Genomic DNA, 57671 nt, shown 5'->3' on the forward strand with positions numbered 1-57671 from the left:
GTCGCGCTGCCGGCCCCACTCGCCCGCTACGTGGTGGAGAAGGGCTCCATCACCGTGGACGGCGTCAGCCTGACCGTGGTCGACGCGGGGGCGGACTTCTTCACCGTCAGCCTCATCCCGACCACGCTCGCGCTGACCACACTGGGCGTCAAGCAGCCCGGCGACCCGGTCAACCTCGAAGTGGACGTCATCGCGAAGTACGTCGAGCGGATGCTCGGCGCGGGCGCGGTCCCCGGAGACGGCGGGCGTCCCGGTGACGGCCTCGGTGACGTGCTCGGTGGCGGCGTGGCGGAGGCCGGGCGGTGAGCGGCGTCGTGCACTGGCTGAACAGCGAGGCGTTCACCGCCTTCGACCAGCACGTGGTGTGGTCCGACATGATCGGCAACCTGCTCGGCCTGTTCGCGCTCGCGCTCGGCTGGCGGCGGGCGATGCTGACCTGGCCGGTCCAGCTGCTCTCCGGCGTGGTGCTGGTGGCCGCGTTCTGGGGCGCGCACCTCGGCGGCGGCGTCGGCAAGCAGCTCGTGGTGATCACCGTCGCCGTCTGGGGCTGGTACCAGTGGCGGCGCGGCTCCGGCGGGCGCACCGGCCGGCTGTCCATCCGCTTCGCCACCTGGCGGGAGCGGGCGGTGCTGGTGCTGGCCACCGGCCTGGGCACCGTGGCCGTCGCCTCGCTCTTCCTCGCCTACCCCAAGCTGTCGTGGAACCCGTGGCCGGACGCGTACATCTTCGTCGGCACGCTCGCCGCGATGTACGCGCAGGCCCGCGGCTGGGTCGAGTTCTGGTTCGCGTGGCTGGCGGTCGACCTCGTCGGGGTGCCGCTGAACTTCCACAGCGGGCTGCCCTTCTCCGGCCTCGTCTACATCATCTACTTCGTCCTGGTGATCGCCGGGATGTACTCCTGGTGGCAGCAGACCCGGCGGGCCGGCGGCGAGCGGGGCGGCCCGCGGCCGAGCAAGCCGGTCGCCACCGTGGAAGGAGCGCGCGCATGACGGCCCTGACCGCACCCCACGACCACCGGCGCCGTACGGAAGCCGCCCCGGGCGGACCCGAGCCGCTCGACGGGCTGCTGCTCGACCCGGTCGAGCGGGCGATCGCCGACATCGCCGCCGGCCGCCCCGTCGTGGTCGTCGACGACGAGGACCGGGAGAACGAGGGCGACCTCGTGGTGGCCGCCGAGAAGATCACCGCCGAGACCGTCGCCTTCATGATGAACGAGTGCCGCGGGCTGATCTGCGTGCCGATGGAGGCGCCGGCGGCCGAGCGGCTGGAGCTGCCGCAGATGGTGGCGGCCAACACCGAGTCGATGCGCACCGCGTTCACCGTCTCCGTGGACGCGAGCGCCGCGCACGGCGTGACCACCGGCATCTCCGCGGCCGACCGCGCCACCACCATCCGGCTGCTCGCCGACCCGGCCGCGCACCCCGGCGACTTCGTCCGGCCCGGCCATGTCTTCCCGCTCGCCGCCCGCCCCGGCGGAGTGCTGGCCCGCCCCGGGCACACCGAGGCCGGGGTCGACCTCGCCCGGCTCGCCGGACTGCGCCCGGCGGCCGCCATCGTGGAGATCACCCGCGAGGACGGCAGCATGGCCCGGCTGCCGGACCTGGTCCCCTTCGCCCGCAAGCACGGCCTGGCGATCATCTCGATCGAGGCGCTGATCGCCCACCGCCGTGCCGCGCGGACCGAGCAGCCCGCCCCGGCCGTGGCCCCGTCGGAGCAGCCCGAGCAGCCGGAGCAGGCGGCCCCGAACGAGCCGAACGCCCCGAAGCAGCCGGCCGCGGCTGCCGTGGTGCGGCGGGAGGCCGGCACCCGGCTGCCCACCGCCTACGGCGAGTTCCGCGCGTACGGCTACCGCGGCACCGTGGACGGCGCCGAGCACGTCGCGCTGGTGGCCGGGGACCTCGGCGACGGCGGCGACGTCCTGGTCCGGGTGCACTCCGAGTGCCTGACCGGCGACGTCTTCGGCTCGCTGCGCTGCGACTGCGGCCCGCAGTTGCAGAGCGCGCTGCGCGAGGTCGCCGCCGCCGGCCGCGGCGTGGTGGTCTACCTGCGCGGCCACGAGGGCCGCGGCATCGGCCTGATGTCGAAGCTGCGGGCGTACGAACTCCAGGAGCGCGGCCGGGACACCCTGGACGCCAACCTCGAACTCGGCCTGCCCGCCGACGCCCGCGACTACGCGGCCGCCGCGCAGATCCTCGCCGACCTCGGGGTGCGTTCGCTGCGGCTGCTGACGAACAACCCGGCGAAGTCCGCCGCGCTGGCCGGGCACGGCCTGGACGTGCTCTCCCGCGAGCCGATGCCCGTCACCGCGGGCGAGCACAACGCCCGCTACCTGCGCACCAAGCGCGACCGGATGGGCCACGAACTGCCGTGGCTCGACGGCGCGGCGACCGTACCGACCCCCCTGAGCGACCGGTCGGCGACCGACCGGTCCCGTACCGACCGAAGCACCACCGGAGGAGAGAAGTGAGCGGCAAGGGCGCCCCCGAGCTGACCGTGAAGAACTGCGGGGACCTGCGGGTCGCCGTCATCGCGGCGCAGTGGCACACCCAGGTGATGGACGGCCTCGTGGACGGCGCGGTCCGCGCGCTGCGCGACCTCGGGATCGAGGAGCCGACCCTGCTGCGGGTGCCGGGCAGCTTCGAACTGCCGGTCGTCGCCAAAGTGCTGGCCGGCCGCGGCTACGACGCGATCGTGGCGCTCGGGGTGATCATCCGCGGCGGCACCCCGCACTTCGAGTACGTCTCGCAGGGCGTCACCGCCGGGCTCACCCAGGTCGCCGTGGAGACCGGGGTGCCGGTCGGCTTCGGCATCCTCACCTGCGACAACGAGGAGCAGGCGCTCGCCCGGGCCGGGCTGCCGGGCTCCACGGAGGACAAGGGCCACGAGGCGGTGACCGCGGCGGTCGCCACCGCGACCACCCTGCGTTCGGTCTCCGAACCCTGGCGGTGACCAGCATCCGAACCGTGGCGGTGGTCCCCGGCCGCTTCCCCGTAGGCTAGGGACCACCATGGCTGACAAGACATTCGAGGAGCTGTTCAGCGAGCTCCGGCAGAAGGCCGCCACCGGCGACCCCAGCACCTCCCGCACCGCCGAACTCGTCGGGAAGGGCGTGCACGCGATCGGCAAGAAGGTCGTCGAGGAGGCCGCCGAGGTGTGGATGGCGGCCGAGTACGAAGGACCGGACGCGACCGCCCTGGAGATCTCGCAACTGCTTTACCACGTCCAGGTGATGATGGTCGCGCGCGGGATCTCCCTGGAGGACGTCTACGCTCATCTCTGAGCGCCGCCCCCGCCGCCCCCGCCGGTCCCTCCGGTCCGGCCGACCCGCCCCGCCCGTACCCCCTTGCCGTACCCGCACCACCGTCCGCGCCGTCCCCGGCGCCCGCTCCGGCACCACCCACGAGGAAAAGGAACCCGACCCCATGCTCCGCATCGCCGTACCGAACAAGGGCGCACTGTCCGGACCCGCGGCGGCCATGCTCCATGAGGCCGGATACCGCCAGCGCAAGGAGTCAAAGGAACTCGTCCTGTTCGACAACGTCAACGGCGTCGAGTTCTTCTACCTGCGCCCGCGGGACATCGCGATCTACGTCAGCTCCGGCCGCCTCGACATCGGCATCACCGGCCGCGACCTGCTGCTGGACTCCGGGGCGAACGCCGAGGAGATCCTCCAACTGGGCTTCGCCCGCTCGACGTTCCGCTACGCCGCCAAGCCCGGCACCGCGAGCGCCGTGGCCGACCTGGCCGGGCTGACCATCGCCACCTCCTACGAGGGCGTGGTCGGCAAGCACCTCGCCGACAGCGGGGTGGCCGCGTCCGTGGTCCACCTCGACGGCGCCGTGGAGACCGCGATCCAGCTCGGGGTCGCCCAGGTCATCGCCGACGTGGTGGAGACCGGCACCTCGCTGCGCAACGCCGGGCTGGAGCCCTTCGGCGAGCCGATCATGGAGTCCGAGGCCGTCGTCATCCGCCGCACCGGCGCCGACGCCGAGGACGCCGACGTGCGGAAGTTCCTGCGCCGCCTCCAGGGTGTCCTGGTCGCCCGCCGCTACGTGATGATGGACTACGACATCCGCGTGGAGCAGGTGGAGAAGGCCGTCGCGCTCACCCCCGGCCTGGAGTCGCCCACCGTCTCCCCGCTGCACCACGAGGGCTGGGTCGCGGTCCGCGCGATGGTGCCCACCGCCGACGCGCAGATCATCATGGACCAGCTCTACGACCTGGGCGCCCGCGCCATCCTGACCACCGGCATCCACGCCGCCCGGCTGTGACGGTGCCCGCCGATCCGGCGCAGCACCCGGCGGCCACCGCCGCGCGGTACGACCTGCCGGTGACCTTCCAGCCGGTCGTCACCCGCGCGGTGCTGCTGGTCCTCGCCGTGGCGATCGTGGTGGTGCTCACCGCCGTCGCCGTCCTCATGCCGCACGAGGGCGCCTCGCCCTGGAGCACCGCCGAGCGCGCCACCGTGGTCGGCACAGCGGTGCTGATCGGCGCGGGGCTGACGCTGCTCAGCCGGCCCAAGGCCGTCGCCGACCCGGACGGGCTCACCGTGGTGAACCTCACCGTGCGCCGCCGCCTGGCCTGGGCGGAGGTGCTGCGGGTCAACCTCGGCCACGGCGACGCCTGGGTCCGCCTCGACCTCGCCGACGGCACGACCCTGGCGGTGATGGGCATCCAGCCCGGCATCGCCCCCGCCCGGGCGCTGCGCGACGCCCGCCGGCTGCGTGAGCTGGTCGAGGCCCTGGGCGAGGCACCCGCGGTGTGAGCCCGGCGCACCCCCGGCGGGCGGTGGCCGGGTGCCCCTGACGGCGGCGGCGCGCCGCCGGGTGGGCACCGTCACTTCGCGGCCGGGCCCGCAATGACTACCCTGGATTCCCGAGCGCGCCCCTTCGCGCGCTTCCCACCCCGGCGCCGCCCCGCGCGGCACCCACCCGAGGAGTGACACTCACACCCCGATGGACGAACCGTCCGGTAGTACATGCGCCGCCCCTCCCGCCCGGGACTCCCACCGGAAACGCGGGGCGGCGGCCTCATGAGCACCTCGTTGCTGCTGCTCGCAGCGGCGTTCGTACTGATCCTCGCCAACGGCTTCTTCGTCGCCGCCGAGTTCGGCCTCGTGACGGTGGAGCGCCCGGCCGCCGAGCGCGCCGCGGCCGACGGCGACCGCAGGGCCCGCAGCGTGGTCGCCGCTCTGCACAAGCTCTCCTTCCAGCTCTCCGGCACCCAGCTCGGGATCACCATCACCTCGCTGGTGGTGGGCATGCTGGCCGAGCCCGCCCTCGGCGACCTGCTGGAGGGGCCGCTGCGCGCCGCGGGCCTGCCGGACGGCGCCGCCCCCGGGTTCGCCGTGGTGATCGGCATGATGGTCGCCTCCGGGGTGCAGATGGTGACCGGCGAGCTCGTACCGAAGAACTGGGCGGTCTCCCGGCCGCTGGCCGTCGCCCGTATGGTGGCGGGCCCGCAGCGGGCCTTCTCGCGAGCCTTCCGCCCGGTGATCGAACTGCTCAACCGCGCCGCGAACCGCCTGGTGCGGATGCTCGGCGTGGAGCCCACCGACGAGCTGGACTCCGCCCGCACCCCGGGCGAACTGGTCTCGCTGGCCCGGCACTCCGCGCTGGCCGGGGCCCTGGAGCCGGACACCGCCGACCTGTTCGTGCGGACCCTCTCGCTCGGCGACCTCACCGCGGAGAACGTGATGACGCCCCGGGTCCGGGTCAGCGCCCTGGAGGACACCGCGACCGCCGCCGACGTCCTGAACCTCACCCGCGCCACCGGCCTGTCCCGGTTCCCCGTCTACCGCGAGCGGCTGGACGACACCACCGGCATGGTCCACCTCAAGGACGCGCTCGCCGTCCCCGCCGACGCCCGCGCGCGCACCCCGGTATCCCGGATCGCCGTCGCCCCGCTGCTGGTGCCCGAGACGCTGCCGGTCCAGCAGCTGCTGGAGCTGCTGCGCAACCAGCAGCCGATCGCGGTCGTGGTCGACGAGTACGGCGGCACCGCCGGCGTGGTCACCCTGGAGGACATCGTCGAGGAGCTGGTCGGCGAGGTCCGCGACGAGCACGACGGCGTCGACCTGCCCGAACTCGCCCAGGCGCCCGCCGAGGACGGCCACCCGGCCTGGACCGCGGACGGCGGCTGCCGGATCGACACCCTGGCCCGGATCGGCCTGGCCGCGCCCGAGGGCCCCTACGAGACCGTCGCGGGCCTGGTCGCCGACCTGCTCGGCCGCATCCCCGAGGTCGGCGAGACCGCCGAGCTGCCGGGCTGGCTGCTGCGGGTGGAGGACGTCGTCCACCACCGGGCCGAACGCGTCCGGATCGTGCGGACCACCGCCCCGGACGACGACCCCTGCGCCGACGGGCCGGCCGGCGCCGCCGAGCGGGCGGGCGCGCCCGCCGCGATGGCCGCCGCCGTCGAGGAGGGCGAGCACCGATGAGCCTGCTGCAACTCCTCTTCGCGGTGCTGCTCGTGCTCGGCAACGGCTTCTTCGTCGGCGCCGAGTTCGCGCTCGTCTCCGTGCGCCGCAGCCAGATCGAGCAGCACGCCGCCGAGCAGCGGGCCGCCCGTACCGTGCTGTACGGGCTGGAGCACCTGCCGCAGATGATGGCCGCCGCGCAGTTCGGGGTGACCGTCTGCTCGCTGACCCTCGGCGCCGTCGCGGAGCCGACCGTCGCGCGGCTGGTGGAGCCGGTCTTCTCCGCCGCCCGCGTCCCGCACGACCTGGTGCACCCGATCGGCTACGTGCTGGCGCTGGCGATCGTGGTCTTCCTGCACCTGGTGATCGGCGAGATGGTGCCGAAGAACCTGGCGATGTCCGACCCGGAGAAGGCCGCGCTGCGGCTCGCCCCCGGGCTGGTCGGCTTCGCCCGGGTCTTCCGGCCGGTGATCGCGGTGCTCGGCGCGTGCGCCCGGCTGATCCTGCGGGTCTTCCGGGTCGAGCCGAAGGACGAGGTCGACGCGGTCTTCACCAGCGCCGAACTGACGGTGCTGGTCGAGGACGCGCGCGCGGCCGGGCTGCTCGACTCCGACGAGCAGGAGCGGCTGGAGGACGCCCTCGAACTGGGCTCCCACCCGGTCGCGGAGGTGCTGCTCACCCCGGACGAGCTGGTCACGCTCGGCCCCGCGGCGACCGCCCGGGAGATCGAGGCGCTGACCGTGCGGACCGGCTACTCCCGCTTCCCGGTCGCCGCCGACGGCTCCAGCGCCGCCGGCTACCTCGGCTACCTGCACGTCAAGGACATCCTGGACGTGGAGGACCCCGACCAGCCGGTGCCGCAGCGGCTGTGGCGCCCGATGACCACGCTGCGCGCCGACCTCCCGCTGGACGACGCCCTCACCGCGATGCGCCGCGCCGCCACCCACCTCGCGTCCGTCACCGACGGGCAGGGGCGGGTGCTCGGCCTGGTGGCGCTGGAGGACGTGCTGGAGATGCTGGTCGGCGAGGTCCGCGACCCCGCGCACCGGTCCGCGCCGCGGAAGAACGCCGCGGGCAGGCGCGCCGGCACGGTGCCGGTGCCGGGGCCGGCCCAGTCCGGCGGGGCGGCCGGCGAACTCGTCCGCTGAAGCGCACCCGGGCCGGTAGGCGGGCCCGGCCCCGCGCCCGGGTCGATGCCCTCCCCGCCCGCCGTGCCGCCCCGCCCGCCGGATCGGCGCTACTCCGCCGGTTCGGCGGGCGGCGGGGTGCCCGGGCCGCGGCCGGACAGCACCTCGCCGTACGCCTGCATCAGGTCCGGCAGGCGCAAGGTCGCCAGCTCCGCCCGGCCGGGCGTCGCCGCGTACTCCGACAGGCGCAGGTCGCGGTAGGCGCAGCTCTTCTCGTACAGGGTGCGCAGCAGGCGGCCGTTGCCCAGCTCGTCCACCCAGCCCTGCTCCACCACATGGCCGTTGATCGCGGCCAGCTCCTCCAGCGCCTCGTCGTCCCAGCGGTCGCCGTTCTCGCCGGCGAGCACCTCGCCGATCCGGGTCAGCTCGTGCGGGCGGTAACTGGGGAAGTCGACCCGGGTGGTGAAGCGCGAGCCGAGCCCGGGGTTCGCCGCGAGCAGCCGGTCCATGCCCTCGGGGTAGCCGGCGAGGATGACCACGAGCCGGTCGCGGTTGTCCTCGGCGCGCTTGAGCAGCACCTGGAGCGCCTCGTCGCCGTACGCGTCGCCCTTGCTGTAACCGGAGTTGGACAGCGCGTACGCCTCGTCCACGAAGAGCACGCCGCCCAGCGCGGAGTCGATCAGCTCGTTCGCCTTCACCGCGGTCTGCCCGAGGAACTCGCCGACCAGGTCGGAGCGTTGGGCCTCCACCAGGTGGTCGCCGCCGAGCAGGCCGAGGGCGTAGAAGACCCGGCCGAGGATGCGGGCGACGGTGGTCTTGCCGGTGCCGGAGGGGCCGGAGAAGACGAAGTGCCGTTTCGGCGGCTGCACCGGCAGGCCCTGCCCGGCGCGCAGCCGGGCCATCCGCAACTGCGCCGACAGCGCCCGCACCTGGCGTTTGACCGGCTCCAGCCCGACCATCCGGTCCAGCTCGGCGAGCGCCTCGGCGAGCAGCGCCGGGTCGGCGCCGCCGAGCGGCAGTCCGGCCGCGGCCGCGGTGCCGGCGCCGCCGGGCAGGGTGGAGAAGCGGCCGCGCACGGCGTCGCCGGGCGGCCCGGCGATCAGCAGCGACTCGTCCCACTCGGCCTCGGCGCCCGGACCCGGGCCGGCGGGCGCCGACGGGTCGGCCGGGAAGTCGGCGGGGTAGCCGCCGTCGGGCTCGCCGTACTCGGGTACGGCCTGGCCGCTCCCGGCGAGCGACACCGCGGCCAGGCCCGCGGCCTCGTCGAGGCCGTCGTCCGACTCGTGGATGGCGGCGAGCCGGGCGGCGGTGTCCATGAAGGCGGGGTCCACCCGGTGCACGGCGCGGTAGAGCGGCACCGCGGCGGCGCTGCGGCCGGTGCCCTCGTAGGCGCGGGCGAGCCAGTAGCGCAGCTCCTTGCGCTGCGGCTGCTCGCTGCGGCAGCGCATCAGCGCGGCGGACAGCAGCGGTTCGGCCTGGCCGCACATCTCCAGCCGGACCCGGGCCATCCCGCCGAACAGCCCGGCCTCGATGCCCAGCACCGGGTCGCCGAGCAGGGGTTCGGTGTGCCGGACCAGGCGCTCCCAGTCCTTGGTGAGATAGGCGCGGCAGGCGTGCAGGAAGCGCACCTGCGGGTCGGTGTCGACCGGCGGGCAGTCGGCCAGCGCCCGGTCCAGCTCGGCGACATGGCGGCCGTCCAGCCAGTGCGAGGCGTGGGCCAGTTGCAGGTCGCGGCTGGTCTCCAGCACCGGCTGCACCCACCAGCCCAGCCAGTACCAGGAGTTGAGGGTGCGGCGGTGCGCGGCGCGCTGCTCGCCGAAGCGGTCGCGGTGCTGGTACATCCGCAGCAGCGCGGTGGCGGTGTCGGCGCGCAGCGCGTGCAGGCCCAGCCACGCGTCGGCCATCCCCGGGTCCAGCCGCACCGCGTCCCTGAACTCCTCCTCGGCCTGCGCGTAGGCGCCCATGGTGTACGCCTCGACCCCGCGCAGCCAGGCCAGATCGGCCGGGGCACCCGGGCGCTCAGTGCCGAAGTCCATCAAGTCCCCACCACTCCGTCCCCCCGCCTCGCGGACACGCACGCTCCAACCCGTGGCCAACGGGCGGGAGTTGAGCAGACTGCGATCCCCCCAGGCACCGCACCGACCCCTGCGCGCATGGTACCCGCGATGGTCGGATCGCCGTAGGGTGCGCAGCCAAGCCACAGGGGAGGGGCGGGGCGCGGCAAAGGGCGCGGTACGGCGCCGGTTCGTGACGGTGGGTGAGGGGCGCGGTGGCGCGCGCGGCGCGGCAGAACGCGCGGAAAGCAGGACGGAGCCCCTGATCACGGGGGAACAATCAGGGGCTCCGTGTCTGCTGAGCGGCCGCTTCGTGCCGCTGGTTGAAAACGTAATCTCTGGGTACCCGGCCGGTCAAGCGATCACGGCCGTCCGATCGGGGGGAAATTCGAGGCGGTCGCCGAGCGGATGCGACCGCCTGCCGACCGTGTTCGACCGCATCCGACCGGTTGTTTCCGGCGGCGCCGGTTCGCGGCACGCCGGCACCGGAGGGTCACATTCCGTGACCGCGGGCGGGGTGGCGGCCCGGCTGCGCCGCCGGCCCCGGCGCGAACCGGTAGCCGCCGTCGGAGCCCTGGTCCTGACGGACCAGCAGGTCGGCGTAGGGGCGGGTCGGGTCGGCGGCGAAGTGCGCGTCCTCCGCGCTGCTCCACCCGGTCCAGAACGCGGTCAACTCCGGCCCGTCCCGGCGCAGTCCGCGCCGGTGCGCCTCGGCCGGACCGACCTCCAGCCACAGCACGAGCGCCAGGTGCGGGCGCAGCGCGGCCCGGCCGGTGCCGACCCCCTCCAGCAGCACGTACGGCGCCGCGGGCACGCGGTGCTCGCCGTCGAAGCGCCGGGCGTGCCAGTCGTAGACCCCGTGCGCGGCGTCCCGGCCCGCCCGCAGCGGCGCGAGCACCTGCGCGGCCAGCCGGTCCGCCCAGTCGAAGGGCTCCTCGTGGGTCGCCAGGTCGTCGGTGTGCACCACCGGGCAGCCGCCCAGCGCCGCCGCCAACCGCCCGGCGAGCGTGGTCTTCCCGGCCCCGGCGTGCCCGTCCACCGCGATCACCCTGCTGCGGCCGCACGACGGGACCAGCCCCGCCATCCCCGCGACCAGCTGCGCCAACGTCATATCCGCCACCCCGCGACCATACGGCCCCACCCCCCGAACCGCCCGCGCCGCGGGCCGGTGCGGCGCGTATGTTCGCCCGCCGCCGCGGGGGCACGGCTACCGTAGGGGCGTGAGTCAATCCACTGGCACGGCCGGCGCGGCCGAACTGTTTCCGCCGGAGCGACTGGACCGGGCCCGGCAGGCCGCCGGCGACGCCGGGCTCGATGCGCTGCTGGTCTCCCCGGGCGCGGACCTGCGCTACCTGACGGGCTACCAGGCCCTGCCGCTGGAGCGGCTGACCTGTCTGGTGGTGCCCGCGGACGCCGACCCGTTCCTGGTGGTGCCCGCGCTGGAGAAGGCGGCCGCCGAGGCGTCGCCGGCCGGTGCGCTGGGCGTGGAGATCGTCGGCTTCGCCGAGACCGACGACGCCTACGCGATGATCGCCCGCCGGCTGCCGCCGCACACCGCCCGCTTCGCGGTCGACAACCACATGTGGGCGGAGAAGCTGCTCGCGTTCCAGGACGCGCTGCCCACCGCGCAGGCGGGCCTGGCCGGTGACGTGCTCTCCGTGCTGCGGATGCGCAAGACGCCCGCGGAGGTGGCGGCGCTGCGCCGGGCGGGCGCGGCGATCGACCGGGTGCACCGCAGGATCGGCGAGTGGCTGCGGCCGGGCCGCACCGAGCGGGAGATCGCGGCGGACATCGCCGACGCGATCCTGGCGGCCGGGCATGTCACCGTCGACTTCGTCATCGTGGGCTCGGGGCCGAACGGCGCCAGCCCGCACCACGAGGTCTCCGACCGGGTGGTGAAGGCCGGCGACCCGGTCGTGGTGGACATCGGCGGCACCACCCCCGACGGCTACTGCTCGGATTCCACCCGCACCTACGCGGTCGGTCAGCCGCCCGCGGAGTTCCGCGAGTTGTACGAGGTGCTGCTGGCCGCGCAGACCGCGCAGACCGAGGCGGTCCGCCCCGGGATCACCGCGCAGGCGCTGGACGCGGTCGGCCGGGACCGGATCGCCGCGGCCGGCTACGGCGCGCACTTCATCCACCGCACCGGCCACGGCATCGGCCTGGAGACGCACGAGGAGCCGTACATCGTGGCGGGCAGCGCGCGGGCGCTGGAGCCGGGCATGGCGTTCTCGGTGGAGCCGGGGATCTATCTGCCCGGGCGGTTCGGCGCGCGCATCGAGGACATCGTGGTGTGCACCGAGGACGGCGGGGAGCGGCTCAACCTGACCGGGCGTGACCTGGTCGTTCTTCCAGCGTGACCGTCAGTGGTATAGGCCAATAATGATCCGTCCGGGAACACGGCAACCCTGGTGAACGGCCCGTCCAGCGACGATAGTGGTCGGCACCCGCCGTGCCCCGACTGGGCCCGGCCGGGCCATCTCCCGTTCACGTCGAGGGGAACCGAGGTACCACCCACATGACCAGTAACGCGCCCCGGCGTGCCGTGCTGACCGCCGCGCTCGCCGCCGCGGCCACCGTCGCCGCCTCGAACGCGCAGACCGCCTCCGCCGCGCCCGCCGGCAGCGGGACGCCCGCCGCCGGAACCCCCGCCGGGCAGCCCGCGGGCGGCAGCGGCACGGGCGCCGCCGCGGACGACCCCGCGCCGGTGGACTACCACGCCTGGAGCACCCACGCCGACTGGAACGCCGGTGAGCACCGGGGTACCGAGCCGGTGCCCGGCTCCCGCGCCGGGGTGCGGATCGCCCGCCCGGCCGGCACGACGGACTACGCCGACCCGCACACCGGCAGGACCGGTACGTACGAGTACGCCACCTGGACCTCCCCGCGGCGGCAGCTCCCGCACCCGGCCACCGAACTGGTCTCCTCCTGGAACGCGCACACCCCCGCGGGCACCTGGCTCCAGGTCGAGCTGCTGGGCACGTACACCGACGGCACCGCCACCCCCGCCTACGTGATGGGCCGCTGGACCTCCGGCGACAGCGACGACGACATCCGCCGCACCTCCGTGGACGACCAGAGCGACGACGTCAGCAGCATCTACACCGACACGTTCGCCATCGACGACGCGAGCGCGGGCAAGCTGCTCGCCTCCTACCGGCTGCGGGTCACCCTCTACCGCAAGCCCGGCACCAAGGACACGCCGACGGTGTGGCGGGCGGGCGCGTTCGCCTCGGACATCCCCGACCGCTACACGGTGCCCGCCTCCGTGCCGGGGCTGGACGGCGCCGTGGAACTGCCGGTGCCGCGCTACTCGCAGGACATCCACAAGGGCCAGTACCCGCAGTACGACAACGGCGGCGAGGCGTGGTGCAGCCCCACCTCCTCCACCATGGTCATCGAGTACTGGGGCCGCGGCCCGAGCGCCGCCGACCTGGCCTGGGTGGACCCCTCCTACGCCGACCCGCAGGTCGACCAGGGCGCCCGCTACACGTACGACTACCAGTACGAGGGCTGCGGCAACTGGCCGTTCAACGCCGCCTACGCGGCCACCTACCAGGACCTCCAGGGCGTCGTCACCCAGCTGCACTCGCTGAACGACATCGAGCGCCTGGTGAAGGCCGGCATCCCGGTCATCACCTCCCAGTCGTTCCTGGCCAGCGAGTTGGACGGGGCGAACTACAGCACCTCCGGCCACCTGATGTGCATCGTCGGCTTCACCGCCGAGGGCGACGTGGTGGCCAACGACCCGGCCAGCGCGGACGACGACGCGGTGCGCAACGTCTACCGGCGGGCGCAGTTCGAGACGGTGTGGCTGCGCACGAAGCGGATCACCGCCAGCGGCTCGGTGGGCTCCGGCTCCGGCGGTGTGGCCTACCTGTACTTCCCGGTGAAGCCGAGCCCGGGGCAGCGGCGCGCGCTGGAGTCCGTGGGCGTGGTCTGAGCGCGGGGGCCGTACCTGCCCGCACCCGCTCGCTTCCGTACCGGCCCCCGTCCGGCGCATCCCGCGCCGGGCGGGGGCCGGTTGGCGTGCGGGCGGGGCGGGCCGCCCGCACTGGTAGAGACCAATTTGTGGGTTGACCCAAAGGTCTGGACCAACCTATTGACGTGTTCGGATCACCGCAGGAACCTGCTGGGACGTTCCCCCCACAGGAGGTCCGACGTGAACCGTCTCAAAGCCCTCGGCACCGGAGTGGCCGCCGCGCTGCTGGCCGCCGCCGGGCTGGGCACCGCGGCTGCCCTCGGCACCGGCGAGGCCAGCGCGGCCCCCACGGCCAGCGCGCTCAGCAGCAGCTGGTACGCCGCCGCGCCCTACCTGATGCCGCTGGACAACAACCCGCCGGACGCCACCGCGATCATGGACGCCAGCGGCCTGAAGGCCTTCCAGCTCGCCTTCATCCTCGCCCCCAGCGGCGGCGGGTGCAGCCCCACCTGGGGCGGCACCAACCCGGTGTCCTCCGACACCTCGGTCGCGGCCACCGTCTCCGCGATCCGCGCCAAGGGCGGCGACGTCTCGGTGTCGATCGGCGGCTACGGCGGCACCAAGCTCGGCCAGGCGTGCTCCGACGCGGCCTCGACCGCGGCCGCCTACCAGCAGGTCGTCGACAAGTACCAGCTCAAGGCGATCGACTTCGACCTGGAGGAGCCGGAGTACGAGAACACCGCGGCCGTCGCCAACGAACTGGGCGCCGCGAAGATCCTCCAGCAGAACAACCCCGGCATCTACCTCTCGGTCACCACCCCGGGCACCTCGGCCGGCACCGGCTGGTTCGGCACCCAGATGCTCGACGAGGCCAAGTCGATCGGCTTCACCCCGAACAACTTCTCGATCATGCCCTTCGACGGCGGCTTCGACAACGGCGCCGCCTCCCAGACCGCGGCCCTGACCGCGTTCAACAGCCTGCTCCAGAGCACCTTCGGCTGGAGCGCCGCGACCGCCTACGCCCACGAGGGCTTCTCCGGCATGAACGGCCGCAGCGACACCGGCGAGTACTTCACCCAGGCGGACTTCCAGACCGTGCTGGACTACGCCACCAGCCACGGCATGGGCCGCTTCACCTTCTGGTCGCTCAACCGCGACCGCCAGTGCAGCCCGCCGGACAACAACGGCAGCACCTCCGGCTCGTGCAGCTCGGTCGCCCAGAACTCCTGGGACTTCGCCAAGTACTCCGTAAAGTTCGCCGGCGCGACCCCGCCCACCGGTACACCCACCGACACCCCGACCACCACCACCCCGCCGGCCGGCGGCAGCTGCGCCGACGTGGCGGCCTGGAGCGCCTCCGCGGTCTACACCGGCGGCGACGAGGTGTCGTACGGCGGCCACAAGTGGCTCGCCCAGTGGTGGACCACCAACGAGCAGCCCGGCACCACCGGCGAGTGGGGCGTCTGGAAGGACGAGGGCTCCTGCTGAGCCGTTAGGGACCGTACACCGACGAGCGGTTCATCTTTAGAAGCACTCATCCGATCACCGTCCGCGCGATAAGGTCGGGCCCGGGGCGCTCAGGCGCCACGGGCCCTTCCTGCTGGGTGCGCGTCTCCGCAGGTGCGCGTATCCGCATCGGTACATGCCGGTGCCAGCCGAGCAAAACGGACCTCGCGTTTCCGGCGATGTGCTTCACTCCGAACAAGTGATCAGTAATCTCGGTCGAGCATCCGGGAGTCTGCCCGATCCGGCCTCTGCCCGCCTGCCGCGTCCGCACTCCCACGACCTGGAGCACCGACCGTGACCGACCGACCGTCCTGGGCCCCGCAGAACATCGACATCACCGTTCCGAGCGTGTCCCGGATCTACGACTACTTCCTGGGCGGCTCGCACAACTTCGAGGTCGACCGGGAAGCGGCGCGGACCGCGCTGAAGGCGCTGCCGGGCATGCCCAAGATCGGCCAGGCCAACCGCGCGGTGATGCGCCGCGCCGTCAACTACGCGCTGGAGCGCGGCATCACCCAGTTCCTCGACATCGGCTCGGGCATACCCACCTTCGGAAACGTGCACGAGGTCGCCCAGGAGACCCACCCCGGCGCCCGCGTCGTCTACGTCGACAACGACCCGGTGGCCGTCACCCACAGCCGCGCGGTGCTCGCCGGGAACCCCGACGCCGACATCGCGGCGGCCGACCTGCGCGATCCGCGCTCCATCCTGGAGTCGCCCCAGGTCCGCCGCCTGCTGGACCTGGACCGGCCGGTCGCGCTCATGCTCATCGCGGTGGTGCACTTCCTGTCCGACGACGACCGCCCCGGCGAGATCATCGCCACCCTGCGGGACGCCCTCGCCCCCGGCAGCATCATGGCCATCACCCACGCCACCCCCGCGGAGTCGACCGGCCAGTCCGACGCGCAGCGCGACGTCGCGACGGTCTACCAGCGCACCGCGAGCCCCCTGGTGCACCGCACCGCCGACGAACTGCGCCCGCTCTTCGCCGGGTTCGAGATCGTGGAACCGGGCATCGTGCACCTGCCCCACTGGCGGCCCGACACCCCGCCCGCCGCCGACGACGACCCGGTGGTGCTGCTCGGGCTCGCCGGTGTGGGGTTGAAGGCGTGAGCACCAAGGCGGCCGGCGACGCGGCGCGCCGAGCCGGCACCCGGCCGGCCGCCCCCGCGGACGGGCCGGCGGTCGCCGCTCCCGGAACGGCCCCCGACCACGCCCCCGAACCCCCGGCCGCCGCCGGCGCACCGGGCCGGGCCGAACCCGAGGTGCTGGCGCACGCCGACCCCGAGCTGTGCGCCCGGGCCGCGGCCGACGACAGCCTGCGCCGCTTCGCCGCCATCTGGGCCCGCGCGGTCTACCCGCTGACGGCCACCTCCATGACCCGGGCCGAACTGGAGGCGTACCTGCGGCCGTTGGCCCGCGTGCTGCGGGACGCGCTCAGCGCCGACCGGTTCGACCCGCGCACCGCGGTCCCGGTCGGCGCCGCCCTGGTCGACGCGCACTGCACCGACCCCGAGGCGCTGCCCAGCATCCTCGGCGTCATCGACGCCTACCTGGTGCTGTACTGCCCGCCCGGCGGCCTGTCCGCCGACGAGACCCGCGCCCGCTGCTCCCGCCTCCAGCACGCCGTGGCCGTCGGCTTCTCCCAGGCGCTGCGCGAACGCACCCTGCACGAGCAGGAGTCGATCTCCCGCGCCGCACTGGCCGCCCAGGCCGACGCCGAACGCGCGCTGGCCGCCAGCGAGGCCCGCTTCCGCGCGGTCTTCGAAGGCGCCGCCATCGGCATCGGCATCGCCGACCTCGACGGCCGCGTCCTGGAGATCAACGACGCGCTCAGCCGTATGTTCGGCGGTGAACGGCACGTCATGCAGCGCACCGTCCCGGAGTGGACCCACCCGGACAACCCCGCGGTGATCAGCGCCCTCAACGGCGAGATGCTCCGCGGCGAGCGCGACGGCTACCACACCGAGAAGGCGTATCCGCGCGCCGACGGCTCCGTGCTGTGGGGCAACCTCCAGGTCTCCGTGCTCCGCGACAGCGCCGGCGCCCCCCAGTACCAACTGGCCCTGCTGGAGGACATCACCGAGCGCCGCCAACTGCTGCAACGGCTGCGCCACGAGGCCACCCACGACGCGCTGACCGGCCTGCCCAACCGCGCCCTGTTCTTCGAACGGCTCGACCAGGCGCTCGCCGACCAGGACGCGCCCGACGGCGGCGAGGCGGGCGCCGGGCGCCGGATCGGCCTGTGCTACCTGGACCTCGACGGTTTCAAGGCGGTCAACGACAGCCTCGGCCACGCCGTCGGCGACCAGCTGCTGGTCGCCGTCGCCGACCGGCTGCGGAACTGCCTGACCTCGCCCGACCAGCTCGTGGCCCGGATCGGCGGCGACGAGTTCGTCGCCCTGTACACCGACCCGCCCAGCCTCGACGCCGTCACCGACCTGGCCGGCCGCATCCTGGAGGCGTTCGCCACACCCGTCCTCGTCGACGGCCGTGAACTGCCGGTGCACGGCAGCATCGGCATCGTCCTGACCCCGACCGCCGAGCACGCCGCCGCCGACGTGCTGCGCAGCGCCGACATCACCATGTACCGGGCCAAGGAACTGGGCGGCAACCGCTACGAGGTCGCCGACCCCGACGCCGACGCCCGCGCCATCACCCGGCACAGCCTCACCAACCGGCTGCCCGGCGCGCTGGAGCGCGGCGAGTTCTTCGTGGAGTACCAGCCGCTCATCGGGCTCAGCGACGGCGTGGTGCACGGCGCCGAGGCCCTGGTCCGCTGGGGCCACCCGGTGCACGGCGTGATCGGCCCGGACCGCTTCATCCCGCTCGCCGAGAACACCGGGCAGATCGTGCCGCTCGGCCGCTGGGTGCTGGAACAGGCGGTCCGGCAGGCCGAGGTGTGGCAGCGCAACCACCACGGCGCCCGCCCCCCGCGGGTCAACGTCAACCTCTCGCCGATCCAGCTCCACCACCCCGACCTGGTCGCCGAGGTCACCCGGGTGCTGGACGACAGCGGCCTGCCGCCGGACGCGCTGTGCCTGGAGGTCACCGAGAGCGCGCTGATCGGCGCCGACCAGGACGCGCTCAAGCCGCTGCGCCGGATCGCGGACCTCGGTGTCGAGATCGCCCTGGACGACTTCGGCACCGGCTACTCCAACCTCTCCTCGCTGCGCTGGCTGCCGGTCAGCGTGCTCAAGCTCGACCGCGCCTTCACCCGGGGGATGAGCCACCACCCGGCCGACCCGGTCGACCTGAAGATCGTCGAGGGGATCGTCTCCCTCGCGCACGGTCTGGGCCTGTCCGTCACCGTCGAGGGCGTGGAGACCAGCGCCCAGGCCGGCTACCTGCGCGACCTGGGCTGCGACACCGGTCAGGGCTGGTACTACGGCCGTCCCGCGCCGCCCGAGCAGATGGGCACCCTGCTGCTCGCCGACGCGAGCTGACCGCCCGCGCCGGTCAGCTCTGCTCGGTGCCGGTCAGCTCTGCTTGCTGAACGTGCTGGGGGCGCCCACCGACAGGTCGGTGTAGTTCGTCAGCGCCAGCGTCCGGCCGTCGCCGCCGAGGGTGAGGGTGTACACGCGCACCCCGGAGCACACGGTGCCGCTGGACGGGTCGGACGGGGTGCTGGACACCGTCTGGAACTCCAGCGTCGAGCCGTCCTGCCCGGTGTAGCCGAGCGTGTCGACGCAGCCGATGTCGGCGCCGCCGAACAGGTCGGTCACATGGGTGACCTCCTTGCCGACGACACTGCCGCGCGCGCCGCCGGTGAAGGTGATGGTGACCTTGGCCTTCCCGGTGAGCGAGGGCACGCCCGGGCCCACGCCGTACCAGGTGCCGATCCAGGCGGCGGGCAGATCGTCGCCCGAGCTTCCGGAGCCGTCGCCGGTGCCGGACGCGGTGCCTGTGGGGGCGGTGGTGCCAGGGGTCGTGGCGGCGGGGGTCCCGCCGGCGGCGTCGTCGCTCCCGCCGGAGTGCTGCCGCCAGCGGTAGGCCGCGACGGAGCCGGCCACGACCAGGACCACGGCGACCGCGGCCGCCACCGCCACCGTGCCGCCGCGGCGCCCGCGGCCGGGGGCCGCGGCAGGCCCCGAGGGGCCGTGCGGACCGCTCGGTGGCGCATACCCGCGCGGCGGTGCCTGCGGCCCCGGTACGGGCGGCTGAGGGCCCGTCGGAAGGCCCTGGCCCTGGTAGGCGGGGTGGCGGAAGGTCGCGGACTCCGGCCCGTACGGCGTGGTGGCGGCCACCGGGGGCGCGCCGGGCTCGGCGGCCTTCGGGGCGGCCAGCGGATCGGTGTGCGGAGCGGCCGGTGAATCGGCCGGGGGATCAGCTGGGGGATTTGCCGGGGGAGCCGCGGCCAGCGCGGCCCGCATCTCCGCCTCGCGCGCGTCCAGTTCGCCTGCCAGCCCCGGCGGCAGCAGGCCGCCCCACGGCGGCGGCGCGGACATCTGCCCGGCGCCGCCCAGCAGTTCGGCCGCCGCCGGCGCCGCCGGCCGCTCCGCCGGGTCTTTGGCCAGCAGTGCGGACACCGCCGGCAGCAGTTCGGCGGGCACCCCGGTCAGGTCCGGGTCCTCGTGCACCACGCGGTAGAGCAGGGCGGCGGTGGAGACGGTCTCGCCGGGGTGGTGGAAGGGGCCGCGGGCGGTCGCCGCGTAGACCAGTACCGCGCCCAGCGCGAACAGGTCGCCCGGCTCGGCCGAGCCGCCGGACGTGGCCTGCTCCGGCGCCATGTACCCGGGCGAGCCGATCATCGCACCGGTGCTGGTGTGCCGGGTGTCGTCGGCGGCCCGGGCGATCCCGAAGTCGATCAGCAGCGGCCGGGCCCGCGCCAGCAGCACGTTCGACGGCTTCACGTCGCGGTGCGCGAGGCCCGCGCGGTGCACCGCGTGCAGCGCCTCGCACAACTGCGCGCCGAGCGCCACCACGCTCCGCGCGGGCAGCGGGCCGTGCGCCCGTACCCAGTCCGCGAGCGACGGCGCGGCCACGTACTCCGTCGCCAGCCACTTCGGGCTCGCCCCCTCGGGGGAGTAGTCGACCACGGCGGCCGTCCACGGCGAGCGCACCCGGTCCGCGTTCCTGATCTCGCGGGCGAACCGCTCGCCGAAGGACGGGTCGAGCCCGAACTCCGCGCGGACCGTCTTCAGCGCCAGCGGCCGCCCCGCGACCGTGCGGGCGAGGTAGACCTGCCCCATGCCGCCCGCGCCCAGCCGGGCGAAGAGCGGATAACCGCCCACCGACCGGGGATCGGACGCCTCCAAGCTCTCCATGCGCAGCAGCGTACGTGGCCTTCCGCTCCGTTCGCGGGTGTCCGACGGGTTCGCCCGCGCGGCCCGGACCGCCCGGGCGCCGAACCAGGGGACGCGGCGGGTCGCCCCCGCGGTTGCGGCCCCCGCAGGCGGCCGGTGGCGGCCGGTGGCGCCCCGTGTCGGCCGGTGTCGCCCGGCGGCACCCGGTGGGTGCACCCCTGCGGCGGGAGGAGCCGTGGCGGTAATTCGCCGGTGACGTCTTCGCCCCCATACGGCATACTCCATGCGCCGGACCCGTTGATCACCCGTTGCCGAGACCCGGCGTGGGAGATCGCGACGGGAACGGGGTAGTTCTCACCGGACGGCTCCACCTCACCCTCGCGCGGGGCCGCCGCCACCCCACAGGGAGGATGTGCCGCCATGCCCCAGCAAGGCCCGCAGCCGGTCGACCGGCAGCTGCCCACCGACGAGGCCCGCCTTCTGCTCGACCTGACCCGGGACCTGGCCCGCCGCGAGATCGCGCCCTCCGCCGCGGCGGAGGAGGAGGCCGGGCACTTCCCGCGGGAGACCATGGCGCTGATCGGCCGCTCCGGGCTGCTCGGCCTGCCCTACCCCGAGGAGTTCGGCGGGGGCGGCCAGCCGTACGAGGTCTACCTCCAGGTGCTGGAGGAGCTGGCGGCCGCGCGTCTGACCGTGGGGCTCGGGGTCAGCGTGCACACCCTGGCCTGCCACGCGGTGGCCGCGTTCGGCAGCAAGCAGCAGCGCACCGACCACCTTCCCGCGATGCTCGGCGGCGAACTGCTGGGCGCCTACTGCCTGTCCGAGCCGACCTCGGGCTCCGACGCGGCGAGCCTGCGCACCCGGGCCGTACGGCACGGCGACTCCTGGACGATCGACGGCACCAAGGCGTGGATCACCCACGGCGGCGTCGCCGACTTCTACACCGTGCTGGCCCGCAGCGGCGGCGAGGGCGCGCACGGCATCTCCGCGTTCCTCGTACCGGGTGACGCGGCCGGGTTGAGCGCGGGGGCGCCCGAGCACAAGATGGGGATGAAGGGCTCGCCGACCGCGCAGCTGCACTTCGACGGGGTCGAGGTGGCCGACGAGCGGCGGATCGGTGAGGAGGGGCAGGGCTTCGCGATCGCGCTCGCCGCGCTCGACGCCGGGCGGCTGGGGATCGCCGCGTGTGCGATCGGCGTGGCGCAGGCCGCGCTCGACGCGGCGGCGGACCACATGGCCCAGCGCCGCCAGTTCGGCCGCCCGATCGCGGACTTCCAGGGGCTGCGGTTCATGCTCGCGGACATGGCCACCCGGGTCGAGGCGGGCCGGGCGCTCTACCTCACCGCGGCCCGGCTGCGCGACGCCGGGCGGGAGTTCAGCGCGCGTGCGGCGATGGCGAAGCTGTTCTGCACGGACACCGCGATGCAGGTCACCACGGACGCGGTGCAGTTGCTCGGGGGGTACGGCTACACCGCGGACTTCCCGGTCGAGCGGTACATGCGCGAGGCGAAGGTGCTCCAGATCGTCGAGGGCACCAACCAGATCCAGCGGATGGTGATCGCACGCCACCTGGTGGGCCCGGAGACCCGCGGCTAGGTACCGGCCGCGGGCGTGTGCGGCTCCTCGCCGTCGGGGCGCCCACGCGCCCCCTTCCGGCCGCGACGCCCGGCTGCTCAGGCGGCCAGCGGCGGGTGGGCGGCGCGCTGGGCGGGGACGCGGACGGGGCGGGAGCCGGGGCCGCCGACGTGCGAGAAGGGCTGGGTGCGCCAGTCGAGGGGGCGGGCCGGGGCCAGGGGCTCGTGGGCGGGCGCCAGCACGAGCGGCTCGAGGGCTCCGGCCTCGGCCACCGCGCGGCCGGAGCCGGCGCAGACCGTGAGCCCGAAGGGCTGCCAGGGGTTGGGGCACACCGCGTGGGGCGGCAGCAGGGTGTCGTCGCCGGCGACGGCGATCGGCCGGCCGCAGTCGGGGCAGGCGAGGCGTACGACGTCGGCGAGGTCGTCGCCGTCCTCGTCGTAGGGCTCCGCGCCGTCGTCGAAGCCGTCCGCCGGGTCGAAGTCGTCGTCGCCGCCGGCGGCGTGGTCATCGCCGGCCGGCGCGGGAGCGAGCGCGAGGTCGCGTTCGTGACCCTCCGCGGCGGTGGACGACGTCCGGGCACTGCGGCTGTGGCGCACAGGGTGACGCATATGGGTTTCCCCCTTGGGTGATGCCCTCCGTTGGGCCGGCCCGGCTTCACGCTCGCGGCCATAGCGAGCACTTCCCGCCGTGCTACGCGGGTAATCGCGCCATGCGGAGCCCTCCGCACCGTCGCGGTGTGGCCTTCGTCACACTCCTGGAATGGCCGGATGATGCGCCCCCGCGATGCGCCCCTACGCCCCCCGGTGCCCCCGAAAGCCACCCGCCCGGCCGCCTTATAGGGTGACCAAAAGGCGGGGACCAGCACGGTTGTGTCGGCAGCGGGCCGGCGGGCGGGAGTGGCACGGCATGCGGACCAACTGGGCGGGCAACCTGACGTTCGGCGCACAGCGCGTGCACCGGCCCACCACGCTCGACGAACTGCGCGCGATCGTCGCCGGCAGCCGCCGCGTCAAGGCGCTCGGCAGCGGCCACTCCTTCAACGCGATCGCCGACACCGACGGCGACCTCGTCGAACTGGCCGCGCTCCCGGCCGAGATGGACATCGACAGCGCCGCCGGCACCGTCCGCGTCGCCGCCGGCGTGCGCTACGCCGAACTCGCCGCGTACCTGCACGCCCACGGCCTGGCCCTGCCCAACATGGCGTCCCTGCCGCACATCTCGGTGGGCGGCTCGGTCGCCACCGGCACCCACGGCTCGGGCGACACCAACGGCTCCCTGGCCACCTCCGTGACCGCGCTGGACCTGCTGACCGCCGGCGGCGACACCCTCCGCCTCAGCCGCGCGCAGGACGGCGACCGCTTCGACGGCGCCGTGGTCTCCCTCGGCGCCCTCGGCATCACCACCCACCTGACGCTGGAGACGGTGCCCGCCTTCGACGTACGCCAGACCGCCCGCACCGGCCTCGCCCTCGCCGACGCGCTCGCCCACTTCGACACCCTCACCGGCGCCGCCTACAGCGTCAGCCTCTTCACCGACTGGCGCGCCCCGCGCTTCACCCAGGTCTGGCTCAAGCGCCTCGACGGCACCCCCGAACCCGAGCTGCCGTGGACCGAGCCCGCCCCGGGCCCGCTGCACCCCGTGCCCGGCGTCGACCCGGTGCACTGCACCCCGCAGGACGGCACCCCCGGCCCCTGGTACGAGCGGCTGCCGCACTTCCGCCCCCAGTTCACCCCCAGCAGCGGCGCGGAACTCCAGTCCGAGTACCTGGTGCCCCGCGTCCACGGCACCGCCGCCATCGCCGCGCTCGCCGACCTGCGCGAGACCCTCGCCCCGGTCCTGATGACCTGCGAGGTCCGCACCATCGCGGCCGACCGCCTCTGGCTGAGCCCCGCCTACGGGCACGACACCGTCGGCCTGCACTTCACCTGGCGCCAGGACCCCGCCGCCGTCACCCCCGTCCTGGGCCGCATGGAGGCCGCCCTCGCCCCCTACGGCGCCCGCCCGCACTGGGGCAAGCTCGCCACCACCGACCCCGCGACCGTACGGGGCCTGTACCCCCGGATGGCCGACTTCCAGGCGCTCGTCGCGGAGCTCGACCCCGACGGCACTTTCGGCAACGCCCACCTGCGCCGCCTGCTCGGCCCGTGACCGGCCACCCCGGGCCCGGCCGAGACGTGCCCACGGACCCCGCGGTGCCGGTAAGGTCAACGGCTGTGGAGGAGCTGGACCGGCACATCGTGGAACTGCTCGTCGCCGACGGGCGGATGAGCTACACCGACCTGGGCAAGGCCACCGGCCTGTCCACCTCGGCCGTGCACCAGCGCGTCCGCCGGCTGGAGCAGCGCGGCGTCATCCGCGGCTACGCGGCCGTCATCGACCCCGAAGCGGTCGGCCTGTCGCTGACCGCCTTCATCTCCGTCAAGCCGTTCGACCCCAGCGCACCCGACGACATCGCCGACCGGCTCGCCGAGGTACCCGAGATCGAGGCGTGCCACAGCGTGGCCGGCGACGAGAACTACATCCTCAAGGTGCGCGTCTCCGCCCCCATCGAGCTGGAGCACCTGCTGTCGCGGATACGCTCCCTGGCCGGCGTCTCCACCCGCACCACCGTGGTGCTGTCCACCGCCTACGAATCCAGGCCCCCCCGGATCTGACCGCGCCACCGGCCCGGGCAGACTGGCGGTATGCACCAGCGCCCCGCCGCAGCGGCGACCAAAACCCCCGACCAGCACCCCAGCGACCGCCCCGCAGCCGGCACCGTGCTGCTGCGCGGCGGCTTCGTCTACAGCCCCGCCGACCCCTTCGCGACCGCGATGGTGGTCGACGGCGACACGGTCGCCTGGGTCGGCTCCGAAGGCGCCGCCGACTCCTTCGCCGACGGCGTGGACGAGGTCGTGCACCTCGACGGCGCGCTGGTCACCCCCGCCTTCGTCGACGCCCACGTGCACACCACCGCCACCGGCCTCGCCCTGACCGGCCTGGACCTCGGTCCGGCCCGCACCCTCGCCGACGCCCTGGCCCGCACCGCCGCCTACGCCGACGCCCACCCCGGCGACCGGGTGCTGCTCGGCCACGGCTGGGACGACAGCCGCTGGCCCGAGGGCCGCCCGCCCACCCGCGCCGAACTGGACCGGGCCGTGCACGGCCGCCCGCTCTACCTCGCCCGCACCGACGTCCACTCCGCCGCCGTCACCAGCGCCCTGCTCGCGCTCGTGCCCGGCGCCGCCGACCTGCCCGGACACCATGAGACCGGCCCGGTCACCCGCGACGCCCACCACGCCGCCCGCGCGGCCGCCTACGCCGCCGTGACCCCCGCCCAGCGCGCCGCCGCCCAGCGCGCCGCGCTGCGCCACGCGGCCGCCCGCGGCATCGGCAGCCTCCACGAGTGCGCCGGCCCCGACATCTCCTCGCAGGACGACCTGACCGGCCTGCTGGCCCTCGCCGCGGCCGAACCCGGCCCCCGCGTGCACGGCTACTGGGCCGAACCCGTGACCGGCCCCGCCGACCTGGACCGGCTGCGCGACCTCGGCGCGCTCGGCGCCGGCGGCGACCTCTTCGTGGACGGCTCCCTCGGCTCCCACACCGCCGCCCTGCACGCCCCCTACGCCGACGCCGACCACCTCGGCGTCACCTACCTCGACGCCGACACCATCGCCCGCCACCTGACCGTGTGCACCCAGGCAGGGGTCCAGGCGGGCTTCCACGCCATCGGGGACGCCGCGCTGGCCGCCGTGGTCGACGGGGTGCGCGCGGCCGCCGCCACGGCCGGCACGGGCCGCGTACGGGCCCTGCGGCACCGCGTGGAGCACGCGGAGCTGATGACCGCCGAGACGATCGCCGCGTTCGCCGAGTTCGGCCTGATCGCCTCCGTGCAGCCCGCGTTCGACGCGACCTGGGGCGGCGACGACGGCATGTACGCCGCCCGGCTCGGCCGCGAGCGCGCCCGCACCCTCAACCCGTACGCCGCGATGACCCGCGCCGGGGTGCCGCTGGTCCTCGGCTCCGACAGCCCCGTCACCCCGCTCGACCCGTGGGGCGCCGTCCGCGCGGCCGCCTTCCACCGCACCCCCGGGCACCGCGTCTCCGCCCGCGCGGCCTTCAACGCCCACACCCGCGGCGGCTGGCGGGCCGCCGGCCGCGACGACGCCGGCGTCCTCACCCCCGGCGCCCCGGCCGACTACGCGGTCTGGCAGGTCGGCGACCTGGTCGTGCAGACCCCCGACGAACGCGTCGCCAACTGGTCCACCGACCCCCGCTCCGGCACCCCCGGCCTGCCCGACCTCACCCCGGGCACCCCGCTGCCCACTGCCCTGCGCACCGTCGTCGCCGGCCGTACGGTCCACCACCCGCCGAACGGGTGACCTGCGCTTTCCGGCATGCGCCCGAACGGTGCGCGGTGCCCGCCCCGCGGCGTGTCGCAACCGCCCGGACACCTCGCCACTGACCTGCTGATTTGTCGAAGATCCGCAGGTCACAGCGGTGTTGACAGTGGCTGGTCGGCGGCGGGTAGGTTCGGCCAGGTCCACCACAGGACGTCGGACCGGGGGCTCTCCGCGGTTGCGTCGAACACCGCTGGGTCATGGGGCGCCGCGCCCACCGCGCGCCGCCACTGGCAGCCAGGTCCAGCGTCCGCGGCGCGGAACGCGGGGGGAGTGCCGCCCGATCGGCAGGTGTGACCCGGGAAGGGCCCGGACACCCAGTAGACAACGGCCTCGGTGCCGAGCCGCAGCCAGCGGTTCCCAGGTCGGCCCGAAGGGTGTCCGGGCCCGCTCCCGTTGGGTGCCCCGACCCCCCGGGGTGCCCCGCCCCCTCGTCACGGGACCTTGCGCCCGCCGGGTGGCTTGTCGCGCCGTTCCCCGCGCCCCTGAGTACTGCCCCTTGCGGAACATGTCTGGCTGCGGGTGGGTTGTGGCTTGTCGCGCCGTTCCCCGCGCCCCTGTCGGGGTTCCTCGCCGTCGTCGGGTGCGGTGTGGTGTGCGCTGCGGAGCAGCCGCACATACTCAGGGGCGCGGGGAACTGCGCGACCAGCCACCCACCGGCCGCAAGGTCCGGGAACCGGCGTGCAGGGGCAGCCCGGGCGGACCCGCACCCATCAACCCCCCAGGAACACGGGGTACCGTCACCTTCGTCAGATGTCCCCACCTGCAGGAAGGCCACGCCTGTGCGCCTGCGTCCGCCGAACGCCCCCGCGGCGCCCGACGGGGTCGCGCCCGATGGGGCCGCGCCCGCCGCCGAAGTGAACGTCGTCCCGGTCGTGCCGGTCGTACCGGCGACCCGGCGGGCGCGGTGGAAGGCCACGGCCAGGGCCGCCGCCCCCAGGAGCGCGGTCGCCGCGGCGTTCGGCCTGATGATGGCCGCGGCGTTCCCGCCCTACGGGGTGTGGCCGCTGTCCGTGGTGGCGGTGGCCGGCCTCGCGCTGGTGCTCGAGGGCCGCACGGTCCGGCAGGGCGCGTGGCTGGGCTTCGCCTTCGCGTTCCCGTTCTTCCTGTGGCTGCTGGTGTGGCTGCGGTCGGTGATCTGGCTGGCCGTGGTGGGCCTGTCGGCGATCGAGGCGCTGTACCTGGTGCTGATGGCCGCGCTGATGGTGGTGGCGCGGCGGCTGCCGTGGTGGCCGCTGTGGGCGTCGTGCCTGTGGGTGGCGCAGGAACTCGTCCGGGACCGGCTGCCGTTCGGCGGGTTCCCGTGGGGGCGGCTGGCGTTCGCCAACACCGGCTCGCCGTTCACGCCGCTCGCCGCGCTCGGCGGCGCCCCGCTGGTGAGCTTCGCGGTGGCCCTCAGCGGCACCGTGCTGGCCGCCGCGGCCCTGGCCGCCCACCGGGCCTGGCGCGGCCGGGCCGGGCGCCCGTGGGCCCCCGCGGCGGCCGTACGCGGCCTGCTGCCCGCCGCCGGCGCGCTGGTGCTGTCCGCGGCGGTGCTGCTGGCCGGACTGCTGGTGCCGATCCACACCGACGCCGTCGGCCATGTGAAGGTCGCCATCGTGCAGGGCAACGTGCAGCAGCCGGGCATGCACTTCCTCGGCCGCCCGATGAAGATCCTCGACAACCACGTGCAGGCCACCCTCAAGCTCGCCGCGGACATCAAGGCGGGCAAGGTGGCCAAGCCCGACATCGTGCTGTGGCCGGAGAACTCCTCCGACCTGGACCCCTTCACCTACCCGCAGGCGTACGCGAAGATCAGCGAGGCGGTCCAGGCGGTGGGCGTGCCGGTGCTGGTCGGGGCGCTGGTGGACGGCCCGGACAAGGACCACGTGCAGAACGAGGGCATCGTGTGGGACCCGCTCACCGGCCCCGGCGACCACTACACGAAGCAGCACCCGGTGCCCTTCGGCGAGTACGTCCCGTTCCGTAAAGAGTTGACCAAGGTCATTCCGATGCTGAACGAGATCCCGAAGGACTTCTACCCAGGTAAGAGCACCGGAGTGCTCCGGATCGGCCCGGCGAACCTCGGCGACGTGATCTGCTTCGAGGTGGCCTACGACGGAATTGTTCGCGACACAGTGAACGCCGGCGCCCAAGCCATCGTCGTACAGACCAACAACGCAACGTATGGCCGCACCGGCCAGCCCGACCAGCAGCTCGCGATGTCCAAGCTGCGCGCGGTCGAGCACGGCCGGGCCGTGGTCACCGCGGCGACCAGCGGGATCAGCGCGGTGGTCGAGCCGGACGGGACGATCGAGAAACGCAGCAAGGAGTTCACCCAGCAGGTCATCAGCGCCGACATTCCGCTGCGCGACGAGAAGACGGTCGCGGACCGAGTCGGTGCGGCACCTGAGTGGGCACTCGCTATGGTGGGTCTCCTGTCCTGCGCGGCCGCCGTCGCGATCGGCAGGCTGGAGCGCACGCGCATGGCGAAAGGGCAGTCGCAGCAGTGAACGAGGACGGGCAGCGGAGCTTCGACTCCCTCGGCAAGGTCCTGGTCATCATCCCCACCTACAACGAGGCGGAGAACGTCGGGCCGATCGTCAAGCGGGTCCGGGCCTCGGTGCCCGACGCGGACATCCTGATCGCGGACGACAACAGCCCCGACGGGACCGGGAAGCTGGCCGACGAGATGGCCGCCGACGACCCGCGGGTGCACGTGATGCACCGCAAGGGCAAGGAGGGCCTGGGCGCGGCCTACCTCGCCGGGTTCCAGTGGGGGATCGACCACGACTACGGCGTGCTGGTGGAGATGGACGCCGACGGGTCGCACCAGCCGGAGGAACTGCCGCGGCTGCTCACCGCGTTGAAGAGCGCCGACCTGGTGCTCGGCTCGCGCTGGATTCCCGGCGGCCGGGTGGTCAACTGGCCCAAGCACCGCGAGTACCTCTCCCGCGGCGGCAGCACGTACTCGCGGCTGATGCTCGACGTGCCGCTGCGCGACGTCACCGGCGGCTACCGGGCCTTCCGGCGGCAGACCCTGGAGAGCCTGGGCCTGGGCGACATCGCCTCGGCCGGGTACTGCTTCCAGGTCGACCTGGCCTGGCGCGCGGTGAAGGCGGGCTTCCACGTGGTCGAGGTGCCGATCACCTTCGTGGAGCGCGAGCGCGGCGACAGCAAGATGAGCCGCAACATCGTGGCCGAGGCGCTGTGGCGGGTCACCGCCTGGGGTGTGGGCGCCCGCGCCGGCAAGATCACCGGGCGCCGCCCGCTGCCGTAGCCGGCGCCGGGTGGGAACCGGCGGGAGCCAGGTGAAGGGGCAACCCTGAGCCGGGCTTTACCCGGTCTTTGGCACACTTGAGATATGACGACGACGACACCGCCACCGGTCAGGCCGCAGCGCCGGCGGCGCTCCCGGGCCCGCCCCATCGTGCCCCTCGCGATCGCGGCCTGGGCGGTGCTGGAGATCTGGCTGCTGATCCTGGTGGCCGGGGCGACCAGCGGTTTCGTCGTGTTCCTGTGCATCCTGGCCGGGCTGGTGCTGGGCGCCGCGGCGGTCAAGCGGGCCGGGCGCAGCGCCTGGCGGAATCTGGCGGCGTCCGTCAGTGCCCAGCAGCAGGGGGTCGCCCCCGGCCCGCCGCAGGGCGGCGGCCGCACCGGCCTCGCCATGCTGGGCGGGCTGCTGCTGATCATTCCCGGCTTCGTCTCCGACGCCGTGGCGCTGGTGCTGCTCTTCCCGCCGACCCGGGCCTTCATCGGCCGCCGGGTGGACCGGGCGCTGCTCTCCCGCGCGGTGCCGATGCCAGGCGGCGGACTCGGCGGACCTGGCGGCTTCGGCGGTTTCGGTGGCCCGGGCGGTCCGGGTGGCTTCGGGGGCGGGCGCGGCGGCCCCGGCGGGGGTCCCGTGGGCGGCGGGGACAAGGTCGTCCAGGGCGAGGTCGTCAACCGGGACTGAGCGGGCACGGGAGCGCCGCCAGAGGCGGAAATGGTGTGCGGGGGCGGGAGTTGGCATAGTGCCCGCATGATCATGCTGTTGCGGCGGGTACGCACCGCCGCCCGCGCCCTGCCCGTGGCCCTGGGCGGTCTCCTGGTGGCGGCGGTGCCGTTCGCGACCGCTCCGCCCGCGGCCGCGACAGGGGCGGGCCGGGTGGTGCTGCGGGCCGAGGCGCCGAAGACGTTCGTGATGTACGCGGCGGACGAGGGCGCCGGCGGCACGAACAGCGGCTTCGTCATCCCCGTCTCCGTGCGGGCGAGCGACGCGGGCCCGGCCCGCGATGTCAGGGTCGTCGTGGACGCCTCGGGGCTCGCCGGCGTCGCCCGGGTGAGCGCGGGCGGCGGCGGGAACTGCACCCGGTCCGGCGCGGTGTTCACCTGCTCCTACGGCGACGTGCAGAACGGCGACGGCGAGTCCGAGGCGCCCTTCACGCTGAACGGCGTGGACGGCGTCGCACCCGGTGACGGCGGGACGGTGACGTACACCGCCGTCGCGGACAACGCGGCCGAGGTGACCGGGTCCACCCGGATGACGGTGGGCGGCCTCTCCCTCGACGTCCCCGGGAAGGACCTGACGGCGCAGGACGTGGCGCCGGGCAGCTCCCGCCCGGTGAGCCTCGCTTTCGCCAACCACAGCCGCTTCGCCGCCCGGCAGGGCGTCGCACTGACCGTCTCCGCCGATCCCGGGCTGAAGCTCACCTCGCGCCCGGGCAACTGCTTCTTCGACCCGTCCTTCACCTCGGCCTGGTGCGGCTTCGCCACCGCGGCAGGCCCGCACACCGCCTTCCGTACCAGCGCCCCGATCCGCTACACGGCCGCCGCGGGCCGGATGTCGGGCACCCTCACCTACAGCTGGTCGTCCGACCGCACCCGCCCGGCCGGGTTCACCGTGCGCGGCACGCAGGCCCCGCTGGCGCTGGCCAGGACCGCGGACCGCGGCTTCACCGCCGCCACCGGCACCGTCCGTGTCACCACCACCGTGCAGGCCGACTACCAGCCGGTGACCGCGACCGTACGCGGCCGGGTCGGCCAGACGGTCACGGTGCGGCTGGGGGTGCGGAACAACGGCCCGGGGCGTCCGCTGGGCAGCGAGACGATGGGCGGCTTCAAGGTGGTGCCGCCGGAGGGCACCACGGTGACGTCCATCCCGTACACCATCGAGGAGGACGGCGGCACCTGGGCGTGCGACCGGCCCGCGAAGTCCGGGGGCGCGTTCGTCTGCGACATCGGCACCGACCGCTTCGGGCCGGAGCCGGCGCAGGGCCGGACGACCGTCATCGGCTTCCGGGTGCGCATCGACCGGGTGGTGCCCGGCGCGCAGGGCACCATCAGCACCTACGGCCCCTTCGACCGCACCCCGGGCAACGACCGGGCCGTCATCGCCGTGGACGCCTCCCCGGCGTCGCCGGTGGCGCGGTGGCACACGGTCGCGTGGTCGGTCCTGGCCGCGGTCGTGGCCGGGGGAGCGGTGGCCGCAGGGGTGGCGCGGGTGCGCCGCCGCCGGGCCCGCGCCGGGGCATAGCTGCGCCCGGCGCGGAGCGGTGGGCTCCGGCCGGGCGGAAGGGATCGCGGGCCGCCGCGGGTGCGGGCCCGGGCGGGTCCGCGGCGCCGCGGACCCGGGTCCGGTCAGGCGGTCTTGCGGTTGTCGCGCGGATGCACCGCGATGTTCATCGCACCGGAACGGAGGACGGCCAGCCGCTCGGCGAGCACTTCCTCCAGCTCTTCGAGCGTGCGCCGCTCCATCAGCATGTCCCAGTGCGTGCGCGCCGGCTTGGTGGTCTTCTCCTCGGGACCTTCTCCGTCCACCAAGAGCGCGGTCTGGCCGCAGGCGCGGCACTCCCACTCCGGCGGAATCTCGGCCTCAACCGAGAACGGCATCTCGAATCGATGTCCGTTCCGGCATGCGTACTCAACGGTCTGGCGCGGGGCCAGATCGATGCCGCGGTCGGTCTCGTAGCTGGTGGCCCCGAGTCGCGTGCCGCGGAGAGCTCGCTCACTCATGAATCGTGCCTCCCGGGCTTTTGGTCGCCCACAGGACAGGTGTCGCTGTCGTCGTCATCCGGTCAACGTCCGGTCGGCGGTGAAGATTCCCGTTTCGGGATATGCGTCGCCCGTCGTGTCGCCCCTGTTTCTACCCAGCGACATCCCATTTGTCACACTTGGCGGGATATGTCACCCACTGTCGTCGTATCTTTTGCCGTCGACGGCGGTCAGGTCGCTGGGCCAACCGCGTACACTACCCGCCCGCACCCCTCAGGGCTAAATCGTGTCCACCACTCGGTGTTCCGGCGCTTCCCGGCGAATCACCGCAGAGCCGGTCGTAGCGGCCGCGGAGCCGTCGAACAGGCGCAGGAAGAACTGGGCGAGCGGGCCGATCGACACCGCGTACAGCACCGTGCCCACGCCCACGCCGCCGCCGAGGGCGAAGCCCGCCACCAGCACGGTCAGCTCGATGCCGGTGCGGATCAGCCGCAGCGAGCGGCCGGTCCTGCGGTGCAGCCCGGTCATCAGGCCGTCGCGCGGGCCGGGGCCGAAGCGGGCGGATATGTACAGGCCGGTGGCGACGCCGTTGAGCACCACGGCGCACACCATCAGCGGTACCCGCACCGCGAGTGCCGCGTGGTAGGGCACCAGGTCGAGGGTGGCGTCCAGCGAGAGCCCGACGAGCACCACGTTGGAGACGGTGCCGAGCCCCGGCCGCTGTCGGATCGGCCACCACAGGAGCAGAACGGCGGCGCCGACGACAATGGAGACGGCGCCGATGCTCAGCCCGGTCAGCCGGGAGAGCCCCTGGTGGAAGACGTCCCACGGGTCCAGACCGAGCGAGGCGCGGACCAGCAGGGCGTCGCTCGCGCCGTACAGCACGAGGCCGGCGTACAGGACGACGAGGCGGTGGGCGAGTGGACGGCTCATAGGGACCCCCCTGGCGTGTGGACGAGCGCGCATGACACTGTGTGGCCTGCGGACGGTTTCCTGCCATGGCCAATCAGGGAAAGGTGGACTGAGTTTCATGCCTCAGTGGACCGCTACGGTGAGCGCGGCGCATCTGGCCCGGCTCCTGACGCCCCGGCCGGCGACCGACCGGGCCGCCGCGACCGCCCCCGGCGCCCGGAAGCTGCCCGCCTACCGCGGCCTCGCCGACGGCGTACGGCTGCTGGTGCTGGAAGGACGGCTCCAGGTGGCCGCCCGGCTGCCCGCCGAACGCGAACTGGCCCTCGCCCTCGGAGTCAGCCGCACCACCGTCGCCGCCGCCTACGAGGCGCTGCGCGCCGAGGGCTTCGCGCACTCCCGGCGCGGCGCCGGCAGCTGGACCGCGATCCCCGAGGGCCACATCCTGCCCTCCCGCAGCCTGGAGCCCCTGCCGCCCGACGCCGCCGGCTCCGTGATCGACCTCGGCACCGCCGCCCTGTCCGCCCCCGAACCGTGGCTGACCCGTGCCATGCAGGGCGCCCTCGCGGAACTGCCCGCCTACGCCGCCACCCACGGCGACTTCCCCGCCGGGCTGCCGGTGCTGCGCGAGGCCATCGCCGACCGCTACACCGCCCGCGGGGTGCCCACCATGCCCGAGCAGATCATGGTCACCACCGGCGCGATGGGCGCGGTCGGCGCGGTCGCCCGCCACTCCGTCGGCTACGGCGAGCGGGTCGCCGCGGAGTCGCCCAGCTACGCCAACGTGCTGGAGCTCTTCCGCGAGACCGGCTCCCGCCTGGTGCCCGTCGCGCTGCGCGAACGCCTCGGCGGCTGGGACATGGACACCTGGCGCCGCGTCATGCGCGACGCCGCGCCCCGCATGGTCTACGTCATGCCCGACTTCCACAACCCGACCGGCACCCTCGTCGGCGACGACGAGCGCCGCGAACTGGTCGAGGCCGCCCGCGTCGCCGGCGCCACGGTGGTCGCCGACGAGACCATGGCCGAACTCGTCCTGGACGGCAAGGAGTCCGGGGTGCGGCCGCTCGCCGCCTTCGACCGCGGCGGCACCGTGATGACCGTCGGCTCCGCCAGCAAGAGCGTCTGGGCCGGGCTGCGCATCGGCTGGGTGCGCTCCACCCCCGACGTGGTGCGCCGCCTCGTCTCCGCCCGCGCCTACCTCGACCTCGCGTCCCCCGTGGTCGACCAGCTCGCCGTCGCCTGGCTGCTGCGCGGCGACGGCTGGGAACAGGCGCTCGCCTCCCGGCGGGACCGGGCCCGCGAGTGCCGCGACGACCTCGTCGCGGCCCTGCGCGCCCACACTCCCGGGTGGGACTTCAGCGTGCCCCGCGGCGGCATGACCATGTGGGTCCGCACCGGCGACGTCTCCGGCTCCCGCCTCGCCGTCACCGGGGAACGGCTCGGCGTCCGCGTCCCCGCCGGGCCCCGCTTCGGCATCGACGGCGCCTTCGAGTCCTACATCCGCATTCCCTTCACCGTCAGCGGCCCCGCCGCCGACGAGGCCGCCGCCCGCCTCGCCCAGGCCGCCGAACTCGTCCGCTCCGGCGCTGCCCCGGAGGGGTCGGAGCCCTCTGGGCTTTTCGTGGCCTGACCCGCCCCCCGGGGCGGTGGGTTCCGCGGGTTGCGGGACCACCCGCCGGTGGGTGGCTTGTCGCGCCGTTCCCCGCGCCCCTGGATGCGCTCGGGTTTCCCTGCGGTGCCCACCCTCCGGGGTGGTGGGTTCCGTGCCTCTTCGGGACCTTGCGGTCCGCGGTGGCTCGTCGCGCAGTTCCTCGCGCCCCTGGGTAGGTGCGGCTGTTCCGCGAACTGTGGAGTGCGTGAGTGGGCAGAGGCTGGGCACCCACAGCCACCACCACTTGCGGAGCACCCGAGCGCACCCAGGGGCGCGGGGAACTGCGCGACAAGCCCCCCACAGGCCGAAGGTCCCGGGACGCCAGCACCCCCCACCCCGGAGGGTGGGCACCGCAGGAGAACCCGAGCAGACCCAGGGGCGCGGGGAACTGCGCGACCAGCTACCGCGGACCGCAAGGTCCCGAAGAACACAGGACCCCCCACCCCGGGGGGTCGGGTTCAGCCGAGCTCGAGGTCGGCCACCGTGCGGATCACCGCACCTTTGTGGAGGGTGACGGTTTCGAGCGGGGGAGGGGCGTCGTCGGGTGGGGCGGGGGGAGAGGAGGGAGCGGGGGCGGGGTCGGAGGGGAGGAGGGTGAGGACGGCGGAGCGGTGGGCGGCGGGCGCTTCCTCGTCGTAGGGGTCGGGGGCCGCGGGGACCTGGAGCCGGAGGACGGGGCCGGTGCCGAGACGGGCGTAACCGCGGCCGGGGGGTACGTCGGCCGCGGGGGTGGTGCGTTGGGGCGCGCCGAGGACGGCCTGGACGTGTTCGGGGGCGAGGCGGCCGAGGACGACCCGGGCGCGGGTCTGCGAGATGACGACCGGCGCGAGCGCTTCGGTGGCGTCGAGCTGGTCGGCGACGGCGACCGCGACATTGGCGGCGCGCCCGTGCCGCAGGGGGACGTCGAGCAGGGCCTGCGGGTCGGGCCGCCCCTCGGCGAGGGCGAGTTGGGTGAGGGAGGTCGGCCGGTCGACGACGATCCACAGCGGCCGCCGTACGTCCTCGGCGACGGGGCGGCCCGCCTGCCGGGCCCGGTTCACCGCGATCAGCCGCCGCTCGGTCTCGTGGACGGCCCACTCCAGGGTGGCCGCGGCGCCGAGCAGCCCGTCCTCGACGGCGAGCACACCGGGGCGGCCGGCCAGCGCGGCGTACTCCCCGGTGCCGCCGCCGTCGATGACGACCACGTCGCCGTGGACCAGCGCCTGGAGCGCGATCGACCGCAGCAGGCTCGTCGTGCCGGTGCCGGGCTGGCCGAGTGCCAGCAGGTGCGGCTCGGTGGAGCGGGCACCGGTCCGCCACAGGACGGCGGGGGCGTCGCGGGTGACCGTACCGTCGCCGCCGTCGGCGCCCTCGTCGGCGGACGGGACCGACACCGGCACCGTGCGCTGCACCGCGCCCTCGTCGGTGAAGCCGAGCACGGTCTCGCCCGGTGACGTGACGAACCGCTGCGCGGCGATGTCCGTCGGCAGCGGCGGGAGGGCGGTGAGGGTGAGGTGGTTCTCCTCCTCGTTCCAGTCGAAGCGGTACTCCCGGCCGCGGCCGGCCTTGGCGTGCAGCAGCTGCTCGACCCGGGTGCGGGAGTCGTCCTCGCCGTCGGTGAAGTACGCCGGGTAGCGCAGGTGCAGCCGCGCCAGCCGGCCGTCCTGGAACTCGTACGAGCTGAAGGCCCGCTCCCAGCTGCCGTCGTGGGCATAGAGCGGCGCGGGGTCGCCCGGGTCGGACAGGTAGGGCACCAGCGCCTCGTAGAGCGACTGGAGCCGCACCCCCTCGGCCTCGGTCGGCCCGGCCGCCGCCGGTGCGCCGCGCTCCCGGCCCAGCCACGCCGCGGACGCCACGAGCGCGGCGACCCCGAGGATCGGCCCGTACGGCATCATCGCCACGATCACGACGGCCGCCGCGGCCAGCAGCAGCGCCGGCCCCCGCCGGTCCTTCGGGGTGCGGCCCCACCACTCGCCGGCCCACGACGCCTGCCGGCGCATGCCCCGGGCGATGGTGATGACAGGGTGCAGCACGTCACCGGCGCCGTCGGCCGCGGTGCGCGCCAGGTCGCGGCCGCGGGCGAGCGCCGGCCGGCTGGTGAGGATGCTGGGAAGGGGACGCCTGACCACGGGTGCTCCATGGGTGGTTCGGGTGGGGGACGGCGCGTGGGGGACACGGGCGCGCGCGGGGCCGGGGGCGGCGGGATCGGGAACCGCGCCGGGCCCGGCGGCGGATCGACCGCCGCCGGGCCCGGGGGAGGGGCAGGAGTGGCCGCCGGACGCCCTGGAGATCCGGACGGCTAGATCTTGAGCCCGCCGATGAGGCCGGCCAGGCTCGCCCCGCCCGCGGTGATGCTGGGGGCGATCGCGGTGCCCGCGAGGTAGAACCCGAAGAGGGCGCAGACCACTCCGTGGGACACCTTCAGGCCGTCCTTGCGGAAGAACAGGAAGCAGATGACGCCGAGCAGGACGACGCCGGAGATGGACAGGATCATGGGGCTCTTCTCCTGAGGTGATGGGGACGGTCACCGTGAGTCCTTCCAGGCTCACAAAAGGTAATAGATCGTGCGCGCTGGCAAACGGGTGATATGTCGTCGCTTTCCGCCGCCCGGGTGAGGTGGAGCGCGGCGGGAGGCGGCTCCCGGTTCCAGCGCCGTACGGCCTTCTCGCCCGAACGGGTGAGGGCGGGCCGCCGGGGCGACACCTGGGCCGGGTCCGGCAGGATGGCCGGGTGCAGCCGACCCCCATCACCTGGCCCAAGCTCGCCGACGCCCTCGCCGAACGGATCGCCGCCGGCCGCCCGCCCGGCCCCTGGTGGCGGGTGGCCGTCGACGGCGCGCCGGCCGCCCGCCCCGCGGACCTCGCCGACGCCGTCGCCGCCGCGCTGCCCGCCCTCGGCCGGCCGGTGCTGCGAGTCGGCGCCGACACCTTCTGGCGCCCGGCCTCGCTCCGCCTGGAGTACGGCCACGAGGACGTCGACGCCTACTACCAGCTCTGGCTGGACACCGGGGCGCTGCGCCGCGAGGTGCTCGACCCGCTCGGCCCCGGCGGCACCGGCCGCGCCCTGCCCTCGCTGCGCGACCCGCGCACCGACCGCTCCACCCGGGCCGGATACGTGGAACTCCCGCCCGGCGGCGTGCTGCTGCTGGACGGCCCGCTGCTGCTCGGGCAGGGCCTGCCGTTCGACCTCACCGTCCATCTGCGGCTGTCCCCGGCGGCGCTGGCCCGGCGCACCCCCGCGCCGGTACGGTGGACGCTGCCCGCGTACGAGCGGTATGCGCGGGAGGCGCTGCCGGAGGAGGCCGCGGACGTCCTGGTGCGCGCGGACGACCCCAACCACCCGGCGTGGACAGGGTGAGGCCGGCCTGAACGCCCTTGCGCGGCACCGACTTTCGGGCGCTTGGCGGCACCCGTCCCGACCTGTCCCCGCCCCCGGCCGGGCCCGCCTTGCCCTGGGACGGCGCCCACCGCTAGCGTCCACGAGCACCATGACTGTCGCCATCGCGCCGCTGACCACCGAGCACATACCCCTCGCCGTCCAGCGGTACGACCGCTGGTTCGCCCGGGCCCGGCGCCCTCCCTCGCAGCGGTCCTGGCTCGCCGACGGCCCGGTGCGCGGCGGGGAACTGCTCGACGGGCTGCACCGCACGCCCGGCATCGAGGCGGTCCGCGCGCTCGACGGCGACGGCGGCCTGATCGGGCACCTGGCGGCCGTACCGGTCGACCTCGCCCCCGACGACCCGGCCGCCCTGCGCGGCCACCCGCGCGCCGCGCTCGTGCCCTACGGCGGCCACGCGCTGCCCGCCGGGCGGGAGAGCGAGGTGCTGCGCGCGCTGTACGTCCGGGTCGCCGAACGGCTCGTCGCCGACCAGCGGCTGGCGCACTACGTGGACGTGCCGGCCGGCGAGGTCGGCACCGCGCCCTGGTCCGACCTCGGGTTCGGCCGGGAGCGGGTCTGCGGGCTGATGGCGGTCAAGGCCCGCGGGCGGCAGCCGCGCGGGGTCGAGGGGCTGGCCATCCGCCGGGCCGGGCCGGGCGACCTGCCGCAGATCGGCCGGATGGCCGCGGAGTCCGCCCGGCGGCAGCGCGGCACCGCGACCTTCCAGCCGCAGCCGGAGGCCGCGCTGGCGGCGCTGCGCGTGCACTACGCGGCCGCGTTGGCGGACACCCGGTGCGGCGCGTGGATCGCGTCCCGGCGGGGCGAGGAGATCGGCATGGTGGTGCTGGTCCCCGCGCGGCCCGACCCGGTGGTGCCCGCGTCCTGCGTCGAACTCGTCGAGATGTACGTCGAGCCCGCGTTCCGCGGCGAGGGGATCAGCCGGGTCCTGCTGGCGACCGCGCTGGCCTGGGCGTACGACGCCGGGCACCGGTACATGTCCGCGCAGTGGCCGTCCGCGTCCCCGCACGCGGCCGGACACCTGCCGGCGATCGGCTTCCGCCCGGTCGCCTACCGCCTCGCCCGCATGCTCGACCACCGCCTCACCGGTCCCGCGGGCACCTTCTGAAGCGGCCTCGCGCGACCCGGGGAACCTGCGTGCCGCAGGTCACAGCATGACCTGAAATACCATGCTAATTCGGGCAATTGGGACTTCTGTGAGCGGGATCACCGGGTGGTCGCCGGACATGTACGGTGCGCGGTCCGAAGCCGCACGGAACGTCGCGGCGGCGGGCTGTTCGTGATGGACGGTGGCGGTCGGCGCACTCGGCGCAACGCTCGCATCACGGACATTCGGGGGCGCGGTCGCCGACCGTGACGGCGGCCTGCGCTCCGGCGCCCCGCGCTGTTTGCCCGGGCCGGGCCGGTCCCCTAGGTTCCGTCGGTGCGGGGCACCCCCGCTTCCCATCCGCCGGGCGGACCGCCGAGTCCTGCCACCGCCCGACGCGCGGACCACCCGAGCACCGACACGGCAGGAGCGGGGGACCCACGGTAGTCCGCCGCCCGGACCGGCCGCCGCGCCAGCGGCGGCCGCACCCGGGCGGCTCGGGGTGAAGCCGCAGCCGCGGCCGGGCATCTCCTGCCCGAACCCGACAGCTCACCTCGCAGGCGTAGGAGAGGACATCCCCCATGCCCGCACACAACCGGCACCGCAGGTCCAGCACCCTGGGCGGCCGCCGCCTGCCCCGTCTCACCCGCCTCTACGTGGCCGCGGGCGCCGGCGGCGCCGCGCTGGTGCTGCCGCTGGTGGCCGCGACCCACGCCGGCGCTGCCACCCCGGTCAAGAGCGCCACCGCCGCCACCGCGACCACCACCGCCGCGAAGTCCGCAGCCACCGGCTACATGAAGCCCGTCGGCGACGCCGCCATCGGCACCGGCTACAAGGCGTCCGGCTCGCTGTGGTCCAGCGGTTCCCACACCGGCGTCGACTTCCTCGTCGGCTCCGGCACCCCCGTGCACGTCGTCGCCGCGGGCACCGTGGTCTCGGCCGGCTGGGACGGCGCGTACGGCAACGACGTGATCGTCCGCCACGCCGACGGCAAGTACACGCTGTACGGCCACCTGTCGAAGGTGCTGGTCTCCGCCGGCCAGACCGTCACCGAGGGCACGCAGATCGGCGTGTCGGGCGCGACCGGCAACGTCACCGGCCCGCACCTGCACTTCGAGGTGCGCACCACGCCGAGCTACGGCTCGGACATCGACCCGGTGGCGTACATGAGCGGCCACGGCGTCACCATCTGACGGACGCGGCGGCCCCGCCGGTGTGGCGGGGCCGCCGCGGCGCGGGCGGGTACTCGCGCGGGGCTATGCCGCGCCGGGGAGGGTGGCGCGGGCGGTGCGCAGGAAGTCCGCGTTCGTCGGGGTCTCGCGCAGGCGCGTGAGGAGCACTTCGGTGGCGGCGTGCGGGTCGCGGGAGACCAGGGCCCGGCGCAGGTGGTGGCGGACGGCCAACTCCTCGGCGGGCAGCAGCAGTTCCTCGCGGCGGGTGCCGGAGGTCGCGATGTCGATCGCGGGGAAGACCCGCCGCTCGGCGAGGAACCGGTCGAGGTGCAGCTCCATGTTGCCGGTGCTCTTGAGCTCTTCGTAGTAGAAGTCGTCGGCGCGCGAGCCGGTGTCGACCAGCGCGGTCGCCAGGATCGTGAGGGAGCCGCCCTCCTCGGCGAGCCGGGCCGCACCGAACAGCTTCTTCGGCCCGAGCAGCGCTGCGGCGTCCACCCCGCCGGAGAGCGTACGGCCGCTGCCGGCACCGCTGTTGTTGTGGGCGCGGCACAGCCGGGTGAGGGAGTCGAGCAGCAGGACGACGTCGCGGCCCTGCTCGACCAGCCGTTTGGCGCGCTCGACGGCGAGTTCGGCGACCTGGATGTGCTGCCGGGCGGGCTGGTCGAAGGTCGAGGAGATGACCTCGCCGCGGACGCTCGCCCGCATCTCGGTGACCTCCTCGGGCCGTTCGTCGACGAGCAGCACCATCAGGTGCGCCTCGGGGTGGTTGGTGGCGACCGCGGCCGCGATGCCCTGGAGCAGCACGGTCTTGCCGGCCTTGGGCGGCGCGACGATCAGCCCGCGCTGGCCCTTGCCGACCGGCGCCATCAGGTCGATGACCCGGTTCGCGGCGGCCGGCGAGCCCCTCAGTGCCGAACTCTCCAGCCGCAGCGCCTCCTTGGGGTGCAGCGGGGTGAGGTCGGCGAAGCGGGGGCGCGCCGGGGCGGGCGGCAGCCCGTTGACCAGGTGGACGTCGGCGAGGGCGCCCGGCTTGCCGGTGCTGCCCTCGACCAGGTCGCCCCTGCGCAGCCCGGCCCGGCGCACCAGCGCCTGCGGCACCGCCGGGTCGTCGGGCGAGGGGAGCAGGCCGGGGCCGCGCAGCCGGGCCTGGCCGCCGCGCTCGGTGTCGAGCACGCCGGTCACCCGCTGCGGCACCTCCCGCCGGGCGGGCGGGCGTTCGGTCGTGATGTCTGTCGTGGGGTAGGTGATCGTGTCGGTCATGGAAGTCGTCCTTTCGCGGACGGAAAGTTCGGGTCGGCGGCGTCGGGCGCCGCCGGGTCGCATGGGAGGGGGGCGGTCCGGGCGGAGGACTCACGCTCCGGGTACCGCGGAGGACGGCAGGGCGCGGGCGGGAGAAGACCGCCGCTGCCGCGCCGTACGGGAAAGCGCGCCGTACGGAAAGACGCGCTGTGCGGCTCGGCGCACGCACCACGACGTCGGACGTGGGGAGCGGCGGGACGCGCACTGCGGGGGAAGGCACCGCACTCGGACGAGAACCGAGCGGGGGAGGGGACGAGGCGCTGTCAAAAAGACGCGACCTACAAGTCCCTACGGTGACTGTAGCACACGGCGGACCGCCGCCGCCCTACTCCACCTCGATGCCGTGCTCCTGCACCAGCTCGACCAGGCCGCCGGGCCCCTGGTAGCCCTTGCCGCCGGGCACGAAGGCCCAGTCGTCGCCGGAGCGGCGGCGGAAGGAGCCGAGCACGAGCGCGGTCTCGCCGGGGCGGCCGTCGGAGACGGCCAGCCGGTCCGCCTCGCTGCCCTGCGGGTCGGTCAGGCGTATCCGGGCGTCGGTGAAGCCCGCCAGGTCGGCGTCCGGGTTCACCGCGGGGTCGATCGCCGCGACCAGCACCACCCGGTCCGCGGCGGCCGGCAGCCGGTCGAAGCTCACCCAGACCGCCGCCTTGTCACCGCCGAGCGGCGGCATCATCCGCACACTGCCGTCCGGGGTGCGCGGGTTGTTGTAGAAGACGAAGTGGTCGTCGCCGAGCACCCGGCCGCCCGCGCACACCAGCGCGCACACGTCCAGCGCCACGTCCCCGGCCCACCACATGCCCAGCACGCTCGCGTCCGGCTCGTCGTCGACACCCAGGTCCTGTCCGGCCGTCGGCGCCTGGCCGCCGGCGGCCACGGCCGGGGTCCGGCCCAACTGCCCGCCCAGCCCGTGCTGGTGGAGCAGGTCCACCAGTTCCGGGCCCGACACCAGCGTCAGCGGCTTGCCGTTGGCGAAGGTGTGCGAGGTCGGCCCGAAGCCCGAAGTGGTGATCAAGACACCCTTGTTGGCGCCCTCGGACTGCACCGTGCCGTACAGGTCGCGGACGGCGCTGGGCGAGACGGTGTTGCGGTAGCGCTTGACCTGCACCACGATCTTGCCGCCGCGGATCGGGTCCGGGTCGAGCGCGTCCACGTCGACCCCGCCGTCACCGGAGCGCACCGTGGTGAGCGCGCGCATGCCCATCGCCCGGAACAACTCGGCGACCAGCTCCTCGAACTCCAGCGGGTCCATCGTCAGCAGGTCCGGCTCCTCGCCGCCGCCGTGCGTGACCACATGGCGGCCCGCCTCGCCCGGCTGCCGCAGCGGCGCCACCGCCGCCCGCCGGTCCGGGCGCGCCGACAACTCGCCGCCCAGCCCGTCCACCAGGCAGTCCACCGCGTCGACCTGTGCGAGGTTCACCGCGGCGAAGTCCGCCCGGGAGACCGCCGCGGTGGCCAGGAACACCGCGCTGCGGTGCCCCGTGGCCGGATCGGTGCCGTCCACGAAGCCGTTGAGCACCACCGAGTCCAGCAGGCCGAACCGGTCCGCGCCGAACAGCTCGCGCAGCACCAGCAGCAGGCACTGCGCCAGCAGATCCCGGTAGGCCGCCCGCCGCTCAGTGACCGGGGCGGCCACCTCCTTGTCGCGGTCCACGCTCGGCAGGTAGCGCACCGCGGCAGCCTGCGGCAGCACCGAGAACGCGGGCAGCTCCCAGTTCAGCACCAGTTGCCGCTCGGCCGCCTCGAAGCTCGCCGACACCTGCCGCGGCAGACCCTCCGGCCACGCCCGCGACGCGTACAGCGCACCGGTCAGATACTCCTCGACCGCCTCCGGCTCGGCGGCGCGCAGCCGGTCCAGCGCGTCGCGCACCCCCGCGTTGTGCCGCCGCACCTCGGCCAGCCGCTGCTGCGCCCAGGTGCGGTAGCGCTCCTGGTAGTCGGCGAGTTGGCGCTGCCGCTGCGCCTCCGCGGCCCGCGCGACCGCCAGGTCGTGCTCGTAGCGCTCGCGGACCTGCCGGTCCTGGCGGCCCAGGCTCCAGGCCGAGCGGTGCGCCGGGGCGTACTGTTCCAGCCGCGGCAGCGCCACCGGCACCGCGAGCGGGCCGGGCGCGAAGGGCTCCAACTCCTCGGAGAGCACCAGCGATTCGGGCGAGAAGAGCGGCGCCGCGCAGCCCGCCCGCAGCAGGCCCGCCAACTCGGCGCGGCGGCGGTCCAGTTCGTCGGTGCGCCGGCGCGCGTCCTCCTCGCGGCGCTGCCGGTACGCCGCCTGCTGCTCGCGCTGCGCGCGGGCCTGGGCGCGTTCGGCGGCCCGCTGCCGCCGTTCGGCCTCGCGCCGCTGCTGCTCGCGGGCCCGGTGCTGGGCCTCCGCCTGCCGCTGCTGCTGGCGCTGGGTCTCGGCCCATGTGGCCACCGACCCGGTCGAACGACGGCTCATCTGGTTGCGGCTCCCCCTCCGGCGGCGCGTGTCAGCGCACGGGCGGCCGCCGGCTCGCGCCCACCGCCCGGCCCGACCGCCCCGTCACAGAGAGTACCCCTCTGCCAGGAGCTTCACCGGTTCTTCGCAGTGCCGCGCCGCCGCAGGACCACCACCGAGGCGCCGGCGAGCAGCACCAGCGCGCCGCCGACCGCCCAGGCCGTCGGCGAGGCCACCGCGGAGTGCGCGGCGACGGGGGCGGCGTGCGCCTCCTGCGGCGCCGAACCGGCCGCCTTGGCGCTCCCCCCGGCGCCGGCGGCCTTCCCGGTCCTCCCGGCCTGCTCGGCGTCGGCGGACCGCGCGGGCGCCGCGGCGTTGAGCGTGCCCACCGAGGTGGTGTGGCCCGCCGCCGCGAAGCCCCAGTCGAGCAGCTTGGCCGCCTCGGTGTAGACGGCGTTGGTCTCACCGGACTGCGGGTTCATCACCGAGACGATGATCGTACGGCCGTTCTTGCGGGCGGCGGCGACCAGCGTGTTGCCCGCGTTCGTGGTGTAGCCGTTCTTCACACCGACCAGGCCCGGGTACGCGCTGACGCCCTTCTCGCCGGTCAGCAGCCGGTTGGTGTTCTCGATGCCGAAGGACGAGACGTACGAGCCGTGCGCGTCGTAGCCGCCGGGGAACTGCGAGTCCTTCGTCGAGGCGTACCGCGCGAAGTCCGGGTTGTCGAGCCCGGCCCGGGCGAACACCGCCAGGTCGTACGCCGAGGAGACCTGCCCCGGCTCGTCGTACCCGTCCGGGGTGACGACGTGGGTGTCCAGGGCGCCCAGCATCCGCGCCTTGGCCTGCATGTCGGTGACGGTCTTCGCCACGGAGCCGTTCATGTTCGCCAGGACGTGCACGGCGTCGTTGCCGGAGGCGAGGAAGACGCCCCGCCACAGGTCGGCGACGGTGTACGTCTGGCCGGGCTGCACCCCGACCAGGCTGCTGCCCTCGCCGAGCCCGGCCAGGTCGGAGTCCTTGACCTTGTGCTTGAGGTCGCCGGGGAAGCGGGGCAGCACCGTGTCGGCGAAGAGGGTCTTGAGGGTGGAGGCGGGCGGGAGCTTGCGGTGCGCGTCCTTCGCAGCCAGCACCTGGCCGGTGCGGGCGTCGGAGACCGTCCAGGACAGCGCGGACAGCCCGGACGGCAGGTCGGGCGCGCCGGCGCGGGGCATGGCGTGCACCCCGGGCTCGGCCAGCAGCGTACGGTCCACCGACGCCTGGGAGGAGGTGCCGGCCGAGCCGCCGGCGGCTGCGGCCGGTCCTGCGGTCAGCGCGGTCAGGCAGCAGGCGGCGGCCAGCACGGCGGCCGGCAGGGCGGCGGGTGCGGCGGTGCGGCGGCGACCGGAGGGGCGAACGGGACGGATGGCAGTCATGCGATCACCGTAGGAATGATGAACGCCACTGGCGCGGTGGCACCGTCCATCCCGGTGAGGCCGCTGCTCCGTCGGGGGAGTGCCCGCGGCCGACCGGACGTGCCGTCACCTCGCCCCCGGGCGGGGTGAGCTGACCGCCCGTCGGGTGCGGCGGTCAGCGCAGCAGCTCGGCCAGCAGGCGGTAGGACTCCAGGAGTTCGGCGCGGTCGTAGGTGCTGGTGGTCACCAGGAACTCGTCGGCCGCGCTGCGGGTCAGCAGGGACTCCAGCCGCGCCCCGACCTCGTCCGGGCTGCCGCTGACCTGCCCGGACATCGCCGCCTCGAAGCGCTCGCGCTCGGCGTCGGACATCGCGGCGGCGGCGACCTGGGCGTGGGGCGCGAGCGCGGGGAAGACGCCGTGCGTACGCGAGTAGGCGGTGGCCCACGCCTCGGGGACCAGCAGGCGGCGGGCGGCCTCGCCGGTGGCGGCGACGGCCACGGTGCCGGAGAGCACCACATAGGGCGCGGCGGCCCACGGCGAGGGGCGGAAGGCGGCGCGGTAGCGGTCCACGGCCCGCAGCATCGCGTCCTCGCCCCGTATCCCGCCGATCACCAGGGGCAGGCCGTGGGCGGCGGCCAGATCGGCGCCGCTGCCGGTGGCGAGGAGGAAGGGCGCCGGGCGCAGCCCCTCGGCGGGCCAGGCGTGCACTTGCGGGTAGGCGCGCTGCGAGCCGTCGAACCAGCCGAGCAGCTCGGCGATCTGGTCGCCGAAGCCGTCGGCGGCCTCCTTGCCGTGGCCCAGCGCCTTGCGCACCCCGCCGGTGAAACCGACCGAGCGGCCCAGGCCCATGTCGATCCGCCCGGGGAAGAGCGACTCCAGCACCCCGAACTGCTCGGCCACCACCAGCGGCCGGTGGTTGGGCAGCATCACCCCGCCGGTGCCGACCCTGATCCGCGAGGTGGCCGAGGCCACGGCCGCCGCGAGCACCGTGGGCGCCGACCCGGCCACCCCGGGCACGCTGTGGTGCTCCGAGACCCAGAACCGGTGGTACCCCAGCGCCTCGATCCGGCGGGCGAAGCCGACGGTCTCGCGCAGCGCCGACGGCGGGTCCTCGCCCTGACGGGTCCGGGACCGGTCCAGGACGGAGAACGGGGTGGCGCGCAGCACGGAGGTCACTTGGAGTACAACGCCCCGGATGCGCCGCCTAGTCCCACCTGGTGCGGGTGCGGGTGCTCTTGTGGCGGCGCCGGGGCGGGCCTATCTTTGGGCCGCTTCTTCGGCCCGCCCGGGACGGCCCGGGCAGGGGAGGGAAAGGACGCGTGCCATGGCCTTACGCGGACGCCACCGCCGCTACCGTCCGAGCCGGGTCTCGCAGGCGTCGCTGACCGTCACCGCGGGCGGCGCCGGGCTCGCGCTGCCGCTGATCGCCGTGGGCAGCGCGCAGGCGGCCACGACCGGGGTCTGGGACAAGGTCGCCAAGTGCGAGTCCTCCGGCAACTGGAAGATCAACACGGGCAACGGGTACTACGGCGGGCTCCAGTTCACCGCCAGCACCTGGCGCGCCTACGGCGGGACGGCGTACGCCCCGCGCGCCGACCTCGCCTCCAAGAGCGAGCAGATCGCGGTCGCCGAGAAGGTGCTCGACAGCCAGGGGCCGCGCGCGTGGCCGGTCTGCTCCCTGCGGGCCGGGCTGACCCGCGAGGCGGCGACGGCCTCGCACACCGTGCACGTGACCACCGGGACGAAGAAGGCCGCACCGAAGAAGGCCGAGCCGGCGAAGGCCGGTACGGCGAAGGCGGCGGCGAAACCCGAGGTCAAGAAGCCCGCGGCCAAGAAGCCCGAAGCCAAGAAGCCCGCGGCCGGGAAAGCCGCGCCCGTCTCCGAGGCCGCACCGGCGAAGAAGCCCGCCGCCGGCGACCCCTACACCGTCGTGCGCGGCGACACGCTCTCGGGCATCGCCGCGGACCACCGGGTCGAGGGCGGCTGGCCGGCGCTGTACGCGGGCAACCGCGCGGTGGTGGGCGACGACCCCGACCTGATCAGACCCGGCCAGCACCTCACGCTCGGCACGTCCGCCAAGGCCGCGCCGGCGAAGCCCGCCGCGAAGTCCGCCGCCAAGGCGGCCCCCGCCAAGCCCGCCGCGAAGTCCGCGCCGAAGAAGGCCCACCCCGCGGCCGCGGCCAAGAAGGCGTCCAGCTGGACCGTGCCCGTGCACGCCGCCATCGGCACCGGCTACCACGTGGGCGGCAGCAGTTGGGCCAGCGGCCAGCACACCGGCGTGGACTTCCTCGTCGGCACCGGCACCGCGGTGCACTCCGTCGCCGCGGGCACCGTGGTCACCGCCGGCTGGGGCGGGGCGTACGGCTACCAGGTCGTCATCAAGCACGCCGACGGCGAGTACAGCCAGTACGGCCACCTCTCGCAGATCTCGGTGCGGGTCGGGCAGCACGTCAACGAGGGCCAGCGGATCGCGCGTTCGGGCGCGACCGGCAACGCGACGGGCCCGCACCTGCACTTCGAGATGCGCACCGGGCCGGACTACGGCGACGACATCGACCCGCTGCACTTCCTGCGCGCCCACGGCGTCACGGTCTGACCCCGCCCCCGCTACCACCGGCACCGCCCGCGCGTTCCTGAGCGCGGGCGAACCGGCTCAGCGGCGGCAGCACCAGCAGCAGCCAGCAGCCCGCGTACAGCCAGCCGCCGAGCACGTCCGTGGGCCAGTGCACGGCCAGGTAGACCCGGGAGCAGCCGATCGCGGCCGCGGCCAGTACGCACACCGCCGCCACGGTCCGGCCCACCGCACCCGGGCGGGCCCGCAGCGCGCCCCACGCCAGCAGCCCGGCCGCCATCGCGCTCGACGAGGTGTGCCCGGACGGGAAGGAGTGCCCCGTCACGGCCACCGCCCAGTCCGCGGCCGGGGGCCGCGCCCGGTGGAAGGCCGTCATCAGCGCGGTGCGCACGATCTGCTCGGCGAGCAGCGCCACCACCGCGAGCAGCGCCGTGGGCACCCCGGCGCGGGCGCCGGCCGCCCGCCCCCGGCTGCCGCCCAGCCACCCGCCGACCGCCGCCGCCAGGTAGGGGAAGGGGCCCGTGCCCGCGTCGGTCACGAAGCGGCCGGCCGTCGACCAGGCGTGCGGGCGGTGCCGTACCGACCAGTCGACCGGGCCAGTGTCGAAGGGGTAGGGGGTGCCGTGGCGGGTGAGCACCACCGCGGCCAGCGCCGCGAACGCCGCCGCGAGCCCCACCGCCCACGCCAGGCCGCGCCGGGAGTACGGCGACCGGTGCGGCGGGGCCGGCGGCGGGTCGTACGGCGTGCGGGTCATCGGGCGGGCGTGCCTTCGGCGGACGTCTGCGGAGGAGGTCTGGGCGGTCTCGTCAGCGTACGCCCGGCGCGGGCCGGGCCCGTACCGCCACGCGCGGCGGCACGGGCCCGGCCGGGCAGTCGCCGCGCGGTCAGCGGCGCTCGGGCACGTTGTCGTGGACCCGCTTCGGGTCGGTGGTCGCGACGGGGGCCAGCGCCTCCTCGATCCGCGCCATCAGCTCGGCCTCCAGCGTCACACCGGCGGCCTTGGCGTTCTCCGTGACCTGCTCGGGGCGGGAGGCGCCGATGATCGCCGCGGACACGTTCGGGTTCTGGAGCACCCAGGCGACCGCGAGCTGTGCGGTGGACAGGCCCGCCTCGGCGGCGAGCGGCTGGAGCAGCTGCACCCGCTCCAGCACGTCGTCGCGCATCCAGCGGCTGATCATGCCGGAGCCGCCCTTGTCGTCGGTGGCGCGCGAGCCCGCCGGGGGCTGCTGCCCGGGCAGGTACTTGCCGGTCAGCACGCCCTGCGCGATCGGCGAGAACACCACCTGGCCCAGGCCGAGTTCCTCGCAGGTCGGGACGACCTCGCCCTCGATGATCCGCCACAGCGCGGAGTACTGCGGCTGGTTGGACACCAGCGGGATACGCAGCTCGCGGGCGAGCGCGTGGCCGCGCCGGATCTGGTCCGCGGTCCACTCCGAGACGCCGATGTAGTGCGCCTTGCCGGAGTGCACGACGTCGGCGAACGCCTCCATCGTCTCCTCCAGCGGGGTGGAGACGTCGAAGCGGTGCGCCTGGTAGACGTCCACGTGGTCGGTCTGGAGCCGGCGCAGCGAGGCGTTGATCGACTCGGCGATGTGCTTGCGGGACAGGCCGCGGTCGTTGAGGCCCGGGCCGGTGGGCCAGAAGACCTTGGTGAGGATCTCCAGGCCCTCGCGGCGCTCGCCCTTCAGCGCGCGGCCGAGCACTGACTCGGCGCGGGTCTGCGCGTAGGTGTCGGCGGTGTCGAAGGTGGTGATGCCCGCGTCGAGGGCGGCCCGCACGCACGCGGTGGCGGCGTCCTCCTCCACCTGGGAGCCGTGGGTGAGCCAGTTGCCGTAGGCGATCTCGCTGATGAACAGGCCGCTGCGGCCGAGGTGACGGTATTCCATGACCCCCGACCCTATGCGCCTGCAATGACCCGCCGGCAGGGTCCCCCCGCAGGTCCGGGCGTCAGGGCCGGGCGGGCCGGGGCCGCGTGCGGACGTAGACGCCGGCGCGGGCCGCAGTGGCGGCCGCGGCCGCCGCGCGGTGGGCGGCGGCCTCGTCGGGGGCGTCGGCGGTGGTGAGGAGGCGGTAGTACAGGGGCGCGGAGACCGCGCGGACGACCTCGCAGGGGTCGGTGCCCTCGGGTGCCTCGCCCCGTGCGACGGCCTGCTCGACGCAGGGCGCCCACTCCTGGACCCGGGTGTCGTAGAAGCGGTGCAGCGCCTCGGCGGTGCGCGGTTCGCAGGTGGCGGCGGCGATCACCGCGCGGAACAGGGCGCCCTGCCGAGGGTCGGCGAGGGTGCGCCGCACCAGCTGCGCGTTGGCGGTGAGGTCGCCCAGCAGCGAGCCGGTCTCGGTGCGCGGCAGCGAGGTCTCGGCCATGTCCACGAGCAGGTCGGCGACGAGGCCGGTCACGGTGCCCCAGCGGCGGTAGACGGTCGTACGGCCCACCTCGGCGCGGCGGGCGACGTCGGCCAGGTCGAGGTGGGCGAAGCCCTGTTCGGCCAGCGCGTCGCCGGCGGCGGCGAGCACCGCCGTCCGCACCCGGGCGGTGCGCCCGCCCGGCCGGACGGTACCGGGGTCCTGGTCCTTCGCCACGTCCTTCGCCACCATAAACGGGACTCCTGTTTCGTTAAGCGGCTCGCGCTGCTATCGTCGGTGACACCTTAACGGAACTACAGGCCCGTTAGTCGCTGCCGGGGCCCGCGGGCTCCCGTACGGCGGCGCGGACCGAGGAGCGGTCATGGAATACAGGCGACTGGGTTCGTCCGGACTGCACGTGCCGGCCCTGAGCTTCGGCGCGGGCACGTTCGGCGGGCGGGGCCCGCTCTTCGGCAACTGGGGCACCACCGAGGCCCGCGAGGCGCGCCGCATGGTGGACATCTGCCTGGACGCCGGGGTGACCATGTTCGACACCGCCGACGTCTACTCCGGCGGGGCGTCGGAGGAGGTGCTCGGCGCGGCGGTCAAGGGCCGCCGGGACGAGGTGATCCTCTCCACCAAGACCGGTCTGCCGACCGGCGACGGCCCCGGCGACGCCGGCACCTCCCGGTCCCGGCTGATCGCCGCGTGCGACGCCGCGCTGCGCCGGCTCGGCACCGACCGGATCGACCTCTTCCAGCTGCACGCCTTCGACGCCGGCACCCCGGTCGAGGAGGTCCTGGCGGCGCTCGACGACCTGGTGCGGGCCGGCAAGGTCCGCTACGTCGGCGTCTCCAACTTCTCCGGCTGGCAGACCATGAAGTCGCTGGCCGCCGCCGAGCGCCAGGGCCGCCCGCGCTACGTCGCGCACCAGGTGTACTACTCCCTGGTCGGCCGCGACTACGAGTGGGAGTTGATGCCGCTCGGCCTCGACCAGGGCATCGGCGCGGTCGTCTGGAGCCCGCTGGGCTGGGGGCGGCTGACGGGCAAGATCCGGCGCGGGCAGCCGCTGCCCGCCGCCAGCCGGCTGCACCGGACCGCGGACTTCGGCCCGCCGGTCGCGGACGAACTGCTCCACCGCGTGGTGGACGCGCTCGACGGGATCGCGGCGGAGACCGGCCGCGCGGTGCCGCAGATCGCCCTCAACTGGCTGCTCCAGCGGCCGACGGTCTCCTCCGTGCTGATCGGCGCCCGCAACGAGGAGCAGCTGAGGCAGAACCTCGGCGCCGTCGGCTGGACGCTGACACCCGACCAGATGGCGCGGCTGGACGCGGCGAGCGCGCGGACGGCGCCCTATCCGTACTTCCCCTACCACCGGCAGGAGGGGTTCGCGCGGCTCAACCCGCCGGTGGTGGGCAGCGGGGAGCCGGCGGCCGAGGGCTGAGGCCCGGGGCGTCAGGCGTGGCGGGGGGAGACCAGGAGGAAGGGGGCGCCGGTGCGGGTGCGGTGGGTGGTGGCCTGCCAGCCGGCCGGGGCGAGCAGGGCGGCGGCCCTGGCGAGCGCGGCCGGGCCGGAGTCCGCCGCGGACCAGGTCACTTCGACCAGGCCCGGGTGGCCGGAGGGCGCCACGCGGTAGCCCGGCGCCTGATCGCCCCGGTGCGGCGGCACCCCCGCCGCCTCCAGGGCCAGCGCCACCGCGTGCACCGGCCGCTCAAGCTCCCAGGCCGCCGGTACGTCGAAGGCGCCGTCCCCCAGCACCGCGCGGATCTGGCGCAGCCCCTCCCACGCGGCGGCGACCTCCGCGGCGCGCCCGGCGGACGCGCGCACCGCGCCCGAGCCGTCGTCGGCGGTGAACCGGCCGTCCGCCGGCTCCGCTTGGCCGCCCCCGGCCGCCGCGGGAGCCGCCTGGGCCGCGGCGCGCCCGGCCAGTTCGGCCCGCAGCCGGCGGCCCTCCGGCGTCAAGTAGTGCTGCCCGGCGCGGCCGTGCCGGGCAGCCAACCCGGCGGCCACCAGCGCCGCGCACACCGCGGCCCCGGCCGCCACCCGCCCCGTCGCCGGGTCGGACTCCGCGACCGCCCTGCGCTGCGCCGCCGTCAACCCCTTGCCCACGCCCCGACCGTATCCCGCGCCACCGACATTCCGGTCCCGCGCCCTCCCGCCCCCGACCGCCGGCACCGTGTCCTTCCGCATGCCCGGCGCCCCCCGCCGCCGACGTCGCCGCCGCCCTGCACGCGCACAGGGCCGCTCCCACCACACGCACCGACGCGCTCCGGTTGTCCGCCCACGCCTCCACCACGCCCGCGGCGCTCTCCCGCGTGCGGGCGGCCCTCGCGTCCCTGTGGCGGTGCGGGCCGCCCGCCTGCCGGACCAGGCCGTTCCTGACACATCCCACCCCCATGGCCAGGGGGCATGGGGGTGCACCCAGCCGGCGGGGCCTGGCACACAGGCTCTCCCCTGCCTTTCGCGGAGGCCCCAGCGTTGCCGGTCGTCGGCGCGACCCGCCGCGCTCGGGTCCCCCAGGGCTTCGCCGCGGAGGGGCCCCACCCTCCGCGCTGCGATCGGTAGGCACCGCCCAATGCCGCAGGCCGTGGGGGAGCACCAGGCGCTCTAAGCCCCCGCCCTTCGGGCGGGACGACGCCATGGGTCGGACACGGCCTAGGATCAGGGGATGGATCTTCGGTGGCCGCGGGGGCGGAAGTGGGTCGCGCTGGCGGGGGCGTTCGCCGCCCTCGCGTGGGGCGGGGCCGTCACGGACACGGCGGCGGCGGCCGGTTCGGGCGGCTCGGTGCACCGTACGGACGCGATGCTGACCGGGGCCGGGGGAGTGCGGCTGGACACGTCGTACTTCACCGACGGCGGTTCCCAGCGGCGGCCCGCGGTGCTGCTCGCGCACGGCTTCGGCGGCACCAAGGACGACGTGCGCGGCCAGGCCGAGGCGCTGGCGAAGCACGGCTACGCGGTGCTGACCTGGTCCGCGCGCGGCTTCGGCGCGTCCGGCGGCCGGATCGGGCTCAACGCGAAGGACGGCGAGGCCGCCGACGTCAGCCGCCTCGTCGACTGGCTCGCCGCCCGCCCCGACGTGCAGCTCGACGCGCCCGGCGACCCCCGGGTCGGCATCTCCGGGGTCTCCTACGGCGGTGCCATCTCGCTGATCGCCGCGGGCGACGACCCCCGGATCGACGCGATCGCGCCCCGCGAGACGTACTGGAACCTCGCCGACGCGCTGTTGCCCGACGGCGTGTACAAGAAGCTGTGGAGCGGCATCCTCTTCTCCGGTGCCCGGCCCGAGACCACCGGCGACGACACCGCGTCCTCCGGTACGGGCGGCACGGGCGCGACCACCGCCCCCGGCACCGCGTCCTCCGGCAGCGCCTCCTCCGGCAACTCCGCCGACGCGGCAGCCGCGCCGGCGACGCCCTCCGACCCCGTCTGTGGCCGCTTCGAGCCGTCGATCTGCGACCTCTACAAGCGGGTCGCCACCAGTGGCCGGCCCACCGCGGCCGACCGGGCCCAGCTCGCCGCGCTCAGCCCCGCCGCGGTCGGCAGCCGCATCAAGGTGCCCACGCTCGTCGTGCAGGGCCAGACCGACTCGCTGTTCACCCTCGCCCAGTCCGACGCGATGGCCCGGACGATCAAGGCGAACGGCGCGCCGGTGGCCGTCGACTGGATCGAGGGCGGACACGACGGCGGCGACACCGAGGACGCCCGGATCGACGCCCGGGTCACCCGCTGGTTCGACCGCTACCTCAAGGGCGACAAGGGCGTCAGCACCGACCCCGCCTTCCGCGTCACCCGCGTCACCGGCATCAACTCCACCGACGGCAGCCAGGTGCTCAGCGGCGCGAGCCTGGACCGCTACCCGGGCCTGGACGGCACCGCCACCCGGCAGATCGCCCTCACCGGCCGCGCGCAGCAGATCACCAATCCCGCCGGCGGCTCACCGCCGGCGATCTCCGCCGTCCCCGGCTCGGGCGCGCTGTCCGGGCTCGCCGAGCTCGGCCGCAGCCTCACGGTGGACTACGCCGCCCAGTCGGCGCGCTTCGAATCCGCACCGCTGCGCCGCACCACCGTCCTGACCGGAGCGCCGACCGTCACCGTCAAGGTGGCCACCACCGCGCCCGAGGCGGTGCTCTTCGCGAAGCTGTACGACGTCCGCGCCGACGGCCAGGAGACGCTGCCGTCGGGCCTGGCCACCCCGATCCGGGTGACCGGCTCGCCGGACGGGCGGACCGTGCGGGTGCGGCTGCCGGCGGTCGACCACAAGTTCAAGGCCGGGCACCGGCTGGCCGTGGTGCTGGCCAGCACCGACCTCGGCTACGCGACACCGGCCGCGCCCGCCGCCTACACGGTGTCCCTGGCCGGCTCCGGCGCCGTCACGCTGCCCACCGACCAGGCGCTGGCCCTCGGCGCGCACACGCTGCCGTGGTGGACCTGGGCGCTGCCGCCGGCCGCGGTGGTGGTCGCCGCCGCACTGCTGCTGGTCGGCCGCCGCCGGGTCCGCCCCCGCCCGGCCGATCCGGCGCTGGCCGCGGTCCCGCTGCGGATCAGCGGGCTGAGCAAGCGGTACGCGAAGTCCGCGGACCGGTACGCGGTACGGGAGTTGAGCTTCCAGGTCGAGCCCGGCCAGGTGCTGGGGCTGCTCGGGCCGAACGGCGCCGGGAAGACCACCACGCTGCGGATGCTGATGGGGCTGATCCGCCCGGACGAGGGCGAGATCAGGGTCTTCGGGGAGGCGGTGCGGCCCGGGGCGCCGGTGCTCTCCCGGGTCGGCGCGTTCGTGGAGGGCGCCGGCTTCCTGCCGCACCTGACGGGCCGGCAGAACCTCGAACTGTACTGGCAGGCGACCGGCCGCCCGGACGAGGACGCCCACCTCGCCGAGGCGCTGGAGATCGCCGGACTCGGCGACGCCCTCCAGCGCGCGGTGCGGACCTACTCCCAGGGCATGCGGCAGCGTCTGGCGATCGCGCAGGCCATGCTGGGGCTGCCCGACCTGCTGATCCTGGACGAGCCCACCAACGGCCTGGACCCGCCGCAGATCCGCGAGATGCGCGAGGTGATGATCCGCTACGCCGCCACCGGCCGGACCGTCATCGTCTCCAGCCACCTGCTGGCGGAGGTGGAGCAGACCTGTACGCACCTGGTGGTCATGGACCGCGGGCGGCTGGTCACCGCGGGGCCGGTGGCGGACATCATCGGCTCGACCGACACCGTACTGGTGGGCGTGGCGGGGGAGTTGACGCCGGAGCTGGTCGAGCGGGCGGCGGCGCTGCCGGTGGTGGCCAGCGCGGTGCCGGCCGATGACGGGCTGCTGGTCGTGATGGCCGAGGGGGCCGGCACCGTCGAGCTGGTGGCCGAACTGGTCGGGATCGGCGTGCCGGTGGCGCAGGTCGGCCCGCACCGCCGCCTGGAGGACGCGTTCCTGACCCTGATCGGAGGCTCGGCATGAGCACCGTGCCCGAAGCGACCGTGCCCGAGCTGCCGGAGCCGGCCGGCTCCCCGGCCGATACGGACCGCGTGGCCGCGCCCGGCTACCGCCCCGGCCGTACGCTGCGGCTGCGGGTGGAGGCCCGGCGCCAGTTGCGCCGCCGCCGCACCCTGGTGGTCGGCGGGCTGCTCCTGCTGCTGCCGTTCGTGCTGATGGCCGCGTTCGCGATCGGCGGCACCCCGGGCGACGGCACCACCACGGCCACCCTGATCAACACGGCCACGGCGTCCGGCGCGAACTTCACCGCGGCCACCTTGTTCGTGTCGGCCGGGTTCGTGCTGGTGGTGCCGGTCGCGCTGTTCTGCGGCGACACGGTCGCCTCCGAGGCGGGCTGGTCGAGCCTGCGCTACCTGCTGGCCGCGCCGGTGCCGCGGGCCCGGCTGCTGGCGGTGAAGTTCACCGTCGCGCTGGGGTTCAGCGCGGCGGCGCTGGTGCTGCTGCCGCTGGTGGCGTTCGCGGCGGGCACGGCCGCGTACGGCTGGGGCGACCTCGAACTGCCCACCGGGGACACGGTGCCGGCGGGCACCGCGGTCGGGCGGCTGGCGGTCTCGGTCGGCTACCTCTTCCTCAGCCAGCTGGTCACCGCGGCGCTGGCGTTCTGGCTGTCCACGATCACCGACGCGCCGCTGGGCGCGGTCGGCGGCGCGGTCGGGCTGACCATCATCGGCAACGTCCTCGACGCGGTGACCGCGCTGCACCGGTGGCGCGACGTCCTGCCCGCGCACTGGCAGTTCGCCTGGCTGGACACGATGCAGCCGGTCACGGAGTGGACCGGTATGACCGAGGGCACGTCGATCTCGGTGTCGTACGCGGTGGTGTTCACCGCGCTCGCCTTCCGCGGCTTCCGGACGAAGGACATCGTGTCCTGAGCGGATCTGACCTGACCGGCCCTGACCCGGCCTGACCTGTCCGGCCCTGACCCCGCCCGACCCGACCGGCGCGGCACCGGTTCTGACGCCGTGTCGGCTCGGGCCATGACATGGTCATGGCATCGTAAAATCATCGGCCGTTCGGGTAAAACGACGGACGGCCCACGGCGAACTCCCGTGCCCTGGGCATGATCTATCCGAGTGACCACCCGCGACCGGCCCCGGGCCGGCCGTTCCCGCACGCCAGGAGAGCCCGCCACGCAAGGAGAGTCCATGCGCACACCTCGCCCGCGGCCGCGCGCCGTGGTCGCCGCGGCAGGAGCCACCGCCCTCACCGCCGCCGCCCTGATCGCCGCCCCGCTCACCGGCGCGGCCACCGCGGCGGCCGCCCCCGCCGTGAAACCGGTGCCCGCCGTCGCCGGACACGAGCTGGTCAAGGGCGCGGGCAGCCCGCTGACCATCGCCCAGTGCCAGGCCCAGTGGGGCATCAACTGCTACACCCCCACGCAGTACCGGCAGGCGTACGACCTCAACCCGCTCTACCGCGCGGGCGTGACGGGCAAGGGCCGCACGATCGTGATCGTCGACTCGTTCGGCTCGCCGACCATCCAGCACGACCTGGACGTCTACAGCAAGCAGTTCGGGATGCCCAGCACCAAGGTGCAGGTGGTCAAGTGGGGCGATGTGCCGCCCTTCGACCCGACCAACCCCGACCACACCGGGTGGGCCGGCGAGAGCACGCTCGACGTGGAGATGGCGCACGCGATCGCACCGGCGGCGCACATCGTGCTGCTGGAGACGGGGGTCGCCGAGACCGAGGGCGTGACCGGCCTGCCGGAGATGATGGACGGTGAGAAGGCCCTGATCGACCAGGGCGTCGGCGACGTCATCACGCAGAGCTTCGGCGCCACCGAGAACACCTTCC

At 74.9% G+C, this 57671-nt stretch carries 47 protein-coding genes (2 of these 47 running past the window's edge); 31 read left to right on the forward strand and 16 right to left on the reverse strand.

Going from position 1 to position 57671, the window contains the following annotated elements:
- From WA788_RS12085 to WA788_RS12125, 9 genes are all read left to right on the forward strand, one after another.
- Positions 1 to 306, forward strand: the final stretch of a protein-coding gene (locus tag WA788_RS12085; RefSeq protein ID WP_335975995.1) for a riboflavin synthase. It extends 363 nt beyond the left edge of the window; only the last 306 of its 669 coding nucleotides appear in the window; its start codon lies beyond the left edge, outside the window; its stop codon occupies positions 304 to 306.
- An 8-nt stretch (positions 307 to 314) separates the two neighbouring features.
- Positions 315 to 989 carry a nicotinamide mononucleotide transporter family protein gene (locus WA788_RS12090; protein ID WP_335976271.1) on the forward strand — a complete coding sequence of 225 codons (675 nt, stop codon included), beginning with the start codon at positions 315 to 317 and terminating at the stop codon, positions 987 to 989.
- Positions 986 to 2467: a 3,4-dihydroxy-2-butanone-4-phosphate synthase gene (ribB, locus tag WA788_RS12095; RefSeq protein WP_335976000.1), complete on the forward strand. Its 1482-nt coding sequence runs from the start codon at positions 986 to 988 to the stop codon at positions 2465 to 2467. The genes WA788_RS12090 and ribB overlap by 4 nt, the downstream gene beginning before the upstream one ends.
- Positions 2464 to 2949 carry a 6,7-dimethyl-8-ribityllumazine synthase gene (gene ribH, locus WA788_RS12100; protein ID WP_335976003.1) on the forward strand — a complete coding sequence of 162 codons (486 nt, stop codon included), beginning with the start codon at positions 2464 to 2466 and terminating at the stop codon, positions 2947 to 2949. Before ribB ends, ribH begins: the two co-directional genes overlap by 4 nt.
- A gap of 58 nt (positions 2950 to 3007) precedes the next feature.
- The gene (locus tag WA788_RS12105; RefSeq protein WP_335976008.1) at positions 3008 to 3280 is read left to right on the forward strand and encodes a phosphoribosyl-ATP diphosphatase; all 273 of its coding nucleotides are present in this window, start codon (positions 3008 to 3010) and stop codon (positions 3278 to 3280) included.
- Positions 3281 to 3422: 142 nt separating this feature from the next.
- Complete coding sequence (gene hisG / locus WA788_RS12110) at positions 3423 to 4271, forward strand: ATP phosphoribosyltransferase (protein ID WP_335976010.1); 849 nt, start codon at positions 3423 to 3425, stop codon at positions 4269 to 4271.
- Positions 4268 to 4765 (forward strand): PH domain-containing protein, encoded by a 498-nt coding sequence (locus WA788_RS12115; protein WP_443034013.1) that lies wholly within the window; start codon positions 4268 to 4270, stop codon positions 4763 to 4765. The genes hisG and WA788_RS12115 overlap by 4 nt, the downstream gene beginning before the upstream one ends.
- A 267-nt stretch (positions 4766 to 5032) precedes the next feature.
- Positions 5033 to 6439 carry a hemolysin family protein gene (locus WA788_RS12120; protein ID WP_335976016.1) on the forward strand — a complete coding sequence of 469 codons (1407 nt, stop codon included), beginning with the start codon at positions 5033 to 5035 and terminating at the stop codon, positions 6437 to 6439.
- Entirely contained in the window at positions 6436 to 7566 is a 1131-nt protein-coding gene (locus WA788_RS12125; protein WP_335976019.1) for a hemolysin family protein, read from the forward strand. The genes WA788_RS12120 and WA788_RS12125 overlap by 4 nt, the downstream gene beginning before the upstream one ends.
- Positions 7567 to 7655: 89 nt before the next feature.
- On the opposite strand, the gene WA788_RS12130 is transcribed toward WA788_RS12125, so the two are convergent.
- Both WA788_RS12130 and WA788_RS12135 read right to left on the reverse strand, forming a co-directional pair.
- Complete coding sequence (locus WA788_RS12130) at positions 7656 to 9581, reverse strand: AAA family ATPase (protein WP_335976023.1); 1926 nt, start codon at positions 9579 to 9581, stop codon at positions 7656 to 7658.
- A 511-nt stretch (positions 9582 to 10092) separates the two neighbouring features.
- On the reverse strand, positions 10093 to 10710 hold the full coding sequence (locus tag WA788_RS12135; protein WP_335976273.1) for a uridine kinase family protein: 618 nt from the start codon (positions 10708 to 10710) through the stop codon (positions 10093 to 10095).
- A 109-nt stretch (positions 10711 to 10819) separates the two neighbouring features.
- On the opposite strand from WA788_RS12135, the gene WA788_RS12140 reads away from it, so the two are divergent.
- The 5 genes from WA788_RS12140 to WA788_RS12160 all read left to right on the forward strand — a co-directional run bounded on the left by WA788_RS12140 (position 10820) and on the right by WA788_RS12160 (position 18473).
- Complete coding sequence (locus WA788_RS12140; protein ID WP_335976025.1) at positions 10820 to 11959, forward strand: M24 family metallopeptidase; 1140 nt, start codon at positions 10820 to 10822, stop codon at positions 11957 to 11959.
- Positions 11960 to 12117: 158 nt separating this feature from the next.
- Positions 12118 to 13542 (forward strand): C39 family peptidase, encoded by a 1425-nt coding sequence (locus WA788_RS12145; RefSeq protein WP_335976029.1) that lies wholly within the window; start codon positions 12118 to 12120, stop codon positions 13540 to 13542.
- Positions 13543 to 13761: 219 nt separating this feature from the next.
- Positions 13762 to 15009 (forward strand): chitinase, encoded by a 1248-nt coding sequence (locus WA788_RS12150; RefSeq protein WP_443034014.1) that lies wholly within the window; start codon positions 13762 to 13764, stop codon positions 15007 to 15009.
- A gap of 312 nt (positions 15010 to 15321) precedes the next feature.
- Positions 15322 to 16140, forward strand: a complete 819-nt coding sequence (locus WA788_RS12155) for an SAM-dependent methyltransferase (RefSeq protein WP_335976034.1) — start codon at positions 15322 to 15324, stop codon at positions 16138 to 16140.
- A 152-nt stretch (positions 16141 to 16292) separates the two neighbouring features.
- Positions 16293 to 18473, forward strand: a complete 2181-nt coding sequence (locus WA788_RS12160; protein ID WP_335976278.1) for a putative bifunctional diguanylate cyclase/phosphodiesterase — start codon at positions 16293 to 16295, stop codon at positions 18471 to 18473.
- 33 nt (positions 18474 to 18506) lie between these two features.
- Here WA788_RS12160 and WA788_RS12165 read toward each other — a convergent pair whose 3' ends face one another.
- Complete coding sequence (locus tag WA788_RS12165; RefSeq protein WP_335976039.1) at positions 18507 to 20294, reverse strand: serine/threonine-protein kinase; 1788 nt, start codon at positions 20292 to 20294, stop codon at positions 18507 to 18509.
- Positions 20295 to 20693: 399 nt separating this feature from the next.
- Here WA788_RS12165 and WA788_RS12170 point away from each other — a divergent pair, with 399 nt between their 5' ends.
- Positions 20694 to 21869 carry an acyl-CoA dehydrogenase family protein gene (locus tag WA788_RS12170; RefSeq protein WP_335976042.1) on the forward strand — a complete coding sequence of 392 codons (1176 nt, stop codon included), beginning with the start codon at positions 20694 to 20696 and terminating at the stop codon, positions 21867 to 21869.
- A gap of 77 nt (positions 21870 to 21946) precedes the next feature.
- On the opposite strand, the gene WA788_RS12175 is transcribed toward WA788_RS12170, so the two are convergent.
- A complete protein-coding gene (locus WA788_RS12175) occupies positions 21947 to 22456 on the reverse strand; it encodes a hypothetical protein (RefSeq protein ID WP_335976046.1) in 510 nt (169 codons plus the stop codon).
- 298 nt (positions 22457 to 22754) lie between these two features.
- Between WA788_RS12175 and WA788_RS12180 the strand changes: the two genes are divergently transcribed.
- The 7 genes from WA788_RS12180 to WA788_RS12210 all read left to right on the forward strand — a co-directional run bounded on the left by WA788_RS12180 (position 22755) and on the right by WA788_RS12210 (position 31721).
- Positions 22755 to 23996, forward strand: a complete 1242-nt coding sequence (locus tag WA788_RS12180; protein WP_335976049.1) for an FAD-binding protein — start codon at positions 22755 to 22757, stop codon at positions 23994 to 23996.
- A gap of 65 nt (positions 23997 to 24061) precedes the next feature.
- The gene (locus WA788_RS12185) at positions 24062 to 24502 is read left to right on the forward strand and encodes an Lrp/AsnC family transcriptional regulator (RefSeq protein ID WP_328473841.1); all 441 of its coding nucleotides are present in this window, start codon (positions 24062 to 24064) and stop codon (positions 24500 to 24502) included.
- Positions 24503 to 24532: 30 nt separating this feature from the next.
- Positions 24533 to 26209, forward strand: coding sequence for an amidohydrolase (locus WA788_RS12190; RefSeq protein WP_443034015.1), 1677 nt, complete (start codon positions 24533 to 24535; stop codon positions 26207 to 26209).
- Between the two features lie 800 nt (positions 26210 to 27009).
- Positions 27010 to 28719: an apolipoprotein N-acyltransferase gene (lnt, locus tag WA788_RS12195; protein WP_443034016.1), complete on the forward strand. Its 1710-nt coding sequence runs from the start codon at positions 27010 to 27012 to the stop codon at positions 28717 to 28719.
- The gene (locus WA788_RS12200; RefSeq protein ID WP_335976054.1) at positions 28716 to 29486 is read left to right on the forward strand and encodes a polyprenol monophosphomannose synthase; all 771 of its coding nucleotides are present in this window, start codon (positions 28716 to 28718) and stop codon (positions 29484 to 29486) included. Before lnt ends, WA788_RS12200 begins: the two co-directional genes overlap by 4 nt.
- 84 nt (positions 29487 to 29570) lie before the next feature.
- The gene (fxsA, locus tag WA788_RS12205; protein ID WP_335976059.1) at positions 29571 to 30161 is read left to right on the forward strand and encodes an FxsA family membrane protein; all 591 of its coding nucleotides are present in this window, start codon (positions 29571 to 29573) and stop codon (positions 30159 to 30161) included.
- Positions 30162 to 30227: 66 nt separating this feature from the next.
- The gene (locus WA788_RS12210) at positions 30228 to 31721 is read left to right on the forward strand and encodes a hypothetical protein (protein WP_335976062.1); all 1494 of its coding nucleotides are present in this window, start codon (positions 30228 to 30230) and stop codon (positions 31719 to 31721) included.
- A 104-nt stretch (positions 31722 to 31825) separates the two neighbouring features.
- Here the strand turns inward: WA788_RS12210 and WA788_RS12215 are convergent, their stop codons facing one another.
- Entirely contained in the window at positions 31826 to 32200 is a 375-nt protein-coding gene (locus tag WA788_RS12215) for an RNA polymerase-binding protein RbpA (RefSeq protein WP_031517570.1), read from the reverse strand.
- 258 nt (positions 32201 to 32458) lie between these two features.
- Positions 32459 to 33145, reverse strand: coding sequence for a membrane protein YczE (gene yczE, locus WA788_RS12220; protein WP_443034017.1), 687 nt, complete (start codon positions 33143 to 33145; stop codon positions 32459 to 32461).
- 64 nt (positions 33146 to 33209) lie between these two features.
- Here yczE and yczR point away from each other — a divergent pair, with 64 nt between their 5' ends.
- A complete protein-coding gene (gene yczR / locus WA788_RS12225; RefSeq protein ID WP_335976072.1) occupies positions 33210 to 34721 on the forward strand; it encodes a MocR-like transcription factor YczR in 1512 nt (503 codons plus the stop codon).
- Between the two features lie 479 nt (positions 34722 to 35200).
- On the opposite strand, the gene WA788_RS12230 is transcribed toward yczR, so the two are convergent.
- Positions 35201 to 36850, reverse strand: coding sequence for a hypothetical protein (locus WA788_RS12230; RefSeq protein WP_335976076.1), 1650 nt, complete (start codon positions 36848 to 36850; stop codon positions 35201 to 35203).
- A 170-nt stretch (positions 36851 to 37020) separates the two neighbouring features.
- A complete protein-coding gene (locus tag WA788_RS12235; RefSeq protein ID WP_335976079.1) occupies positions 37021 to 37215 on the reverse strand; it encodes a hypothetical protein in 195 nt (64 codons plus the stop codon).
- Positions 37216 to 37451: 236 nt separating this feature from the next.
- On the opposite strand from WA788_RS12235, the gene WA788_RS12240 reads away from it, so the two are divergent.
- The 3 genes from WA788_RS12240 (at position 37452) to WA788_RS12250 (ending at position 40397) form a co-directional block, all read left to right on the forward strand.
- A complete protein-coding gene (locus WA788_RS12240) occupies positions 37452 to 38078 on the forward strand; it encodes a uridine kinase (RefSeq protein WP_335976083.1) in 627 nt (208 codons plus the stop codon).
- A 130-nt stretch (positions 38079 to 38208) separates the two neighbouring features.
- A complete protein-coding gene (locus tag WA788_RS12245) occupies positions 38209 to 39225 on the forward strand; it encodes a GNAT family N-acetyltransferase (protein WP_335976088.1) in 1017 nt (338 codons plus the stop codon).
- Between the two features lie 560 nt (positions 39226 to 39785).
- A complete protein-coding gene (locus WA788_RS12250; RefSeq protein WP_335976092.1) occupies positions 39786 to 40397 on the forward strand; it encodes a M23 family metallopeptidase in 612 nt (203 codons plus the stop codon).
- A gap of 63 nt (positions 40398 to 40460) precedes the next feature.
- On the opposite strand, the gene rho is transcribed toward WA788_RS12250, so the two are convergent.
- The 4 genes from rho to WA788_RS12270 all read right to left on the reverse strand — a co-directional run bounded on the left by rho (position 40461) and on the right by WA788_RS12270 (position 46653).
- Entirely contained in the window at positions 40461 to 41636 is a 1176-nt protein-coding gene (rho, locus tag WA788_RS12255) for a transcription termination factor Rho (RefSeq protein WP_335976095.1), read from the reverse strand.
- A 364-nt stretch (positions 41637 to 42000) separates the two neighbouring features.
- A complete protein-coding gene (locus tag WA788_RS12260; protein ID WP_335976100.1) occupies positions 42001 to 44106 on the reverse strand; it encodes a restriction endonuclease in 2106 nt (701 codons plus the stop codon).
- 113 nt (positions 44107 to 44219) lie between these two features.
- Complete coding sequence (locus tag WA788_RS12265) at positions 44220 to 45497, reverse strand: D-alanyl-D-alanine carboxypeptidase family protein (protein WP_335976104.1); 1278 nt, start codon at positions 45495 to 45497, stop codon at positions 44220 to 44222.
- A gap of 154 nt (positions 45498 to 45651) precedes the next feature.
- Positions 45652 to 46653: an LLM class flavin-dependent oxidoreductase gene (locus WA788_RS12270; RefSeq protein ID WP_335976109.1), complete on the reverse strand. Its 1002-nt coding sequence runs from the start codon at positions 46651 to 46653 to the stop codon at positions 45652 to 45654.
- Between the two features lie 148 nt (positions 46654 to 46801).
- Between WA788_RS12270 and WA788_RS12275 the strand changes: the two genes are divergently transcribed.
- Entirely contained in the window at positions 46802 to 48073 is a 1272-nt protein-coding gene (locus WA788_RS12275; RefSeq protein ID WP_335976114.1) for a transglycosylase family protein, read from the forward strand.
- Here WA788_RS12275 and WA788_RS12280 read toward each other — a convergent pair.
- The 3 genes from WA788_RS12280 to WA788_RS12290 form a co-directional block, all read right to left on the reverse strand.
- Positions 48063 to 48803 (reverse strand): phosphatase PAP2 family protein, encoded by a 741-nt coding sequence (locus WA788_RS12280; RefSeq protein ID WP_335976119.1) that lies wholly within the window; start codon positions 48801 to 48803, stop codon positions 48063 to 48065. The two genes, WA788_RS12275 and WA788_RS12280, sit on opposite strands and share 11 nt — an antisense overlap.
- 130 nt (positions 48804 to 48933) lie before the next feature.
- Positions 48934 to 49935 (reverse strand): aldo/keto reductase family protein, encoded by a 1002-nt coding sequence (locus tag WA788_RS12285; RefSeq protein ID WP_335976124.1) that lies wholly within the window; start codon positions 49933 to 49935, stop codon positions 48934 to 48936.
- Between the two features lie 61 nt (positions 49936 to 49996).
- Positions 49997 to 50644, reverse strand: a complete 648-nt coding sequence (locus WA788_RS12290; RefSeq protein WP_335976127.1) for a TetR/AcrR family transcriptional regulator — start codon at positions 50642 to 50644, stop codon at positions 49997 to 49999.
- A 130-nt stretch (positions 50645 to 50774) separates the two neighbouring features.
- Between WA788_RS12290 and WA788_RS12295 the strand changes: the two genes are divergently transcribed.
- Positions 50775 to 51836 carry an aldo/keto reductase gene (locus WA788_RS12295; protein WP_335976130.1) on the forward strand — a complete coding sequence of 354 codons (1062 nt, stop codon included), beginning with the start codon at positions 50775 to 50777 and terminating at the stop codon, positions 51834 to 51836.
- 11 nt (positions 51837 to 51847) lie between these two features.
- Here the strand turns inward: WA788_RS12295 and WA788_RS12300 are convergent, their stop codons facing one another.
- Entirely contained in the window at positions 51848 to 52501 is a 654-nt protein-coding gene (locus tag WA788_RS12300; protein ID WP_335976134.1) for a hypothetical protein, read from the reverse strand.
- A gap of 559 nt (positions 52502 to 53060) precedes the next feature.
- Here WA788_RS12300 and WA788_RS12305 point away from each other — a divergent pair.
- From WA788_RS12305 to WA788_RS12315, 3 genes are all read left to right on the forward strand, one after another.
- Positions 53061 to 55838: an alpha/beta fold hydrolase gene (locus tag WA788_RS12305; protein WP_335976138.1), complete on the forward strand. Its 2778-nt coding sequence runs from the start codon at positions 53061 to 53063 to the stop codon at positions 55836 to 55838.
- Positions 55835 to 56746, forward strand: a complete 912-nt coding sequence (locus tag WA788_RS12310; protein WP_335976142.1) for an ABC transporter permease — start codon at positions 55835 to 55837, stop codon at positions 56744 to 56746. Before WA788_RS12305 ends, WA788_RS12310 begins: the two co-directional genes overlap by 4 nt.
- Before the next feature lie 273 nt (positions 56747 to 57019).
- Positions 57020 to 57671: the start of a S53 family peptidase gene (locus WA788_RS12315; protein WP_335976145.1), read on the forward strand. The gene runs 722 nt beyond the window's last position; only the first 652 of its 1374 coding nucleotides appear in the window; its start codon is at positions 57020 to 57022; its stop codon lies off the right edge, out of view.

It is taken from the genome of Streptomyces sp. CA2R106 (genome assembly GCF_037034245.1).
Lineage (GTDB): Bacteria > Actinomycetota > Actinomycetes > Streptomycetales > Streptomycetaceae > Actinacidiphila.

Coding starts and splice junctions, on each gene's coding strand:
- ribB (WP_335976000.1), top strand. CDS start 986: ATGACGGCCCTGACCGCACCCCACGACCACCGGCGCCGTACGGAAGCC.
- WA788_RS12105 (WP_335976008.1), top strand. CDS start 3,008: ATGGCTGACAAGACATTCGAGGAGCTGTTCAGCGAGCTCCGGCAGAAG.
- hisG (WP_335976010.1), top strand. CDS start 3,423: ATGCTCCGCATCGCCGTACCGAACAAGGGCGCACTGTCCGGACCCGCG.
- WA788_RS12120 (WP_335976016.1), top strand. CDS start 5,033: ATGAGCACCTCGTTGCTGCTGCTCGCAGCGGCGTTCGTACTGATCCTC.
- WA788_RS12125 (WP_335976019.1), top strand. CDS start 6,436: ATGAGCCTGCTGCAACTCCTCTTCGCGGTGCTGCTCGTGCTCGGCAAC.
- WA788_RS12130 (WP_335976023.1), bottom strand. CDS start 9,581: ATGGACTTCGGCACTGAGCGCCCGGGTGCCCCGGCCGATCTGGCCTGG.
- WA788_RS12135 (WP_335976273.1), bottom strand. CDS start 10,710: ATGACGTTGGCGCAGCTGGTCGCGGGGATGGCGGGGCTGGTCCCGTCG.
- WA788_RS12145 (WP_335976029.1), top strand. CDS start 12,118: ATGACCAGTAACGCGCCCCGGCGTGCCGTGCTGACCGCCGCGCTCGCC.
- WA788_RS12165 (WP_335976039.1), bottom strand. CDS start 20,294: ATGGAGAGCTTGGAGGCGTCCGATCCCCGGTCGGTGGGCGGTTATCCG.
- WA788_RS12170 (WP_335976042.1), top strand. CDS start 20,694: ATGCCCCAGCAAGGCCCGCAGCCGGTCGACCGGCAGCTGCCCACCGAC.
- WA788_RS12175 (WP_335976046.1), bottom strand. CDS start 22,456: ATGCGTCACCCTGTGCGCCACAGCCGCAGTGCCCGGACGTCGTCCACC.
- WA788_RS12180 (WP_335976049.1), top strand. CDS start 22,755: ATGCGGACCAACTGGGCGGGCAACCTGACGTTCGGCGCACAGCGCGTG.
- WA788_RS12190 (WP_443034015.1), top strand. CDS start 24,533: ATGCACCAGCGCCCCGCCGCAGCGGCGACCAAAACCCCCGACCAGCAC.
- fxsA (WP_335976059.1), top strand. CDS start 29,571: ATGACGACGACGACACCGCCACCGGTCAGGCCGCAGCGCCGGCGGCGC.
- WA788_RS12210 (WP_335976062.1), top strand. CDS start 30,228: ATGATCATGCTGTTGCGGCGGGTACGCACCGCCGCCCGCGCCCTGCCC.
- WA788_RS12215 (WP_031517570.1), bottom strand. CDS start 32,200: ATGAGTGAGCGAGCTCTCCGCGGCACGCGACTCGGGGCCACCAGCTAC.
- yczE (WP_443034017.1), bottom strand. CDS start 33,145: ATGCGCGCTCGTCCACACGCCAGGGGGGTCCCTATGAGCCGTCCACTC.
- yczR (WP_335976072.1), top strand. CDS start 33,210: ATGCCTCAGTGGACCGCTACGGTGAGCGCGGCGCATCTGGCCCGGCTC.
- WA788_RS12235 (WP_335976079.1), bottom strand. CDS start 37,215: ATGATCCTGTCCATCTCCGGCGTCGTCCTGCTCGGCGTCATCTGCTTC.
- WA788_RS12245 (WP_335976088.1), top strand. CDS start 38,209: ATGACTGTCGCCATCGCGCCGCTGACCACCGAGCACATACCCCTCGCC.
- WA788_RS12250 (WP_335976092.1), top strand. CDS start 39,786: ATGCCCGCACACAACCGGCACCGCAGGTCCAGCACCCTGGGCGGCCGC.
- rho (WP_335976095.1), bottom strand. CDS start 41,636: ATGACCGACACGATCACCTACCCCACGACAGACATCACGACCGAACGC.
- WA788_RS12260 (WP_335976100.1), bottom strand. CDS start 44,106: ATGAGCCGTCGTTCGACCGGGTCGGTGGCCACATGGGCCGAGACCCAG.
- WA788_RS12265 (WP_335976104.1), bottom strand. CDS start 45,497: ATGACTGCCATCCGTCCCGTTCGCCCCTCCGGTCGCCGCCGCACCGCC.
- WA788_RS12275 (WP_335976114.1), top strand. CDS start 46,802: ATGGCCTTACGCGGACGCCACCGCCGCTACCGTCCGAGCCGGGTCTCG.
- WA788_RS12280 (WP_335976119.1), bottom strand. CDS start 48,803: ATGACCCGCACGCCGTACGACCCGCCGCCGGCCCCGCCGCACCGGTCG.
- WA788_RS12285 (WP_335976124.1), bottom strand. CDS start 49,935: ATGGAATACCGTCACCTCGGCCGCAGCGGCCTGTTCATCAGCGAGATC.
- WA788_RS12290 (WP_335976127.1), bottom strand. CDS start 50,644: ATGGTGGCGAAGGACGTGGCGAAGGACCAGGACCCCGGTACCGTCCGG.
- WA788_RS12295 (WP_335976130.1), top strand. CDS start 50,775: ATGGAATACAGGCGACTGGGTTCGTCCGGACTGCACGTGCCGGCCCTG.
- WA788_RS12305 (WP_335976138.1), top strand. CDS start 53,061: ATGGATCTTCGGTGGCCGCGGGGGCGGAAGTGGGTCGCGCTGGCGGGG.
- WA788_RS12310 (WP_335976142.1), top strand. CDS start 55,835: ATGAGCACCGTGCCCGAAGCGACCGTGCCCGAGCTGCCGGAGCCGGCC.